We start from the raw sequence: 55,255 nt of genomic DNA on the forward strand, positions 1-55,255 counted from the left end.
GAAGTCATGGCGATAACGGCTCCTGCGGTTTGTGCACCGAGTTTAAGAAATTGACGTCGATTAGCGAACGGCACCATCAAGCTCCTTTTGCTGTGCGGCATAACCGGCACGGTTAAACAATCAAATGAGAGTGATTATCAACAAACTACCCATTCAGCGCCACGCTGTCAAAACGCGGCGAGCGGGTTAAGTACGCGGGTAATGGATCAGATCGTGAATATGCACCGCCTGCGCACTGCTATTGCGGTAGGCATGGGGACGGTCGGCCTGAAAGCGCATCGCCTCACCGGCCGCCAGACGGTGCCAGCAATCGTCGATCGCCAGCTCCAACTCGCCGCTCAGCACCACCACATGTTCGATCACCCCCGGCTCGTGGGGCGTCGATTCGCTGAAGGCGCCGGGCGCCAGCTCGATGGCGAACATATCAAAGCCCAGTTGCGCGTCAAACGGGAACAGCGGCGTCACACGCATGGCGGCGTTCTCCTGCATAAAGGCCGGCAGCGCTCCCTGACGGTGCAGCGTCGGCGTAGGCGGCGATGACGGCGCCAGAAAAGCGGAAAACGCCACGTTAAAACCGGTGGCGATTTTCCACAGCGTCGCCACCGTCGGGCTGGACTCCTCACGCTCAATTTGTCCCAGCATTGCCTTGCTGACGCCGGTTTGATCGGCAGTCTGGCTCAGGCTCCAACCGCGCTGATGACGCAGTGCTTTCAGGGTTTGCGCCAGATGGCCGCTCATTGGTTGCATAGTTTCTCCTCGCATTGCTGGGCCGATTATAGCGCCTTGTGCGCTATAACGCACAGTGCTATGCTCGGCGCAATCGTGCGCTATAACGCACAAACACCAGGGGATAGGATGAAACGGGCAAACGGCATATTCCTGCCGGCATTGATCGCCGGCTTTGTCGCCGTACTGGTAGGCTATACCAGTTCGGCGGCGATTATCTTTCAGGCGGCTGCGGCCGCCGGCGCCAGCGCGCAGCAAATCGGCGGCTGGCTGAGTATGCTCGGGCTGGCGATGGGCGTCAGTTCACTGGGGCTGTCATGGTATTACCGCACGCCGATTCTCACCGCCTGGTCAACCCCCGGCGCGGCACTGCTGGTGACCAGCCTGCCCGGCACCTCGCTGCCGGAAGCCATCGGCGTGTTTATCTTCGCCTCCGGGCTGATTCTGTTGTGTGGCGTCACCGGACTGTTCGCCCGGCTGATGCATATTATTCCGCCGTCGATCTGCGCCGCGATGCTGGCGGGCATTCTGCTGCGCTTCGGGCTAGACGCCTTCGGCGCGCTGCAGAGCAACCTGCCGCTGGCCGGCTCCATGTGTCTGGCTTATCTGCTGGCGCGCCGTCTGCTGCCGCGTTACGCCATTGTGCTGACGCTGCTGGCCGGGCTGGCGGTCGCCGCGCTGCAGGGCACGATCGCGCCGATACCGTTACACGGCGCCATCGCACCGCCCGAGTTTATCGCGCCGCAGTTCAGTCTCTCTACACTACTAGGGATCGGCGTTCCGTTCTTTATCGTCACCATGGCGTCGCAGAATGCGCCGGGGATTGCCACGCTCAGCGCCGCCGGCTATCAGGTTCCCACCTCGCCGCTGATTAGCTGGACCGCGCTTACCGCGTTGTTGCTGGCGCCGTTCGGCGGTTTTTCCGTCTGCATCGCCGCAATTACCGCCGCCATCTGTATGGGGCCGGACGCGCACCCGGATCCGAAACGACGCTATCTGGCCGCGATGGCGGCCGGCGGCTTTTACCTGCTGGCCGGGCTATTCGGCGGCGCTATCGGTCTGCTGCTCAGCGCGCTGCCTGTGGCGCTGATCCACACTATCGCCGGGCTGGCGCTGCTGGGCGCCATTGGCGGCAGTCTGCAACGTGCTCTACACGATGAACGGCAGCGCGACGCTGCGCTGATTACTTTTCTTATCACCGCTTCCGGTATTACGTTGTTTGGCGTCGGTGCGGCGTTCTGGGGGCTGGTTGGCGGCGTATTCGCCCATCTGCTGCTGGCGTGGCCGGCACGGGCAATGCGCTGAAGACGGGTCGCATCCGGGCGGATATTCTGGTTAACTGAGATCCAGCGCGTTGGCCGGCTCTGCTTGTACAACGCTCACTCCACGAATAAGTGACGGGGTAACGAATCTATGTCTGAACATGCCGCACAGCTACGCCAGAAACTGATCCGCAATTACCATCAGATCGCCAAACGCCACGACAGCCGGCCGCCGCTGTACGACAGCCTGTCAGCGCGGCTGGGTACCGGCACCGCCGCCAGCAAGCTCGGTGCCTCCATCGATACCGTCGCCCCCGGCAAACGCTCCTGCCCTTATCATTTCCACTACGGGCAGGAAGAGATGTTTATCATTCTGGAAGGCTGTGGCACCCTGCGCGTGGCCGGCGAAATGCTGCCGGTCAGCGCCGGCGATACCATTTTTATCCCGCCGGGGCCGGACTATCCTCACCAGCTCATCAATAGCTCCGATGCGCCGCTGACCTATCTTTCCATCAGTACCCGCGAACAGCCGGAGCTGGTGGAGTACCCGGATTCCGGCAAGTATCAGGCCATGGCGTTTACCGGCGATTATCAGGCGCGCTATCTGCAGCGTCCTTCAGCGTCGCTCGATTACTGGCAGGATGAACCCTGAGTCGTCCGGCGGCGACAGCCCCAGCGCGGTCGCCGCCAGTTCAGCCACGCGAAAATCGATATCCGCCGTATCGCCGTCCTCCATAAACCAGGCTGCGGACAGCCCGGCCCAGGCCAGGATCCACTGCAGCAGACGCCGCTTCTCAAAGCCGGCCAACGTGCATACCTGCTCAACGCGCCGCTGAAAGCGCTGCGGATCGGTGGCGATACCGTAATTGGGATTGCAGAAGATATTGGCGTAATCAAAACCGCGCTCGCCATACAGGCGCTTGGGATCGATGGCCAGCCAGCCGCGCTCGCCGAAATCCAGCACGTTGTCATGGTGGATATCGCCATGCAACACGCACTGCTCGCGCGGGCTGCCCAGCAGTTCCGCCGCCACGCTGGCGCTCAGCCGCAGCATGCCGCCGTGCGCCTGCGCCGCCGGCCACAGCGAACCAAACCACTGGTCCAGCGCTATCAGCGTCGGCAGCGGCTGCGCGCGCGGTTTGTGCAGCCGGGCGACCACCTGGCACAGGATTGCCGTTGCCCGCTCGTCATCACCGGCACGCACCAGCTGCGTCAGCGACTGCGCCCCCTGCGCGCGCTCCAGCAGCAGGGCATCACCGTGACAGGCCAGCACCTGCGCCGCGCCGTCGCCCTGCCACCAGCACATCAGCCGTGCGCCGAATTTTTCCTCCGGCTCACGGGCAATTTTCAACATCGCCGGCGCCCCCTGGTGGCGCACCGGCATCAATAGGCTACTATGGGTTTCAAATGCCTTACCGTCCGGCGTCAGCGCCCAGCGCTGCAGGTAAGGAGTAAAAGCCTGATTCATCGCCCTCTCGCATCTTGATAGCTGAAAGTGCGGGCGCACATTATGTCGCCCCGTCAGCCCAGTGTATCGATTTTATTGCCTTCGCCTTAAGGGGAAATTACGTATGTCTGAACTAAAACGCATTAATTACCCATTTTTAACCGCGCCCGGCGGCCCGTATGTGCATGCGGTACGCCATGGCGATCTGTTGTACGTTTCCGGGCTGACGGCATTCGGCGGCGAGGCGCAGGGAGAGACGGCCGCACGGCAAACGCAGGCCGTTTTGCAACAGCTGGACGCCATTGCCCGTTATGAGGGCGGCAGCCTGGCAACGCTGATTAAACTGACGGTGTTTCTGACCGATATCGCCGACCTGCCGTCGGTGCGTCCGGTGCTGGCGGATAAACTGACCGGCGCGCTGCCGGCCTGCTCCCTGCTGGCCGTCAGCGCGCTGTTTTCTGCAGATGTGAACGTTGAGATCGAAGCCGTTATCGCGCTGTAAGCGGCGTCACAGCGCCCCTTCGTCTACCACGCAGGGGCCAACGGTGATCCAGGCGCGGGCGATTTTCCCCTGGGTAATCTCATAAATCACCAGCACGTCCATACTGCCGCGTCCGTTGGGAAAATTACGCGTCACCCGCAGTTGATCGACCACTTTATTGGCAACCACAATACGCTTTACGCGCTCGGCAAACAGGCTCGGCTCGCGAAAGCGCGCGATATGGTACTCGCGAAGTTCCGCCTTGCCGCTGGCCAGCAGCTTGTCAGGATGTTGATAGTACTGCGCATCTTCAGCCCAACAGGCGAGAAAAGCGTCGATATCCCGCGCGTTGTGAGCCTCAAGCTGCTGTTGCACCAACTCTTCCGGTCGTAACGTTCGATGGTTCATCACATTCTCCTCGCGGTGGTTACAGTGCGGCTATCTCCGTCACCCGATGCTGAAAAACATAGGGGTCTGAAATCAAACCATATGCCTCATCATCCGGATAAGTGACCGCCTGTTGATAATGCTCGCCGGCAAATTGCCTGATGGCCTCCAGCGACTCCCAATACGTAGCCAGAAAAAAGTGCACGTAGTCGCCCTGCAGTTCCTGCCGGACAAAAGCGCCACAGTTTCCAGCCGTTGCCTTAGCATGCTGCACGCCTGTGACAGCCAGATGATCGGCAAAACCCTGCCGATGTTGTTGCGGCACGCAGCCGTGCCAGGTACGAACGATCATACCGCCCTCCGGGGGTGAATAAAAAATCACATTATCAGAATAAACAAGCGACCGGGTAGTAAAAGCATCTTCCCGGCATGCCGATCTGCCCCTCTCCGCCGTCATCACTCAGAAAAAACTCAGATTAACCGGTTCGGTAATCATCAAATCTCTGCTAATTTATTTCTAATAAAAATCCCAGACAGGAAAATCATGCAGAAAAAACCAGTGCTCGATGAAGCCAGACAGTTGAAACGCCTGAACGCGGCAACGCGGCGGCAGTCCCACGTCTATAAATGGTTTGCGCTGATCGCCGCATTGGATACCCTGCTGGTGTACTGTTATGACCAGGATATGCGTAATATGGTGTTTTCCGGCGCGGTGGCGCTGGTGTGCGGTTATCTGTGGATCCGCGATCGCAACAAGGCGCGCGCCTACCGGCGCGAGTTTGACCGTAAATTCGGCGTCCGGGACGATGTCTGATCTCAGACGGCGATCGCCCTCTCTGCTGTGCAGCCCAGCAAAATAGCGTTATCATTCCTGCCGTTGCAATCCGCCGCTGGACGCGGCCTTGATAGATGGAATCAATCATGAGCAAGATGGTATTTTGCCGCGGCTGCGGTAAGGAAATTCACGAAACGGCAAGAAGTTGCCCGCACTGCGGCGCGCCACAGCCTATTCCCGGCGAGAAAAACCGCATTGCCGCCGCGCTTCTGGCGTTCTTTCTCGGCACGTTCGGCGTACATAAATTCTATTTGGGTAAAATCGGCCAGGGGTTCCTGTATCTGATTTTCTGCTGGACGCTGATTCCGTCCGTCATCTCCTTTATTGAGTTTATTCTCTATCTGTGCCAGTCCGACGAAGAGTTCGCCAGAAAGTATGGCTGAGCCTCTGACCCCGCCATGCGGGGTTTTTTATTGCCCGCACCGCGCTATTAGCGAAACTCATCAGCCTTCGGCCATCATGAATAACAATGTTATCAACCTGTTATAAATTGACAGCCCGATCGGGAGTATTCATCATCATCCCCTATTATCCCGTTATGAGAACGCCATCATGCCGCTGCACCATCCCCCGACATACCGCCCGAGTGCGTCGATGTTTGCCGGCGGTCTGATCGATACATTGCAGAAGCAGCCGCTCATCTGACCGGGGCGCTGTCCTGTCAGATGAGCTGGCAGCACGACGCGCAACGCCCATTCGCTGCTTTTTCATCTGGCCTCTCTCACGGTCACTCAGAAGGAATTTTTATGGCCTCTTTTTCCGGTATTTGGGTAGCGTTAGTCACCCCGTTTAATCAACACAACGTCGATTTCCCCGCGCTAAAACGCCTGGCGCAGCATCTGCTGGCCACCGGCGTCGACGGGTTGGTGGTGTGCGGCACCACCGGCGAAGCCGCCGCGCTCGATAAAGAGGAGCAACTGGCGGTGCTGGACGCGGTGCTGGAGGTGGCGCCGGCGCACCAGGTCGTCATGGGGCTGGCCGGCAACAATCTGACCGCCACCCTGCAGATGCAGCAGGCGATTGCACAGCGCGACATTGCCGGCGTGCTGGTTCCCGCACCTTATTACATCCGTCCGTCGCAGTCCGGGCTGGTTGAGTACTTCACCACGCTGGCCGACGCGTCGCACGTGCCGGTGATCCTGTACAACGTGCCTTATCGCACCGGCGTCACCCTTGAGCTGGACACGCTGCGTCAGATTGCCCGCCACCCGCAGGTGAAAGCCATCAAAGAGTGCGGCGGCAATCCGGACGTCACCATGGCGCTGATCGACGACGGCGAGATTGACGTGCTGACCGGCGAGGACAACCTGATTCTCTCCACGCTGTGCCTCGGCGGCACCGGGGCGATCTCCGCGTCGGCACATCTGTACCCGGAGCGCTTTGTGCAGCTGGTGCAACAGGTCGCCGACGGCGATCTGCCCGCCGCGCGCGCCAACTTCTACGCACTGCTGCCGATGATCCGTCAGATGTTCAGTTTCGCCAACCCGGCGCCGGTGAAAGCGGCGCTGGCGCAGCAGGGGCTGCTGCGCAACGAGCTGCGCGCGCCGATGCAAACCGCGCCGCTGGCGCTGCAGCAGCAAATTGCCGCCACGCTGGCGCAACTGCAGCCGCAGGATGAAGCCGTCAGTGAAATTTGTTAGCTGAAGCGCGGCAATTTCATCGCGGCGGCGCTAGGATAAAGGGTTAGGCACGCACGCCTTTTATCCTTATCAAGGAGTCAAATGATGAAACTGTTCTATAAAGCCGGCGCCTGTTCCCTGTCTCCGCATATCGTGCTGCGCGAAGCGGGGCTGGACTTCACCGCGGAAAAAGTCGATCTGGCCAACAAAACCACCGAGAGCGGCGCCGACTATCTGGCGATTAACCCTAAAGGACAGGTTCCGGCACTGCTGCTGGATGACGGCAGTCTGCTGACCGAAGGCGTGGCAATAGTGCAGTATCTGGCGGATCGGGTGCCCGATCGCCAACTGATTCCGCCGGCGGGCACGCTGTCGCGCTACCATACGATCGAGTGGCTGAACTTTGTTGCTACGGAGCTGCACAAGGGCTTTAGCCCGCTGTTCAACCCTAAAACGCCGGAAGCGTATCTGGCGATGGCGCGCGCCAAGCTGGAGCAGCATTTCCACTATCTCGACGACGTGCTGGCGCAGCAACACTACCTGCTGGGCAGCCGCTTCTGCGTGGCGGACGCCTACCTGTTTACCGTACTGCGCTGGGCGGTAGCGCTGCAGTTCGATCTGCAGCATTACCCGCACCTGGCCGCTTATATGAAACGTGTGGCGGCGCGCCCGGCGGTCGCCGCAGCGTTGAATGCCGAAGGCTTGCAGTAAATATTTGTCGTCCCCGCCGCAACGGCGGGGAAAATATTATGCCCCGAGCTTCACCGCCGCAAAATGGCAGCGCGGGTTGACGATATAATCCTGCGCGGCAACAACCTGCAGTTCATACTCGCCCATTTCCTTAGTGGTCAGCATCACTTCATACACCGCCGCCGTCACGTGCTCCAGCGCCTGGTCCAGCGCCTTGCCCTGCAGCAGATCCACCAGCAGCAGGCCGCTGGTCAAATCACCCACGCCCACCGGCTGACGGCTGCCGAAATCCACCAGCGGACGGCTGATATGCCAGGCTTCCTTCGCCGTCACCAGCAGCATCTCAAAATCATCGCTGCGATAGCCGGCGCGGCTCAGGTGTTTCACTAGCACCACTTTCGGCCCGCGCGCAATCAACGCGCGCGCGGCGTCAACCGCCTGATCGACGGAGGCGATCTCACGCTGGCTGAGCTGTTCCAGTTCCAGCACGTTCGGCGCAACCATATCGCTGCACGGCAACGCCTGCTGGCACAGAAACTCCGCCACGCCCGGCGCTACGATGCAGCCCTTTTCCGGGTGACCCATCACCGGATCGCAAAAATACCAGGCGTCGGGATTCGCCTGTTTCACCTGGCGCACGATATCCAGAATATGGCTGCCCTGTTCGGGAGAACCGATATAGCCGCTCAGCACCGCGTCGCAGCGCTGCAGCTGGTCGATATCCGCGATGCCCTGGGCGATCTCGCTCAGGTGGCTGGCGGGCATCACGCAGCCGGTCCAGCGCCCGTACTGCGTATGGTTGGAAAACTGCACGGTATTCAGCGGCCAGACGTTGACGCCCATGCGGCGCATGGGGAACTCCGCGGCGCTGTTGCCGGCATGACCGAACACCACGTGTGATTGAATGGAAAGAATGTTTTTCATTGGCGTGCGTAAATCTCAAAGGCCGGAAGCGTGCCGTTCCTGGCCGGGTAATGACAAAGGGGCCGCTGCGGGCCCCTTTCTGTTAGTTACGATTACTGCCACTCAACCAGGCAATAGTGTTTTTTACCGCGACGCAGCAGCGTGTAGCGGCCGAACAGACGGTCGTCGTCGCTGAAAACGTATTCCGCGTTGGACTGTTTATCGCCGTTCACGCTCACCGCGTTAGAACCGATCATGGTGCGCGCCTGGCCGCGTGACGGCACCAGTTCGGCATTGACCAGCGCCTGCTGCAGATCGGCGTCTTTATCCAGCTTGACCGACGGCATACCGTCCTGCGCCAGCTGCGCGAAATCGGCTTCGGTCATCTCATGCAGCGCGCCGGAGAACAGGCTCTGGGTAATGCGCTGCGCTGCCGCCAGCCCCTCTTCGCCGTGCACCATGCGGGTCACTTCTTCCGCCAGCACGTACTGGGCGCGCGGCGCCTTGCCGCTGTTGCGGTCCTCTTCTTCCAGCGCGTTGATATCTTCCAGGCTGATAAAGGTGAAGAACTTCAGGAAGCGGTACACGTCCGCATCCGCGGTGTTGATCCAGAACTGGTAGAACTTGTACGGGCTGGTTTTTTCCGGTGCCAGCCATACCGCGCCGCCTTCGGTTTTGCCGAACTTGGTGCCGTCCGCCTTGGTGATCAGCGGTACGGTCAGACCGAACGCCTGCTGTTGATGCATACGGCGAGTCAGGTCGATGCCGGAGGTAATGTTGCCCCACTGGTCGGAACCGCCGATCTGCAGCACCACCTGATGACGACGGTGCAGCTCGGCAAAGTCGTAACCCTGCAGCAGGTTGTAGGAGAACTCGGTAAAGGAGATGCCGACGTCGTCACGGTTCAGACGCTGCTTCACCGCTTCTTTGTTGATCATCTGGTTAACGGAAAAGTGCTTGCCGATGTCGCGCAGGAAGGTCAGCACGTTCATATCGCCGAACCAGTCGTAGTTATTGGCAGCGATGGCGCTGTTGTCGCCGCAGTCGAAATCGAGGAACGGCGACACCTGTTTGCGGATCTTCTCCACCCACTCGTTAACGGTATCCGTGGTGTTCAGCTTGCGTTCCGCCGCCTTGAAACTCGGATCGCCGATCAGGCCGGTCGCCCCGCCCACCAGCGCCACCGGTTTGTGACCGGCGAGCTGAAAACGCTTCAGGCACAGCAACGGCACCAGATGGCCCAAATGCAAGCTGTCAGCGGTCGGATCGAAGCCGCAATACAGCGCAATTGGCCCTTGCGCCAGTCGCTCTGCTAACGCTTCCTCGTCCGTCACCTGGGCCACCAGGCCCCGCTCTTGCAATTGTTGAATCAGGTTGATGCTAGCCATCAAGTTCTCCATGTATAAACGAATGCACCTTTGCCGGTACACGGCCTTCCGCCCAGTGGCGGAATAATAAAATCGGAATGAAGCGCATAGAATAAAGCGCCGGCCTCAACTCTGCCAGCGCTTAACGGTATTTTCTGCGCGTCAGGGCGCCAGTCGGTCAATTTTCCAGTCATTGCCGTCGCGCTGGTACAGGAAACGGTCATGTAAACGGTGTTCGCCGCCCTGCCAGAACTCGACGGAATCGAACCTGACGCGGAAACCGCCCCAGAAACTGGGCAGCGGCACCTCGCCGGACTGGAATTTCTGCTTCAGCTCAAGGAACTTGCTCTCCAGCACGCCGCGCGCCGAAATACGCGTCGACTGCTGCGACACCCAGGCGCCGATCTGGCTGTCTTTTGGCCGGCTGCTGAAGTATTTCATCACCTCCAGCGTCGACAGGCGCTCCGCCGTGCCGAGGAAACTGACCTGCCGGTCCAGCGTATGCCAGGGAAAATGCAGGCTGATTTTCGGGTTATGCGCCAGTTGCTGCGCCTTGCGGCTGCCAAGGTTGGTATAAAACACCAGCCCTTTGTCGTCATAGTGCTTCAGCAGGACAATACGCTGATACGGCTGCCCTTGCTCATCCACCGTCGCCACGCACATGGCGGTCGGGTCGGCCAGGCGCGCTTCGCAGGCCTGCTGCAGCCAGCGCTCAAACAGATCCAGGGGGTTTGCCGTAAGATCCTGACGGCGCAGGCCGCCGCGGGTGTATTCGCGGCGCAGGTCCGCGACATCAAACTGAGAGTTATCAGACATCTGGTGTATCAACCAACCGAAAAATAGGTGGGGTTATTCTGCGCCCGGCGCGCCATAATCTCAATCTTTACCGCACGCCGGGCACCATCTCAGTTCACCAGCGTGCAGTCGCTCATAATCACTTTATCGTCGCGTTCGACGAATGCGCTCTGCCCCTTGGACCAAAACGTATATTTGCCGTCGCCGTATTTGGCGCCGGAGGCGGCCAACTGCTGCTTCAGCGTCAGCTGCTGGCCATCCAGCAACAGGTTGGCCGTGCTGTCTTCACCGTTAAGCGCGACGGTCAGCGGCGTGGTGCCGCACTGATAGTGCAGCACCTGACTCTGCTGCGGCAGGAAATAACTGCACCCGCCGAGCGCCAGCGCCAGGCCGGCAAGAAGAAGTTTTTTCATCGGGTTATTCCTTAATAGTCAGGCGATCGTTTTTATCCTAACAGAGCGTACGCCGGTGCGACGGGAAAACCGGATAAATCCCACCGAGCAGCGTTTCGCGGCTGGCGCCGGTCACCGACGGCAGGTTGCCCGGCTGGCCGGACAGGGTACGGAACGCCAGCCAGGCAAACGCCAGCGCTTCCATATCGTCGCCGCTGATGCCGAAGCTGTCGGTGGTGCTGACCTCGGTGCCGGGCAGCAATGCCGCCATGCGCGCCATCAGTAGCGGATTGCGCGCCCCGCCGCCGCACACCAGCAGCCGCTCGCTGCCGCCGGCCAGCATCACCTGCTCGCAGATGGTGACGGCGGTCAGCTCCACCAGCGTGGCCATCACGTCCGCCGCTCCGACGCCCGGCAACTGCGCCAGCTGCTGTTCCAGCCAGCCGATATTGAAGTACTCCCGGCCGGTGCTCTTCGGCGCCGGCAACGCAAAGTACGGGTCCGCCAGCATCTGCTGCAGCAGCGGCAGGCAGACCTGCCCGCTCATCGCCCAGACCGCGTCCTGGTCATACGGCTGCTGACGATGGCGCCATATCCAGGCGTCCATCAGCATATTGCCCGGCCCGGTATCAAAGCCGCGCACCGGCATTCCCGGCAGCAGCATGGATAAATTGGCGATGCCGCCGATGTTCAGCACCATGCGCCGCTCCGCCGGATGCGACAGCAGCGCCTGATGAAACGCCGGCACCAGCGGTGCGCCCTGCCCGCCGTAGGCCATGTCACGGCGGCGGAAATCGCCGACGGTGGTAATATTGGTCAACGCGGCGATACGATTATTGTCGCCCAGCTGCATCGAAAAGCGCGTGTCCCCTTCCGGCTCATGCCAGATGGTCTGTCCGTGGCAGCCGATGGCGGTAATCTCATGCGCCGGCACGCCGGTCTGCTCCAGCAGCCCCAGCACCGCTTCACCGAACAGCGTGCCCAGCCGGGCATCCAGTTGCCCGACGGCGGACACCGTGGTCGGCTGCCCCTGGCACATGCCGAGGATCTCATGCTTGAGCGCAATCGGCAGCGGATGGCTGTAACTGGCCTGCTGCGCCACCATACGTTCATCAATGGCGGCCAGCACCACGTCCACGCCATCCAGACTGGTGCCAGACATAACGCCGATATAGCGGCCTGACTTCATAAACCTATCCTTTACCCATCGCGGGCATGCTTAATCGTTGTCACTCAGACAAATAAACCAGAATTAATCTATTAACGCCATGAATTAGGATGTCTTTTTTGCGATTGTGAGAGAAAACGTTTATTTTTAGCGCACGCCAGGCGCCTGTTTCCCCCTGAACGACACGGGAGAGGGTGTGATAAATTTAAACCACCGTTTATTATTGGTTGAACGGTGTACGCTTATGCTGGAAAGAGCGGTAAGGTGCGGCGCTGCGCGGACTTATAGGCATTTGCGCAGCTTTGAGCCATACTTTGTCTATCTTTCACCGAATTTCGCCTGGGATGGCCAGGTTATGGAATACTAAAAATCAGGAGTTTTATATGATCAAACGTCTTATCGTTGTTGCTCTTGCCGGGCTGACGCTGGCCGGTTGTGCCAATGATTCCATGTCCGGCGACGTTTATACGTCAGCACAGGCGAAGCAGGTGCAGCAGGCCAGTTACGGCACGCTGGTATCCGTACGTCCGGTGAAAATCCAGGGCGAAGGCGGTTCTAACATGCTCGGCACCATCGGCGGCGCGGTGATCGGCGGCTTCCTCGGCAACACGATCGGCGGCGGCACCGGCCGTAGCCTGGCCACCGCAGCGGGCGCCGTCGCCGGCGGCGTGGCGGGCGACCAGATTGGCGACGTTGCCGGCCGTACCTCCGGCGTCGAACTGGAAATCCGTCCGGACACCAAAGGCGACAACATTGTCGTGGTGCAGAAAGCAGGCGCCACCAAGTTCAGCCCGGGTCAGCGCGTGCGTATGGCGCGTTCCGGCAATACGGTTACCGTATCCCCGCTGTAACAACGCCTTTTTTCCAACGTAAAACCGGAGGCCCTGGCCTCCGGTTTTATTTTTTGCTGCTGTAAATGTAATCGGGCAATATCTTAAAGATTATTGTTTATTTTGTAGATCGGTAATGTTCTGCTCAAGCTTGCTAATCAGCGTCACCAACAGCTGCACCTCTTCCGGCTTGATGCCGCTCAGGATTTCTCCCCGCGTCGAACTGATAACGCTGTCTACCTCACGGATAATCGGCGCTGCGGCCTCGGTCAGTTTAATCCGCTTCGCGCGCCGGTCGTTGGCGCAGATATGTCGCGTGATCAGCCCCTTCTCTTCCAGTTGGTCCAGCGTACGCACCAGCGAGGGTTGTTCAATGCCAATCGCCTTCGCCAGCTGAATCTGCGACTGCTCCGGCGGCAGCCGGCTGATATTGTGCAGCGTCACCCAATGCGTCTGGGTGAGCTCCAACGGTTTTAGCCGATGATCGATGAGCGCGCGCCAAACACGAACCAATCGTGCTAAATCCGAACCTAAAGTTGATTCCACTTACCCCTCCTTATAATTAGCATGCTAATATTACTCTCCCAGATCATACTCTATTTTGGGTAAATCACATTAAAAATACAAATGTATATAATGGATATTCTCAAATCCGCCCGTAAACTTAGCAGTATTTGGTTACCAAATATTCAAATATATTACACATTTGCACGTAGGAATAGTTAAATTGATTACCCCATGGTTACATTCGAGCGCACCGCTGCCCGATTTGGTATTGGGCGCATCGCTTTATTTCCCTCCCATGTTTAAAGCATTCTTACTGGGTCTGGTTTTTTGGCTGCTGGTGCATCGCCTGCTGCGCAACTGGCTCTATTCCGGCGAAATTTGGCATCCGATGTTAATGGATTTATCCATTTTCGTCATTGCCGTCAGTGGCTCCTTGTGGATCTTAGCGAGTTGGTAACCGATGAAGTATAAAACATTAAAATATTTTTCCACGGTGATTGTCTGCGCCGTCGCCATTTGCGCCGGCTGGTGGCTGTGGAATTATTATATGCAGTCTCCCTGGACCCGCGACGGCAAAGTCCGTGCGGAACTGGTCAATATCACTCCGGAAGTCTCAGGCCGGCTGACCAAAATAACCGTACACGATAACCAATATGTTTCCGCCGGCAGCCTGATTTTCAGCCTGGATGCCGAGCCTTACCGCATCGCCCTGGCGCATGCCGAAGCGGCACTCGCCAAGGCGCAGTCCGATCTGGCGAAAGCCGATCATGAAGCCGCGCGCCGCCGCGGACTGCCGCGCGATGTTATTTCCAGCGAAGCGCTGGACGCCGCAAATTTAACCGCCCAGGCAATGAAAGCGGCGTATAAAGCCGCCCAGGCAAATCTTGAACAGGCAAAGTGGAATTTAAGTAAAACGCAAATTTATGCGCCGACGGATGGTTATATCACTAATTTGCAGGCGCGGGTGGGGAACTATGCCCACTCCGGTACCCCGCTGGTGGCGCTGGTCGATGTGCACTCTTTTTATGTGCTCGGTTATTTTGAAGAGACCAAACTCAAGCATATTAAAGAGGGCAACAAAGCGGATATCGTTTTATATAACGGCAATGTGCCTTTACAGGGACAGGTCGAGAGCATCGGGCGCGCTATTTATGACCAAAGCGTCGAAAACGGCGGCGATTTATTAATGGATGTCAAACCAAACGTCCCCTGGGTACGATTGGCACAGCGCGTGCCGGTGCGGATAAAATTGCTTAACGTGCCCGGCGACCTGCCGCTGGTCGCCGGCACCACCTGCACCATTTCGATACATCAGAAAGGTTAATCAATGAATCTGCCGTTTCTGGAATGGAAACGCACGCCATGGGGGCGTGCCACCGGCGGCCAGTGGCGCTATGCGCTGCGTAATTCGTTGGCAATGTGCCTGGCGCTCTGGGTGGCGTTCGCCCTTAATCTGGACGAGCCTTACTGGGCGCTCACCTCGGCGGCGGTGGTCAGTTTCCCCACGGTGGGCGGCGTTATCAGCAAAAGCATCGGCCGGATTATCGGCAGCCTGATCGGCGCGGCGGCGTCGGTCGCCATCGCCGGCCACTGCCTGAACGATCCCTGGCTGTTCACGTTGTTTATCGCCGCCTGGATCGGGCTGTGCACCTATATTTCCAACCACTACCAGAACAATGTCTCCTATGCCTTCGCCCTGTCGGGCTACACCGCCGCCATTATCGCCTTCAGCACGGTCAACGTGACGGACACGCTGGATATTTTCAACCTCGCCCAGGCGCGCGTCTGCGAAGTGATTACCGGTATCCTGTGCGGCGCGCTGATGATGATGATCCTGCCCAGCACCTCTGACGGCGAAACGCTGCTGACCTCGCTGCGCCGCATGCATCTGCGCCTGCTGGAGCACGCCGACATGCTGTGGCGGCCGGAGGTCACACCACAAATCCGCACCTCGCACGAAGGGGTCATCAGCCAGATCCTCACCATGAACCTGCTGCGTATTCAGGCATTCTGGAGCCACTACCGGCTACGCCGACAAAACCATGTGCTCAACTATATGCTGCACCTGCAGCTGCGCCTGACCAGCGTGATTTCCAGCCTGCGGCGCATGCTGCTCAACTGGCCGGATCCGCCGGCCAACCTGGCGCCGGTACTGACACAGCTGCTTGACGAACTGCGCAACGCGCATACCGACAAATACCGGCTGGCGAAAATCCTGCAGCAGATTGCGCCGCGGGATAAGGCGGACTACCGCCACCAGGCTTTCTTCCTGCGGCTGCGCAATTTCTGCTGGCTGTATCTGCAGGCCAACCGCTGGCTGCTGCAGCTGGAAAACGCCACGCCGGTCAGCAGCATTCAGCCCCCGGCGGTCAGCGCGCTGGCGCGCCATACCGACAGTTATGAAGCGGCGTACAACGGGCTGCGCACTTTTTTAAGCATCGTGATCGGCTGCGCCTACTGGATCAACACGCAGTGGGAGGCCGGCAGCGCCGCGCTGACGCTGACCGCCATCAGCTGCGTGCTCTACTCCGCCACGCCGTCGCCGATCAAAAGCATCACCACGCTGTTAAAGGCGCTGGTGCTGCTGTCCGTCGGCTGTTTTGTGGTGAAATTCGGCCTGATGGTGCAAATCGACGATTTCTGGGTATTCTGCGCCTTTCTGTTCCCGGTGCTGGTCACCATGCAGATGTTCAAACTGCAGCACCCGCCCTATGCCGCGCTGTGGGGACAGCTGATCGTCTTTATGGGCTCTTTTCTCACCATCACCAACCCGCCGAGTTACGACTATCAGTCATTCCTCAATGACAATATCGGCAAGATCGTCGGCGTTCTGCTGGCCGGGCTGGCCTTCCAGATCCTGCGCCCCAGCTCGGACAAGCGCAAAAGCCGGCGCATTATCCGCGCCCTGCGGCGCGATTTTATCGACCAGCTGAGTCAAAAGCCGCAGCTGCGCCAAAGCAGGTTCGAATCGCTGATTTACCACCGTATCAGCCAACTGAATCAGAGCCAGGATCAGGAGGCGCGCACTTGGCTGCTGCGCTGGGGGGTGGTACTGCTGAACTGCAGCCATATCGTCTGGCAGCTGCGCGACTGGCAGACGCGCTCCGATCCGCTCTCGGCGGTGCGCGATCGCTGTATTCACTGCCTGCGCGGCATTATGACGGAGAAAGGCGTCCAGCACCGTTCGCTGGATGCGACACTGCAGGAGTTACTACGGATAAGCGATGCGCTGGCGCAGCATCATGAGGCGGCTGCGCGGGAACTGGCCGGGCTGGTGTGGCGGCTGTATTGCTCACTGCAGCAGCTGCGGCAGGCTATCGCTCCGCCGCAGGACAATCGGGCCGCCGTCACGACGGCCCCATCCTGACGTACGGTTATTTGATCACTCCGCAGGCGAAGCGGTCACCGCCGCCGCCCAGCGGTTTCGGCCGATCGGCATGGTTATCGCCGCCGACGTGCACCATCAGCGCCTTGCCTTCAATGTCGCTGATTTTTTTCAGCCGCGGTGCCAGCACCGGATAGCTGGCGGTGCCATCTTCAGCTACGTAGATGGCCGGTAAGTCTCCCAGGTGGCCATCGGCATACGGCCCCAGGTGTTTGCCGGTTTTCTCCGGGTCAAAGTGGCCGCCGGCCGCCAGCGCCGCCACCGCCTTGCCCTCTTTCATCGCCGGCTCGCAGCTGCCGTTCTCATGTACGTGAAAACCGTGGATGCCGGCGGGCAACGCTTTGAGCTGCGGTGTAAACTGCAGCCCGTACGGCGTTTCACTGATGGCGATTTTACCAATATCCTGACCGATGCCCTGCGCGGTCACCAAATGTATATCTACGTCTTCCGTTGCCGCCTGGGCGACGCCGCAGGCCAGCAGACCGATTGCCGCACACCAAAAATGTTTCATAAATCAACCTCTCCATTCACGTCCGTTATCGAACTTTGAGTATAGAAGACGAGCCTCGCCGCACCCGGCGGGGGCGCAATATTGCCTGTCCGGCTCGCATAATTATCCATCTGTGCTAATACTTCTTTACCGCTTGTGGTCAGTCATCTGACCAGTTGTCGTTCGGTTTATCCTGTTTAACTTAATCCCGGCTGCCGAAGATCATCAAGCGAATCAACAATATGACGGCAACCGGCATCAAAAGGAACCGGCTATGGGCATTTTTGATTATCGTGAGACGGACGCCGCGGCGTCCAAAGCGCTGTTTGCCGACGCGATGGCGATCTCCCACTATGCATACCATAACATCGATAACGGCTTTGCCGTCGGCTATCAGAATACCGGCTATGGCCTGGGACTGCCGCTGACTCTGGTTGGCGGTATCCTCGGCAGTACCGACTCGCAGGGCGCGCTGCCCGGCATTCCCTGGAACCCGGATGCGGAAAAGGCCGCGCTGGAGGCGGTCACCGAGGCCGGCTGGACGCGGGTCAATGCGCAGCAGTTGGGCTACCAGGGTAAAACCGACGCCCGCGGCACCTATTTCGGCGAAACCAGGGGTTATGAAACGGCGCAGGCTGAAGTGCTGACGAAATATGACGATGCCGGCAAGCTGACCGAGATCGGCATCGCCTTCCGCGGCACCAGCGGACCGCGCGAATCAATAGTCAGCGACAGTATCGGCGACGTGATTAATGATCTGCTGGCCGGTTTTGGCCCCGTGGGTTATGCCGACCATTACACGCTTAACGCCTTTAATACGCTGCTGGGCGACGTTGCGCGCTTTGCGCAACAAAACGGCCTGACGGGTGAAGACGTGGTGGTCAGCGGCCACAGCCTGGGCGGCATGGCCGTCAACAGTATGGCCAGCATGAGCGATGCGCACTGGGACGGTTTCTACGCGAACGCCAACTATGTGGCGTTCGCCTCACCTACCCAGCATCAGAGCGACGATCGGGTGCTGAATATCGGTTACGAAAACGACCCGGTGTTCCGCGCCCTCGACGGTAGTGCGCTGACCGCCGGTTCGCTGGGGGTGCATGACGGCGTGAAAGAGAATGCCACCAATAATATCGTCAATTTTAACGATCACTACGCCTCCGCCGCCTGGAACGCGCTGCCGTTTTCCATCCTGAATATTCCCACCTGGCTGTCGCACCTGCCCAGCGCCTATCAGGACGGTCTGACGCGCGTGCTGGACTCGGCGTTTTACGATCTTACCGGGCAAAACTCGACGGTGATCGTCACCAATCTGTCCAACGTCACCCGCAGCTCGACCTGGGTGGAAGATCTCAACCGCAATGCCGAGACGCACAGCGGACCGACCTTTATCATCGGCAGCGACGGCAATGATCTCATCAAAGGCGATCAGGGCAACGATTACCTCGAAGGACGCGCCGGCGATGATACCTTCCGCGACGGCGGCGGCTATAACTGGATCCTCGGCGGTGACGGCCGCAATACGCTGGATATCCAGCAACCGCTGCAGGATCGCGAAGTGGCGTACGACGGGGTAAACCTGTATCTGCGCGACGCCGACGGCGGGATTACCCTTGCCGAGAATATCTCTACGCTGCGCAGCAAAGAGTCGCAGCTCGTCGTGCTGAATAAAAACGTCGATCATCAGGTCACCGCCGATGGCCTGCTCTCTGCATCGGGGCTGACTGCTTACGCCGACTCGCTCAACGGCGGCGACGGCGGCGACAGCCTGACGGCAACGCAGGCCGGCGGCTGGCTGTTCGGGCTGGAAAGCGACGATACGCTGAACGGCCAGCTCGGCAACCATACGTTTGTCGGCGGAGCCGGCAACGACCAACTGCAGGCCGGCGGCGGCGGCAATACGTTTCTGTTCAGCGGCAGCTTCGGCCACGATCGGCTGGAGGGGTTGCAGACAAGCGATAAGCTGGTGTTTATCGGCGCCGGCAGCCAGGTCGAATACCATGAAGCGGATAACAATCTGACTATCGGGCTGGGCGACAGCAGCGTGACGCTGGTCGGCGTCAGCCCGCAGTCGCTGCAGGATGGCCAGCTGATTGTGGCCTGATTAATGCGCCGGCCGACAGTGGCCGGCGCACGCCGTCAGGGAACGTCATACCCCAGCGCCGCCTTGCGGATGCGGAACCACTGCTCGCGGCTCATCGTCAGCTCCAGCGCCCGCAACGCCGATGTGACGCGTTCAATTTTGCCTGAGCCAATAATCGGCAGCGGCGCGGACGGCAGACGCATCACCCAGGCGTAAACCACCTGTTCAATCGTGTCGGCGCCGATCTCCTGCGCCACACTGTGCAGTTCGTTGCGCAACGGCTGGCTCTCCGCGCCGCTGAACAGCCGCCCGCCCCCCAGACAGGACCAAGCCATCGGCTTGATGCGCAACTGCTGACACTGGTCGAGCGTGCCGTCCAGCAGCGCCGGCTGATGCAGCGGCGAGATCTCGACCTGATTGGTGACCAGCGAAAACGGCAGACGGGACTGCAGCAGCGTAAACTGCGCCGGGGTAAAGTTAGACACGCCAAAGTGGCGCACCTTACCGCTTTTGTGCAGATCGACAAAGGCTTCGGCCACCTCGTCGGCGTCCATCAGCGGATCGGGACGGTGGATCAGCAGCAGATCGAGATAGTCGGTATGCAGCTTTTGCAGCGAATGCTCGGCGCTGCTGACGATATGACTGCGGTCGGTGATGTAATGTCCGATCGGGTTGCCCGGCTTGGCGGTGGTGGCAATGCCGCATTTGCTCACCAGCTCCAGCCGCTGACGCAGCGCCGGCTGCAGCCGCAGCGCGTCACCAAATGCCTGCTCGCACGCATAGCCGCCATAGATATCCGCGTGGTCGGCGGTGGTGATCCCCAGCTCAAGGTGTTGCTCGATAAACCCCAGCAGCTGTTGCGGCGACATGCCCCACTCCATCAGCCGCCAGTAACCGCAGACCATACGGGAAAATTCCGGTCCCTGCGGCGCCAGTTGAATACGATGACCCATGTTCAAACCTCATAACGGTGTTTTCCCCAGCATACACAAGCCGGCGACGCAGGGAAACGCAGCGCGCGGCGGCCCGTGCGCAGGATCGGAAAATTCATGGGAAAAGTGCTCAGAATAGCGAAGGCTGATCGGGGTTTTGTTCTTCCGCCGCCTTATTGGCGCGCTGCAGACGCAGCAGCCGCTGGCGGCACAGGCGCAGCACGTCGCGCTTTTGCGCATCGCTCATGTTCATCCAGCCGAAGCGCTCCTCGCGGCTGCGCAGGCAGCCACGGCAGTATCCGCGTTCGTCGGCCTGGCAAATGCCGCGACACGGGCTGGGAATGTCGAAGAATTCAAGTTGCTGCGGCACACCACCTCCTGACTCTACCGTTAATTGAAGACGTCATCGGCGTTGATGGCAAGCGACTTTTCCGCCAGACGGCGAAAATAATCGCGTAGATAGCGCAGCGCCTGGCGGGTTTTCTCCGGCATTGCGCGTTCCAGCGTCAGCGCATGCAGCCGCAGCGGCGTCGGCCGCCAGGCGGGCAACAGCGCAATCAGCTCGCCGCGCCGCAGTTCATCGCCAATCTCATACAGCGGCTGACCGGAGATGCCGAGCCCCATACGGGTAAAGGCGCGCATCACGTGCATACTGTCGCTGACGATCTGGCCCTGCGCCTGCCGCAGCCTGAAGGTCTCCCCCGAGGCATGGTGCAAATCCAGCGGAAAAGCGGCGTTGTTGCCGCTGATCCAGCGGTGCTGCTGCAGCGCCTGCGGCGTTTCCGGCACGCCGTGCTGGCTCAGATAGCGCGGCGCAGCGCACAATACCATCGGCCACTCGCTCAGAGCGTGCGCGATCATCGAGGTGTCCGCCAACTGCCGGCTGACCCGCAGCGAGATATCCACCCGCTGTTCTATCATATCCACCACCCGGTCATCCGCCAGCACGCGCAGCATCAGCTGCGGATGCGCCTGCAACAGCGGCGCCAGCGCCTCGGCCAGCGGCCCGCCGCCGATACCGACGGTGGTGGCGATGCGCAACTCCCCCACCAGCGTATCCCGCAGTTCCGCCAGCCGCTGCTGCGCCTGTTGCGCCTGCTGCAGCATGGCCTCGCAGCCGGGATAAAACGCCGCGCCGGCCTCGGTCAGCGCCAGTTTGCGCGTGGAGCGGTGCAGCAGCGGCACGCCAAGCGAACTTTCCAGCGCGCGCAGGTGCTGGCTGACCGCCGATGACGACATACCCAGCCGCCGTGCCGCCGCCGCCAGCGATCCTTCGGCCACCACCACGGCAAACACCGCCATTCGATTGAGTTTATCCATCACTATAAAGTTTTACTTAATAAAGAAAGCATCAATATGGCACTAATCAAATCTATTGTTAAGATCTAGAGTATCTGCATCACGCCGGGGCACGCCCTCGGCCCCACGGTTGCCTTATCACTTATCAGGAGCAAGCAGATGAAAATTGCCATTATTGGAGCCACCGGTTTTGTAGGCCGTCGCGTAGTGGATGAAGCCCTGTCGCGCGGACTGGACGTCACCGCCATCGCCCGGCAGAAAAAAGATTTACCGGACAACGCCCGTCTGCATATCGCACTCGGCGACGTGGCCGATACCGACTGGCTGACTACGCAGCTGCGCGGGCAGGATGCGGTGATCAGCGCCTTTAACCCCGGCTGGGGGGAAGAGAATCTGTATGACAAAACCGTGGCCGGTATGCAGAAGATCCTCAACGCGGTGGACACCGCCGGCGTCACGCGCTTTCTGGTGGTCGGCGGCGCCGGCAGCCTGCAGGTTGCGCCCGGCGTAGAACTGGTCGATACACCGGAGTTCCCGGAAAATATTCGCCCCGGCGCCCGCGCGGTGCGTGATTTGCGCAACCAGCTGTTGCAGAACCACAGCCTGGAGTGGACCTATCTGTCTCCGGCCGCCATGCTGGAGCCGGGCAAACGCACCGGTCAATTCCGCCTCGGCACCACCAGCCTGCTGATGGACGGCGATGCGCCGGCGCATATTTCGGTGGAAGACCTGGCGGTGGCCATCGTCGACGAAATCGAAAAACCGCAGTTTATCCGGGCGCAGTTCACCGCCGCCTACTGATATCGCCAGCCCCGGCCGCCCTGCGCGGCCGGTTCGCCGCTAAGGTTATCTTAAGTTTCACCCGCTAAATTTCCCCGCATTACCTTCTACAGGATGACAATGCGGCAATGCGGTTACCTTCAACATTCTCCTGCAGCAGTCTGGGCTTTATTCTCGCCTGTGCGCTGTTTTTTACCCTGTTCCAAAACGCGCTGTTTTTGCATACGGCGTGGTCATTTATCCGTTTCGACCATGTCAGCAACCTGCTGTTTGCCGCCAGCATGCCGGTGGTGATCTTCTGCGCGCTGAATATCATTTTCAGCCTACTCACCGTGCCCTACCTGCGTAAGCCATTAATGATTTTTTTCCTGCTGGGCAGCGCTGCGGCCAACTATTTTATGTACAGCTATGGCGTGGTGATCGACGGCGATATGATGCAAAGTGCCGTTGAAACCAACGCGCAGGAGATCGGCGCGCTGCTGACGCCGCAGATGGGGCTGTGGCTGCTGCTGCTTGGCGTGCTGCCGGCAGCGGCGGTATCTATCGTCAGGATTCGCCAGACCCGCCCATGGTGGTACCCCCTCGGCCTGCGCGCCGCCAATATGATGCTGTCACTGGTGGTGATTCTGCTGATCGCCGCGTTATTCTATAAAGACTACGCGTCGCTGATTCGTAACAACAAAAGCGTGGTGAACATGCTGACGCCGTCGAATTTTATCGCCGGCGCCGTCAAGCTCGCCGAACAGCGTGAACTTACCCGCCACCTGCCGCTGGTGAAAATCGGTGAGGATGCTCATAAGGGGCCGCTAATCCGCGCCGAGCAGAAAAAGACGCTGGTGATCCTGGTGGTCGGCGAAACCGCGCGCGCGGAAAACTTCTCGCTGGGCGGCTACGGGCGCGTCACCAACCCGCACCTGCAACAGGACAGCGTGATCTATTTTAAAAACGCCGCCTCCTGCGGTACCGAAACCGCGGTATCGGTACCCTGTATGTTTTCGAATATGACGCGCAGCAGGTATAACGCCACTCTGGCCGAGCATCAGGAGGGACTGATGGACGTTTTGGCCCATGCCGGAGTCAACGTGCTGTGGCGCGATAACGATAACGGCTGTAAAGGCGCCTGTGACCGGATCCCTCACGTCGATATAACCAAACTGCAACTGCCGCAGGATTGTGAAGGTGACGTCTGTATGGACAGTGTGCTGCTGTATCGCCTGCGGGACTATATTGATAGCCTGAAAGACGACGGCGTGATTGTGCTGCACCAGATGGGCAGCCACGGTCCGGCCTATTATCGCCGCAGCACGCCTGAGTTCCGCCGTTTTACCCCGACCTGCGACAGCAATCAGATCCAGGACTGCAGCCACCAGCAACTGGTCAACACCTATGACAATTCGCTGCTGTACAGCGACGCCATGCTCGACAGCACCATCAAACTGCTGCAGCAGTACAGCGACCGTTTCAATACCGCGCTGGTATACCTGTCGGATCACGGCGAGTCGCTGGGGGAAAACGGTATGTACCTGCACGGCACGCCGTATCTGTTCGCACCGAGCCAACAGACGCACGTACCGTTCCTGATGTGGATATCGGCAAACTATCAGCGCAGCTTCGGCATTAACCGCCAGTGCCTGCAAAATATCGCGCAGCGGGATGCCGTCTCGCAGGATAATCTGTTCCATACCCTGCTTGGCATGCTGAACGTGCAGACCCGACAGTATCAGCCTCAATTGGATATTCTGCAGCGCTGCCGCAGCGACAGCGCTTAACTTCCCTGCGCCGCTGAGGCACAATACTCACCATCATGGCCGGCGCCTCAGCGTCGGTTTTTTTCTTTCCCTCTTGATCTAGACCAACTGGTCTATTATGCTCACCCTCATGACGACGAAACATACGCATTGCAACACAGATACACGCGAACACCTGCTCGCCACCGGCGAGTCACTCAGCCTGCGCCTGGGGTTTACCGGCATGGGGCTGAGCGAACTGCTGGCTACCGCCGGGGTGCCCAAGGGCTCGTTTTATCACTACTTCCGCTCGAAGGAAGCCTTCGGCGAAGCCATGCTGCAACGCTATTTCGCGCATTATGACGTCGCCATGCTGGCGTTGTTCAACGACAGCGGCAGCGATGCCCGCCACCAGTTGCTGAGCTATTATGCGCAGGCCATCAGTTTTCACTGCCGCAGCGAATGTCACAATTCGTGCCTGGCGGTAAAACTGTCCGCCGAAGTCAGCGATCTGTCGGAACCGATGCGTCATGCGCTGGAAACCGGCAGCGCGCAGGTGATCGGCCGGTTGCAGGACGCGATTGAACGCGGTATCCGCGAAGGGTCGCTGGCGATAACCATGAGTCCGGCGGCCACCGCCGAAACGCTGTACGCGCTGTGGCTCGGCGCTTCACTGCGCGCCAAAATTCGTCGTTCGGTTGCGCCGCTCACCAGCGCGCTGGAAAGTATTGAACTGCTGCTGCGCCCTGCGCAGCCTTAAGCCCCTCCCCTGGGATGCCAAGATCCGACATCACAGGGGTTTTATTTAACGTATTACTAGTCGACCGGTCTATTCAGGATAGGATGCTTTATGAAAATTGAAAAACTGTTTACCCCGCTGAAGGTTGGCGCCGCCACATTGCCCAACCGCGTATTTATGGCGCCGCTGACGCGCCTGCGCAGCATTGAACCGGGCGATATCCCGACGCCGCTGATGACAGAGTACTACGCCCAGCGCGCCAGCGCCGGTTTGCTGATCACCGAAGCGACGCAAATTTCCTTCCAGGCTAAGGGTTACGCCGGCGCGCCGGGGCTGCATACGCCGGAACAAATTGCCGCGTGGAAAGAAATCACCCGGGCGGTGCATGAGAAAAACGGCCATATCGCCGTACAGCTGTGGCACGTAGGCCGCATCTCTCATACTAGCCTGCAGCCGGGCCAGCAGGCGCCGGTCGCCCCGTCCGCCATCAACGCCGACACCCGCACCACCGTGCGCGATGAAACCGGCGCCTGGGTACGTGTGCCGACCTCTACGCCGCGCGCGTTGGAAACGGCGGAAATTCCCGGCATCATCAATGATTTCCGCCAGGCAACCGCCAATGCGCGCGAAGCCGGCTTTGATTACATTGAGCTGCACGCCGCGCACGGCTACCTGCTGCACCAATTTATGTCGCCGGCTTCCAACCAGCGCAGCGACCAGTATGGCGGCAGCATCGAAAACCGCACGCGTCTGACGCTGGAAGTAGTCGACGCCAGCATTCAGGAATGGGGCGCCGAGCACGTCGGTATCCGTATTTCACCGCTCGGCCCGTTCAACGGCCTGGATAACGGTGAAGATCAGGAAGAAGCGGCGCTGTACCTGGTGGAAGAGCTGAATAAGCGCAACATCGCGTTCCTGCATATTTCCGAACCGGACTGGGCCGGCGGCAAGCCTTACTCTGACGCCTTCCGCGATGCGGTGCGCGCGCGCTTTAGCGGCGTTATCGTCGGCGCCGGCGCCTATACGGCGGAAAAGGCCGAAACGCTGATCGAAAAAGGCTATATCGACGCCGTGGCCTTTGGCCGCAGCTATATTGCCAACCCGGATCTGGTCGAACGTCTGCAGCAAGGCGCAGAGCTCAACGAACCGCAGCCGGAAAGCTTCTACGGCGGCGGCGCGCAGGGCTATACCGACTACCCGTTCCTGGTGAAGTAACCCCCGCGTTTACGCTACGGGCCGGCCCTGCGCCGGCCTTTGGTGTTTTATTGGCCGGTGCGGATTTTGTTACGCCGTCACCTAAAGGCATCCGCCGCTGCGCCATTTGAATTCCCTTCTGCGACAACGCTATACTGAACGACGTTTCAATAACTCAGCCGTTAACGACGGCAAACACCTGCAATTAGAGGAAATTATGCGCCTACTCCATACCATGCTCCGCGTCGGTGACCTGCAACGCTCTATCGACTTCTACACCAAGGTATTAGGCATGCGCTTGCTGCGTACCAGTGAAAACCCGGAATATAAATACTCGCTGGCATTCGTTGGCTATACCGAAGAGAGCGAAGGTGCAGTCATTGAACTGACCTATAACTGGGGCGTTGACAGCTACGAGATGGGCAGCGCCTTCGGCCATCTGGCGCTGGGCGTCGACGACGTCGCCGCCACCTGCGACGCCATCCGTCAGGCCGGCGGCAACGTCACCCGCGAAGCCGGCCCGGTCAAAGGCGGCACCACGGTGATCGCGTTTGTGGAAGATCCGGACGGCTATAAAATCGAGCTGATCGAGAATAAACACGCCGGCCACGGCCTCGGCAACTAAGTTTCCGTCGGGCGCGTTCTGCGCCCGTTTTATTATCCGCATGATAACCGCCTGCACGCCGCGGCAAAATTTGCCATAATGCGCGCTGCATTCGATGAAGATAAGAAACTGATGGCCGATAAAAGTGATCTTAACGCCCTGAGTGGTCGTTTTCGTGGGTTTTATCCCGTAGTAATAGATGTAGAAACCGCCGGCTTTAACGCCCAGAGCGACGCGCTGCTGGAAATTGCCGCCGTTACGCTGAAAATGGATGAGGACGGCTGGCTGCAGCAGGATGAAACGCTGCATTTCCACGTTGAGCCTTTTGAGGGCGCGAATCTGCAACCGGAAGCCCTGGCATTTAACGGCATCGATCCGCACAATCCGCTGCGCGGCGCGGTGAGTGAATATGACGCGCTGCACGCCATTTTCAAGGCGGTGCGCAAAGGCCTGAAAGAGCAAGGCTGCAACCGGGCGATTATCGTGGCGCACAACGCCAACTTCGACCACAGTTTCCTGATGGCGGCCGCAGAACGCGCCGGCCTGAAGCGCAATCCTTTCCACCCGTTCGCCACCTTTGACACCGCCGCGCTCAGCGGTCTGGTGCTGGGGCAAACCGTGCTGGCCAAAGCCTGCATCGCCGCCGGCATGACCTTCGACAGCAGCCAGGCGCACTCCGCGCTGTACGATACCGAGCAGACCGCCCTGCTGTTCTGTGAACTGGTTAACCGCTGGAAACGACTCGGCGGCTGGCCGCTGGCGATCGACGCCGCCGGCGACGACGAGTAATACAAAAAATGGGCGCAGCGGTATACACCGACTGCGCCCATTATCCTTTCGCTGAAAACCGTCGTTACGACTGCTGGTCTTCCTGCTTGTACTTTTCCGCCGTCTCTTTGATCAGCGACTGCAGTTCGCCGCGCTGATACATTTCGATGATGATATCGCAACCGCCGACCAGTTCACCGTCAACCCACAGCTGTGGGAACGTCGGCCAGTTGGCGTATTTCGGCAGCTCGGCACGAATGTCCGGGTTCTGCAGAATATCCACGTAGGCAAAACGCTCGCCACAGGCGGACAGCGCCTGTACGGCCTGCGCGGAGAAGCCGCAGTTCGGCAGCTTCGGTGAGCCTTTCATGTACAGCAGAATCGGGTTTTCTGCGATTTGTTGCTGAATTCTTTCAATCGTCGTCATCATTGCTTCCTCAAGCCATCGGATGGCTACAACATGCGTTACACCGGGCTATTGTAGCGGCTGCGGCCGTTGCAAAAAAACGCCATCTTTTGCAAGGGCATTCCGCCCGCCGAACCAGCGGCGCCGGCAACGCCCCTACGCGCTAAACATGCTCTCAGAATAACATTTTTAATCTGACCATTTCACTAATATATTTTGCAGCAGCGCCTGCTGCAAAATATTAACCTGCGCGGTCAATACGGCGTTTTTTTCTCCGCCCGGCGATTAAATTTCAGCCAGGTGAAATCTTATTAACGTTTTCTCACAATATGGATTACGCTTTATTAAGTTCCGCGCTGTTTTATATCGCGGATTTGGGGAATACTGTGTTTAATTCAATCTCTGACTCGGGACCAAGGTTGGTAACGTCGACATGCGTCTAATAGTTACGCTTTTTGTGCTGCTGTTTACCCAGCTGTTCTTCAATCTGGCGCACGCTGCGCCACAGTCGCGCGTTGCCGCTGAGCCGCGTAAAAGCCACGTCAGCGATGCGCGCCCGGACGAGCGTCGAAAAAAGAAAACGCTGAAGAGCAGTAAAAAAGCCCGCACCGCCACGGCGCCAAAAACCACCAAGGTAAAAGCGCATAAAAGCACGACGATTAAAACCGCCAAAAAAACGACCCGCATTAAATCTACGCGTAAAGTGACGCACCTGGCGAAGAATAAAGTCACCCCGCCGAAGAAAGGTTATAAAAAAGGCTATGGCCGTCACCGCACCCACGGCCTGGCGACCAGCAAACTGCTGAGCGACGATAAACCGCTCAAGCTCAGCGCGGCGCATAAAAAGCGCTATCAGCGGGCGAAGCAAACCGCAATGACCAAGCTGATGAATCAAATGGGCAAGCCCTATCGCTGGGGTGGCGCCTCGCCGCGTACCGGCTTTGACTGCAGCGGTTTAATTTATTACGCCTATAAAGACGTGATGAAAATTAAAATGCCGCGCACGGCGAATGAGATGTATCACCTGCGTGACGCCGCGCCGATTAAGAAAAGCGAATTGCAAAAAGGCGACCTGGTATTCTTCCGCATTAATAACCGCGGCGTGGCCGACCACGTTGGCGTTTACCTCGGCGACGGCAAGTTTATTCAGTCGCCGCGTACCGGCAAAGATATCCGCATCAGTCAGCTGGACAATAACTACTGGCAAAACCATTACATCGGCGCCCGCCGCGTGATGACGCCGAAAACCGTTCGCTAATCCCCGCATGGCTGAGCCCGCCTCAGCCATGCCCCCCCGTTCCCGCCATTGCCGACGCTTTAAGCAGTTGAACGCTTCGCACGTTTTAAACCTTCCCTTCCCTTTGAAAGTGGTTAGAATTAATAACCTTAAAAAAAACATAACAACTCGATGCCCGAATATGCCCTAAATATGCTGTATGACGGGTATAAATAGCGCGGCTTCGTCTGGGGAACCACCCGAACGATCGCATCCCACAGGCGGCCATGGGCATTTTAGCGCTGTATCAATAAGGAGAAAGCAATGTCGTTTGAATTACCTGCATTACCGTACGCAAAAGACGCTCTCGAACCGCACATTTCCGCTGAAACGCTGGAATACCACTACGGCAAGCACCACAATACCTACGTGGTGAACCTGAACAACCTGGTGAAAGGCAGCGAGTTCGAAGGTAAAACCCTGGAAGAGATCGTGAAAACCTCGACCGGCGGCGTATTCAACAACGCGGCGCAGGTGTGGAACCACACCTTCTACTGGCACTGCCTGTCGCCTCAGGGCGGCGGCGAGCCAACCGGCGCGGTGGCGGATGCCATCAATCAGGCTTTCGGCTCTTTCGCCGCGTTTAAAGAAGCGTTCACCAAATCCGCTGTCGGCAACTTCGGCGCAGGCTGGACCTGGCTGGTGAAAAAAGCAGACGGTTCACTGGCGATCGTCAACACCTCCAACGCGGCTACCCCGCTGACCGGTGAAGACAAACCGCTGCTGACCGTGGACGTGTGGGAACACGCTTACTACATTGATTACCGCAATGCGCGTCCTAACTACCTGGAAAACTTCTGGGCGTTGGTAAACTGGGCGTTCGTGGCGGAAAATCTGGCATAAGCGCCGGTTAACCCGCAAACAGAAAAGGCGCAGTAATTACTGCGCCTTTTTATATTTCGCAGAACAATCAGTTCAGCGCAGCGGTAAAGCTAAAGGCGATAATCATCACCAACGCACATACGGTGGTGAACAATGACAATTTCAACTCGGTTTCCATCAGAAACTCCCTTATCTGTTTCGCGACGCCAGCATAAAGCCCCCAGCGTTAATGGGTCAAATGATTTTCCCACAGTTCACGGCCATTCCCCATTGATTTTGCGCAACGCCCGATCGTGTTGCGGCAAAAAAGAGGCCAATATAAAAATATTGCCCGCATTCCTGGCGGATAATACCGATTTCCTCTTCCACTTTTGCGCAATATACGCCAAAATTCGCAGTTCACTGCTGCGTACCGGCCAATAAGCCCCTCCAAACCAAGCAAGCGGCTTACGACTTCCAAACTAAAAACTACGTTTTCGAGATTTTGGAGAAGGATCTGCGCAGGCAAACGATTAACAACATGCTTACATACTGCAAACATGTGAGTTCAGGAGTCATCTTTACATGGCAACGATTAAAGATGTGGCCAAACGCGCGGGCGTTTCCACCACCACCGTTTCGCACGTCATCAATAAGACCCGTTTCGTCGCCGAAGAGACTAAAGCGGCGGTCTGGGCCGCCATTAAAGAGCTGCACTATTCACCCAGCGCGGTTGCGCGCAGCCTGAAGGTCAACCACACCAAATCCATCGGCCTGCTGGCGACCTCCAGCGAAGCCCCCTATTTTGCCGAAGTGATTGAGGCCGTGGAAAACAGCTGCTACAGCAAAGGCTACACCCTGATTCTGTGCAACTCGCACAACAATCTGGACAAGCAGCGCGCCTATCTGGCAATGCTGGCGCAAAAGCGCGTCGATGGCCTGCTGGTAATGTGTTCCGAATACCCCGATCAGCTGCTCGGCATGCTGGAAGACCACCGTAATATTCCGATGGTGGTGATGGACTGGGGCGTGGCGCGCAGCGACTTTACCGACACCATTATCGATAACGCCTTCGAAGGCGGCTATCTGGCGGGCCGCTATCTGATCGAGCGCGGCCACCGTGAGATCGGCGCCATTCCAGGCCAGCTGTCGCGCAACACCGGCGGCGGCCGCCATCAGGGTTTCCTGAAGGCCCTGCAGGAGGCCAATGTCGAGTTGCGCAACGAGTGGATCGTCCAGGGCGACTTCGAGCCGGAGTCCGGCTATAAGGCAATGCACCAGATCCTGTCGCAAAAGCACCGCCCGACGGCGGTGTTCTGCGGCGGCGATATTATGGCGATGGGCGCCATTTGCGCCGCGGACGAGCTGGGCCTGCGCGTACCGCAGGATATTTCGGTGATCGGCTATGATAACGTGCGCAACGCGCGCTACTTCACCCCGGCCCTGACCACGGTGCACCAGCCGAAAGAGCGCCTGGGCGAAATGGCCTTCACCATGCTGCTGGACCGCATTATCAGCAAGCGCGAGGAGTCGCAGGTGATCGAAGTCCATCCTAAACTGATCGAACGGCGCTCCGTGGCCGACGGTCCCTTTATCGATTACCGCCGCTAATTGCGACCGGCCGGTGCGCCTACTCCTCTGCCGGCCCCGCTTCCTCTTCTTCGCTCAGCCACTCATGATTCAGCGTCTCGCTGTCCCCCAGATAATCCAGCAGCCAGGCGATGGCCGGCGACTGATTAGGTTGCTGCCAGGTCAAACAGCAGGCGCTGGGCGGAAACGGTTCGTGCAGCTGCAGCACCGCCAGCTCGCCGCGCGCCACCAGCGGCAACACCCTGTGCGCCGGCGCCATGCCGACGCATAAACCGCCACGCAGGCAATCCACCGCCGACACCCAGTCCGGCACCACCAGGCGGCGCTGGTTGTCCAGCGACCAGGTCACTCGCTTGGGCAGATTGCGCGACGTATCCTCCAGCAACAGCGCCGGATAGGGACGCAGCTGTTCATCACTGAGCGCGCCGTTCAGCCCGGCCAGCGGATGATCGGCGCTGACCACGCACAGCCAGTTCATAAAGCCCATATCGCGAAAGGCGAACCCGCCGCCGGCGGGCACTGCGCGCGTGGCGCCGATGGCCATTTCGGCGCGGCCATCCACCAGCGCATCCCATACGCCGTTGAACACTTCCGGCTGCAGCAGCAGTTCAACGTCCGGGAAATGACGATAGAAATCCAGTACCAGCTGTCGGCAGCGCTGCGGCTTAACAATCAGATCGACGGCGATCTTCACCTGCCCGCGCCAGCCGTTGGCGACCTGCTGGCACTGACGGCGCGTGTCGAGCATTTTTTTGATGACAGCGCGTGACTCCTGGACAAACAGCGCCCCCGCCGGCGTCAGCATGACGTCGCGATGGCGCCGCTCAAACAGCGGCACCGCCAGCCACTGCTCCAACTGGCGCACGGTATAGCTGACCGCGGAAGGAACGCGGTGCAGCTCCTGCGCCGCCGCGCTGAAACTGCCGGTACGCGCCACGGCGTCGACCACATCCAGTGAATATTCAGACCACATACGTTTGCCTGCAAAAATTTTCAAACCAGTATGCAAATATTACCGTTTCACAACCAGAGATCCAGCCGGATACACTGCGCGGCGTGAAAACCTGCATCACAAATAACGACTGAGAACCACTATGCGAAACTTTGGATTTATGTTTTATCTGGCCGGCCTGAGTATGCTCGGCTTTCTGGCCACGGATATGTACCTGCCGGCCTTCGGCATGATGCAGAAAGATCTGCAGATTTCTCCCGGCGCCATTAGCGCCAGCCTGAGCATCTTCCTGGCTGGCTTTGCCTTTGCGCAACTGCTGTGGGGGCCCTTGTCCGACAAACTGGGACGCAAACCGGTGCTGCTGATTGGCCTGGCGCTGTTTGGGCTGGGTTGCCTCGGCATGATGTGGGCGGACAACGCGCTGCAACTGTGGACGCTGCGCTTTATACAGGCGGTCGGCGTCTGCGCCGCCGCCGTGACCTGGCAGGCCATCGTGATCGACCGCTACCCGGGCAGCCGCGCCAACCAGGTGTTTGCCACCATTATGCCGTTGGTCGCTCTCTCACCGGCGCTGGCGCCGCTGGTCGGCGCCTGGCTGCTGAACCACCTGAACTGGCGCGCGATCTTCGCCGTGCTGCTGGCCATTACGCTGCTGCTGCTGTTGCCGACGCTGCTGCTGCGCGACAAGCCGCGTCCGCGAACCGATGAAGGCGCGGTGCCAGGCATCGGTTTCCTGCAGTTGCTGAAGTCGCCGCTGTACAGCGGCAACGTGCTGGTGTACGCCGCCTGCTCAGCCGGTTTCTTCGCCTGGCTGACCGGCTCGCCGTTTATTCTGGGCAATATGGGCTACAGCCCGAACGATATCGGCCTGAGCTATGTGCCGCAGACGCTGGCGTTTCTGCTCGGGGGGTTCGGCTGCCGCGCCGCATTAAGCCGCACGAACGGCAATACGCTGCTGCCGTGGCTACTCCTCATATACGCCGTCAGCATGGTGGCGCTGTATCTGGTCGCCACGCTGACCACGCCGACGCTGACCACACTGCTGATCCCATTCTGCCTGATGGCGCTGGTTAACGGCGCCACCTACCCGATCGTGGTGGCGAATGCGCTGACGCCGTTCCCGGAAAGCACCGGTAAAGCGGCGGCGCTGCAGAACACCCTGCAGCTGGGCCTGTGTTTTGTCGCCAGTATGCTGGTCTCCACCTATATCACCCAGCCGCTGCTGGCGACGGTGACGGTGATGGTCGCCACGGTGGCGCTGGCCGCCGCCGGCTATCTGCTGCAGCGCGGCAACGGTGTACGACGGCAAGACGCCGAACGACGCCAGCATGCTAACTCTGCGTCATAATTACCAGTAATAATATTCACTTAAATGACATGTCTGCCGAGCACGATTTACGGTTGAGTAAGCGTCTCGGCAGGCCTATACTCAAAAAAGCGCTAAAAATAACATAGCAACATCTCGTATTAACCCGTGGCGTTTCGTGGTCGCCAATGGCGTCACTTTTTTATTTTATTGATGAGTTTACCCTGCCAGTCGGTACGGGCTTCTCTTTGAATTTTCCTCTGTTCATGTCGGATATCGGACGCCGCGGGTGCAATCTTCCGCAGGTATACGTATGTGCCTACCAAAATTGGCTAAGCTTTTTCTGGTAGCCATAAGTCAGAAGAAAGGTGATGGAGAAACTAAATGAGTTCATCGTGTTTAGAAGATCTGAGCATCCAGGACAACCAATGGTATCGTATCGCCCATGAAATGCTCAGCATGGCCGATATAGAAATAAACGGCACCCGACCTTTCGATATTCAGGTAAAGAACCCCGAATTTTTTAAACGCGTGCTGCAGGAAGGCTCTCTTGGGCTAGGTGAAAGTTATATGGACGGCTGGTGGGAGTGCGAGCGGCTGGACTGTTTTTTTCATCGCGTGCTGGCCTCCGGCCTGGAAAGGAAACTCCCCCACCATTTTAAAGATACGCTGCGCATTGCCGCCGCGCGTTTAACCAATCTGCAGTCGAAGAAGCGCGCATGGATCGTGGGGAAGGAGCATTACGATCTCGGTAATGACTTATTTACCCTGATGCTGGATCCTTATATGCAATATTCCTGCGGCTACTGGAAAAGCGCCGAGACGCTGGAACAGGCGCAGGAAAATAAATTGCGCATGATCTGCGACAAGCTACAATTACAGCCGGGTATGCGCCTGCTGGATATTGGCTGCGGCTGGGGCGGGCTGTCAGCATTTGCGGCAAAAAATTACGGTGTCTCGGTGGTGGGCGTGACCATCTCCGCCGAACAGCAGAAGCTGGCGCAGGCGCGCTGCGCCGGGCTGGACGTCGATATTCAACTGCAGGATTACCGCGATCTGCATCAGCAATTTGACCGCATCGTCTCGGTCGGCATGTTTGAACACGTCGGGCCGAAAAACTACCGCACCTATTTCGACGTGGTGGAGCGCAATTTAAAACCCGACGGTTTATTCCTGCTGCACACCATCGGTTCAAACAGAACCGATATGAATGTCGATCCGTGGATCAATAAATATATCTTCCCGAACGGCTGCCTGCCCTCGGTAGCGCATATTGCCCAGACCAGCGAAGGCCATTTCGTGATGGAAGACTGGCATAATTTCGGCGCCGACTACGATCGCACCCTGATGGCCTGGTATGAACGTTTTCAACAGGCGTGGCCGCAGCTGGCCGAACGCTATTCCGAGCGTTTCGAACGGATGTTCAGTTACTACCTCAACGCCTGTGCCGGCGCCTTCCGCTCGCGCGATATTCAGCTGTGGCAGGTGCTGTTCAGCCCGAAAGGGGTTGAAGGCGGCATACGCGTGCCGCGTTGAGTTTCATGCGTTCGCAATAAAAAAACCCCGGCATCCAGTCCCGGGGTTTTTATTATCTGACCACGATCAGCCGCAGTAAACGCGCGTGATTTTATCGTCCCGATCGCCGAGGAAGTTCAGGCGGGTCAGGTTGAAATCCATGGTGACCGCTGCATTATAAGGAATGGTGCGCACCTGACGGGCGTCAATCTGCACGCCGTCCAGCGAAGAGAGCGGCTTGCCCACGTAGTTTTGATACTGCGACGCGCCGCAGGTGTCATCCGCATCGACCGACGACGCAGTCGCGCCGTTTTCTGACGTACTGCTACAGGCAGCCAGCGTCATCAGCGCCGCCAACATCAACGTTTTCCGATAAAACTTCACGTTTAGCTCCTCTTTTTTGCGTTCAAACAGATCGTGCCCGTTCAGGGTTTCGGCGTCGGATCCGCAATCTGCGCCGTCGCCGCTTCACGGCTGGCCAATACGCGCTCGACGGTATCCACTACCGCCTGCGTTTGCGGATCGATTTCAATATTGACCTTGTCGCCCAGACGTTTTTTACCCAGCGTCGTGCGCTCCAGCGTTTCCGGGATCAGATGCACGCAGAAACGGTTGTTCACCACTTCGCCGATGGTCAGGCTGATGCCGTCAATGCCGACAAACCCCTTGTGCAGCACATACTTCATCAGGTCGGCATTCGGCATACGCAGCCAGACCTGACGGTTGTTTTCCGAGGTGAAGATCTTGGCAATTTCCGCGGTGCAGATAATATGGCCGGACATCAGATGGCCGCCAATTTCATCGTTAAATTTCGCCGCTCTTTCCACATTGACTTTATCGCCGACCGTCAGACTGCCCAGATTGGTCAACCGCAGAGTCTCTTTAATCAGGTCGAAACTGACGCGGTTGCCCTCTACCGCCGTGACGGTCAGGCAGCAGCCGTTATGCGCCACCGACGCGCCCAGCTCCAGACCGGGCAGTAGCTCATCGGGCATGTCAATCACGTGGGTACGGAAATTAGGTTTTTCTTCTATTGCAACCAGCGGCGCAATGCCTTGTACGATACCGGTAAACATGAATGCCTCTTTCAGAAAATAGATATACAGCGCTGGTAGGCAGTGTGCCCCAGATGGCGGAGAAAACCAAACCCGCAGCGGTAAAAAATCGCTGGCTGCGCACGAAATAGACCTGCCGCACCGCCGTTAACGGCGACTGTGCACTAAACTGCGCCAGTGGCTTAAATAAGTCCGAGCGGTTACACTACGCCGGTAATCATTCCGCGATTAAATTGCTGTCCATTCGTGACAGTCGTTCTTTCATTGCTTAATACTCAAGAAGGTGTATGCGTGCAGAAGTACTTTATTGAAGCGCGTAGTTTATTAGCCCTCGCTATTCCGGTCATTATCGCGCAAATCGCCCAGACGGCGATGGGCGTGGTGGATACCATTATGGCGGGTGCGTACAGCGCCACGGATATGGCTGCGGTTGCAGTCGGCACATCTATCTGGCTACCGGCTATTCTGTTCGGCCACGGCCTGCTATTGGCGTTAACGCCGGTTATCGCCCAGCTTAACGGCTCCGGCCGTCGCGACCGCATCGCGCATCAAATCAGTCAGGGCTTCTGGCTGGCGAGCGGCGTCTCCGTGCTGATTATCGCCGTGCTGTATAACAGCAAATATATGATCGACATGATGCACAATGTCGATCCGCAACTGGCGGAAAAGGCCGTCGGCTACCTGCATGCCATTATGTGGGGCGCGCCGGGCTATTTATTCTTCCAGGTTATGCGAAACCAGTGTGAAGGGTTATCTAAAACCAAGCCGGGGATGGTGATTGGCTTTATCGGCCTGCTGGTAAATATTCCCATTAACTATATTTTCATTTACGGCAAATTCGGTATGCCGGAACTGGGCGGCGTCGGCTGCGGCGTTGCTACCGGCAGCGTCTATTGGGTGATGTTCCTGCTGATGCGCTGGTACGTGCGCCGCGCGCCGTCGCAGCGCGATATCAAACCGGAGCGCGCCTGGTCGCCGGTCGACTGGGCCACGCTGCGACGCCTGGCCGGCCTCGGCCTGCCGGTCGCCCTGGCGCTGTTCTTCGAAGTGACGCTGTTCGCCGTGGTGGCGCTGCTGGTGTCGCCGCTCGGTATCGTCGCCGTCGCCGGGCACCAGATCGCCCTGAACTTCAGCTCGCTGATGTTCGTGCTGCCGCTGTCGCTCGGCGTCGGCTCCACCATCCGCGTCGGCCACCGGCTGGGGGAAAGTAACGTCGACGGCGCGCGCGTCGCGGCCTACAGCGCCATCGGCGTCGGCATCGCCATGGCCTGCGGCACCGCGCTGTTTACCGCCCTGCTGCGCGAGCCGATCGCGCTGCTGTATAACGACACGCCGGCGGTGGTCGCCATGGCCTCCCACCTGATGCTGCTGGCCGCTGTCTACCAGATTTCAGACTCTATTCAGGTAATCGGCAGCGGCGTGCTGCGCGGCTACAAAGATACGCGTTCGATCTTCTTCATCACCTTTATCGCCTATTGGGTGCTGGGGCTGCCGAGCGGTTATCTGCTGGCGCTGACCGACTACATCGTGCCGGCGATGGGGCCGAGCGGTTTCTGGATCGGCTTTATTATCGGCCTGACCTTCGCCGCCATCATGATGGTGCTGCGCATGCGCTGGCTGCAGCGTCAGCCCGCCGCGCTGATTTTGCAGCGTTCCACCCGCTGATTTTTCCGCCGGCTCCCCGCGGGCCGGCGACTTCCCACGCTGAATTTGCGGAAAAAACCGCCTCACTGCGCATAAGCGCAGCAGTCGCGCGAAATAGCGGATAAAATTACGTTTTTCCCCTTGCCAGCAGGCAGGTTGCTCGTTAATATTCGTCCCCGCTGTCAGCCATGACAGACAGGAAAATGATGCGTCCGTAGCTCAGTTGGTTAGAGCACCACCTTGACATGGTGGGGGTCGGTGGTTCGAGTCCACTCGGACGCACCAAATTCCTACAGCAGTTCAGTGCGTCCGTAGCTCAGTTGGTTAGAGCACCACCTTGACATGGTGGGGGTCGGTGGTTCGAGTCCACTCGGACGCACCAAATTACTGCAGCAGCCCAGTGCGTCCGTAGCTCAGTTGGTTAGAGCACCACCTTGACATGGTGGGGGTCGGTGGTTCGAGTCCACTCGGACGCACCATCTCATAGCAGCCCGCAATAGCCTTCCCTGCAAAAATACCTTTTAAATAGCCACTCTCTTTTGGCCGTACGGCACCGGTTCGGATCTGGCGCACGCCGCCCTCTCGTTTTTATCCGTTCTAAAACACTGTTGCCGGATGGCAACCACCCGGGAACATCGTCACACATCCATTAATGTTCCACCGCCGCCATATCTATCCTGACGCTGTTGATCATGGCAAACCAGGCAAACAGCGCCGACCCCAGCAGCAGCAACAGACCAAATGCAAAGGGGCTCCACCAGCCGACCACGTCGAACAACACGCCGCCCACGCCTGCGCCCAAAGTAATCGCCCCCTGGATCACCGCCACCATCAGGCCGCCGCCCGTCTCGGCATCATCGGGCAGCGCTTTACTCAACCACAGCCCCCAGGCCACCGGCGCCGGCGTCGCCACCAGTCCCCAGAGCGCCAACAGCGGCCCGACAAACATAAAAGATGCACCGGTTTCAATCAGCAGGCCGACAATCAGCGCCATGGCTAACGGAATCGCCACCAGCCAGGCGAACAGGCGGCGCTGCAGCAGATGACCAATCATCCAGGTGCCCAGCAGGCCGAAGGCCCCCAATGCCAGCAGCGTCAGCGAAAGCTGGGTAACGGAAATCTGCGTCACCTCTTCCAAAAATGGCCGCAAATAGGTAAAGACCGCAAACTGCCCCATAAAGAACAACATAATGCCGGTCATTCCCAGCGCCACCTGAGGGTTACGCAGCAGGCGAAACGGATTGGCCGACCCCTGCTGTCGCGACGCGGCGGGCAAAGTCGGGATCGCGCGCCACTGCCAGACAAAGGCAACGATCGCCAGCGGCACAACGATAAAAAACGCCCCGCGCCAGCCGATATACTGCCCCAAAAAACTGCCCAGCGGCGCAGCGATGGTCGCCGCCAACGCATTGCCGCCGTTAATCAGCGCCAACCCCCGGGCCACCGCATGCACAGGTACCAGACGCATCACGGTCGCCGTGGACATTGACCAGAAACCGCCGATGGCAATCCCCAACAGAGCGCGACCGGTCATAAACATCACGCCATTGGCGGCGAAGGTCACCAACAGACCGGAAAAGGTCAGCAGCAAGGTAAAGCCGATCAGCACTTTTTTCCGATCAAAGCGACCGGTCAGCGGGGTATTAAGCAGGCTGGTCAGTACCGCAAACAGGCCGGATACGGAGATGGCCTGCCCCGCCTGGCCCTGACTGATGGCGAGATCCTGTGCAATCGGCGTCAGCAGACTGACCGGCATAAATTCGGAGGCAATAAGCACCACCACGCCCAGCGCCATAGAAAATACGGCACCCCAGGCGGGATGCGGGCTGGCGATACGCGATGTTGAAACGGTATGAACTGACGGCATGCATTATTCCTGTTTTCTAACGATAGGCAGATCCTAATACGCCGGCAGTGTTATGATTAGACGGTGTAATCTGTATGTACTTGTGAAAAAATCTCATCAATTTGCAGCGGCAACGGGTTTCCGCCGGCAACCGTCGGACACCATTGATATACCAGTTCAATAACCAGGATCGGCAGCCATGAATGACATCCTCGCTTTTCTTGCGGTGGCTAAAGCGCAAAGTTTTACCCGGGCGGCGAAACAGCTGGGCGTCAGCCCTTCGGCATTAAGCCATACCGTCCGTAACCTTGAAGAACGGTTAGGCGTACGTTTATTAACGCGCACCACCCGTAACGTGGCCCCCACCGAGGCCGGCGAGCGGCTGATGACCTCCACCGGCCCGCTGTTCGAGCAGATAACGGCGGAAATAGATAAAATCGGCGAACTGCGGGATAAGCCCGCCGGCACCATCCGCATCACCTGCTCTGACGATGCGGCGGAACAGATCTTACGCCCCGCGCTGCCGGCATTTCTTGCCAAATACCCGGATATCAACGTTGAAATCTGCATTGATTACGGTTTTACCAATATCGTCGAGCAGCGCTTTGACGCCGGGATCCGGCTGGGCGAGGCGATCAGCCAGGATATGATCGCCGTGCGGCTCGGGCCGGACTGGCGGCTATCGGTGGTCGGCGCGCCGTCCTACTTTGCCGCTAGCCCGACGCCGTTGCACCCGCGCGATCTGACGGCCCACAACTGCATCAATATCCGTTACTCACTGGGCGGCAGCGTTTATGTCTGGGAGTTCGAAAAGGATGCCCGGCCGCTGAGCGTACGGGTTACTGGCCAGATGACCGCCAACAGTAATATCCATATCCTCAACGCCGCGTTGGACGGCATCGGGCTGGCCTATCTCCCCGATTTTATGGTGCAGCCTTACCTGGACGACGGACGGTTGGTCGAAGTGCTGGCCGACTGGAGCCCCTACTTCGCCGGTTTCCACCTGTATTACCCCAACCGACGCAATGCCTCTCCGGCGTTTTCCGCACTGGTTGAGGCGATCCGCTACCGCCAGCCCTGACAGATGAAAATTGCGTCAAGAGTCAACGCGCCTTGGCTGACGGCGCAAAAACTTTGGCTCCGCCGTACCGATCGGCTATCATCGGCGGCCTGATTGACCAAGAGGGTGCTATGTTGAAATTCATTGCCGCATCGGCGTTTACCACGCCCGATAACGGCCAGTCCCGCCGTGAGGGACAACTGAGCGACGGCCGCGTCGCCGCGGAAGTCCGCTTTGAGGCCGGCGCCTTCGGCCAGCTGAAAAAGCGTGCTGACGCCGTGCACATCCGGGTGATAGACGGCGACTTTGAATTTACCGTCGGCAGCGATATTCTCCTGCTGCAGGCCGGCGAAAGCGTGGCTGTCCCGGCGCAGGTGCCCAGCGGCTGCTTCTGCCTGAGCGCCGGTACGCTGCTGGAAATCAGCGCCTGACGTTAACGCCTGCGACGTTTTATTTACACTGCAGTAATTTGCGCAACAAACTCGCCGCACGGACGCATATTTGCGCCACATTTGCTCTCTTTTTGACTAAACCTGCGCCAGCCATCGGTTTTTTGTTTTGCTTCCCACCCTGATGGCCTTATAATGCGCGCGTCTTTCAGTTGAATGGTTTCAGCCCTTGATCTGTGAAAACGCAATAACAACAATCCTATTTTCCAATCGTTTTCGCCGTATCCCCGCACGCCGGCGCGGGCTGAATTTTTCCGCCCCATTTCAACCACGGTCACCTATTCTTAACTATGATTTGCCCTATCAGGTTCGACTCAAATTCCATACCGGCGGTCTGACCGTCGGTTTTATTCGTTTTATAATCCATCACAACTTGTAGAAAAAATCGTCATGAAAAAGACCAAAATTGTTTGCACCATCGGTCCAAAAACCGAATCGGAAGAGATGCTGACCCAACTGCTGAACGCCGGCATGAACGTAATGCGCCTGAATTTCTCGCACGGCGACTATGAAGAGCACGGCAACCGCATCAAAAACATGCGTGCGGTCATGGCCAAGACCGGCACCACCGCCGGCATCCTGCTGGACACCAAAGGCCCGGAAATCCGCACCATGAAGCTGGAAGGCGGTAAAGACGCGGCGCTGGTCGCCGGCCAGACCTTCACCTTCACCACCGATCAAAGCGTTATCGGCAACAACGAGCGCGTCGCCGTAACCTACCCTGGCTTCGCCGACGACCTGAAAATCGGCAACACCGTGCTGGTTGACGACGGCCTGATCGGCATGGAAGTGACCGATATCAGCGAAAGCGAAGTCGTGTGCAAGGTGCTGAACAACGGCGACCTGGGTGAAAACAAAGGCGTTAACCTGCCGGGCGTCTCCATCCAACTGCCGGCGCTGGCGGAAAAAGACAAACGCGACCTGATCTTCGGCTGCGAACAAGGCGTGGACTTCGTGGCCGCCTCCTTTATCCGTAAACGTTCCGACGTGCTGGAAATCCGTGAACATCTGAAAGCTCACGGCGGCGAGCAGATCCAGATCATCTCCAAGATTGAAAATCAGGAAGGCCTGAACAACTTCGACGAAATCCTCGAAGCCTCTGACGGCATCATGGTCGCCCGCGGCGATCTGGGCGTGGAAATCCCGGTGGAAGAAGTGATCTTCGCGCAGAAGATGATGATTGAAAAATGTAATCGCGCACGCAAAGTGGTGATCACCGCCACCCAGATGCTCGACTCGATGATCAAGAATCCGCGCCCTACCCGTGCGGAAGCCGGCGACGTCGCCAACGCCATTCTGGACGGCACCGACGCCGTTATGCTGTCCGGCGAGAGCGCCAAGGGCAAATACCCGCTGGAAGCGGTCAGCATCATGGCGACCATCTGCGAGCGCACCGATAGAGTGATGCCTAGCCGCATCGACAGCCTGAACGACACCCGCAAACTGCGCATCACCGAAGCGGTATGCCGCGGCGCGGTGGAAACCGCCGAGAAACTGGCCGCGCCGCTGATCGTGGTCGCCACCAGCGGCGGCAAGTCAGCCAAATCCGTGCGTAAATACTTCCCGGACGCCAACATCCTGGCGCTGACCACCCATGAAGTCACCTGCCACCAGCTGGCGCTGAGCAAAGGCGTCATCCCGCAGATGGTCAAAGAAATCGCCTCTACCGACGACTTCTACCGCCTGGGTAAGGAAGCGGCGCTGGCCAGCGGCCTGGCGCAGAAAGGCGATATCGTGGTGATGGTTTCCGGCGCGCTGGTGCCAAGCGGCACCACCAATACCGCCTCCGTTCACGTGCTGTAATTTAAAAAGTGACAAAAATCCGATCGACAAAACGCCGCTCTGCGGCGTTTTTTTTGCTCGGGTAAACGATATTTCCGAAAACGCAATAGCGGGCTCGCTATTATTAAGTGAATAATGAATAGGAGCAGTCTGATGGAATCAGGCTGTTTTGCTTCACTTTTTTAACTATTACGTAAAACAAGATGCAAGTTTGAGCGAACGATCAAAATAAAGCCCTCTAACGCAAAAAATTTATTCTCTTTCGAAAAAAGTTTGTGTAATACTTGTAACGCTACATGGAGATTAACTCAATCTAGAGGGTGTTATAATGAATCGTACTAAACTGGTACTGGGCGCTGTAATCCTGGGTTCTACTCTGCTGGCTGGTTGCTCTAGCAACGCTAAAATCGATCAACTGTCTTCTGACGTTCAGACTCTGAACGCTAAAGTTGATCAACTGAGCAACGACGTGAACTCTATCCGTTCCGACGTTCAAGCAGCTAAAGACGACGCAGCACGTGCTAACCAGCGTCTGGACAACCAAGCTCATTCTTACAAAAAGTAAGAGAGTTTCGGTGACTGAAAACGGCGCACTTTGTGCGCCGTTTTTTTATGCCCGCCATTCCCGCTCTGCTCGCCCTTTTCTGAACGCCCCGGCCAATGACATAAAAAAAGCCCAGCGCCTGGCTGAGCTTTGCCGTTCACGCGCGCTGTACGCTACTGTGCCTGGCTGATCGGCGCTGCCTGTGCCTCGGCCTGCTTACTACCGCCAAACAGCTGTACCGACGGCAGAGGGACGTCTGCAGGGTTCTGCCCGACGCTGACCAGCACCGGCATGCCGGAACGGCGCGTTACGGCGCTGTCAAACACCGACTTATCCGTATCTGCGCTATCGGCAAACTTCTGCTGCGACTTGGAGAGCGAAATCGGCATGGTCTGCGGATCGTCGCTTTCAACTTTCGACAGCGGCTGATGCACTTCCGCATAGCGTTTGCCGTCCGGCTCAACCGATACCTTCACCGGCTCGTTGATAATCTGCACGCGGGTGCCCTTCGGCACGCTGTTGAACAGCGCTTCGATATCGTCAGGGCGCAGGCGGATACAGCCGGAGCTGACGCGCATGCCGATGCCGAAGTTGGCGTTGGTGCCGTGGATCAGATACTCGCCATGCCCCATCGACAGGCGCATGGCAAACAGCCCCATCGGGTTATTCGGGCCGGCCGGCACCACCGCCGGCAGCGTCTCGCCCTTCGCCGCGTAGCGCTTGCGAATATTGGCGGTCGGCGTCCAGGTCGGGTTAGGGATCTTCTGGCTGACCGAGGTGACTTTCAGCGGCGTGTGCATCCCGGTCTGGCCGATGCCGATCGGGTAGACGATCACCTTGTCTTCGCCTTTCGGGTAATAATACAGACGCAGCTCCGCCAGATTGACCACAATGCCCTCGCGCTTGGTATCCGGCAGCAGCATCTGCGTCGGAATGGTCAGCACTTTGCCCGGCTTGGGCAGGTAAGGGTCGGTGCCGGGGTTGGCCTCCAGCATGCCCAGCAGGCCGATCTGGTATTTGGCGGCAATCGCCTCCAGTGAAAGGCCGGCATCCGGTACGGTGTAGGTGGTATTCTCGCCGATCAGACGGCTGTTCGCCGGCGGCAACGGATATTCGGTCGCATTAGCGGCCTGACTGCCGGCCAACACGGAGGCGAATAGTACGCCCATTAAAGTCAACGCACGTTTCATGCTCTTCCCTATTTTCAGTACGGTTCGGCCACAAGGCTAACTGGCGCCTGTTTACGGGTAAATCAGATAATCACCTGTTTAATACTAGCAACGTTGGGTGTAAAGGCAATAACTCGCCTAAAAATCAAAGTGTTATAACCTAACCGCATGCAGGATTTGTCAAGGTAACGTCAACAACTAAGCGGTTGAAAAAACGTTGATTTGGCAGGGCCGCGGTTGTTTGGCGGCGTTTTGTAAAGGCTCATTGACATAATCAATGAGCCGGTATGACGGGCGGGAAAATGATTACAGCTGCGCGGCTTTTTGCCGGATGGCGCGGATCATCGCCTCCAGCCCCTGTGAACGCGACGGCGTCAGATGCTGGCTGAGCGCCAGATCGGCAAAGAAAGGACGCACGTCCAGCAGGGCGATCTGCTGCGGCGTCAGGTCGCGATAGACAATAAACACCACGGTCAGCAGCCCTTTGACAATCGCGGCGTCGCTGTCGCCGCTGAACTCGACCTGGCCCTGCGCGTTTTTCCGCATCAGGATCCACACCTGGCTCTGGCAGCCCGAAATCAGGTTCTCCGGGCTGTGCGCCTCCTCCGCCAGCGGCGGCAAACGGCCGCCCAGCTCGATCACATACAGGTATTTCTCTTCCCAATTCAGGCAGCGTGAAAAATTACGCGCCAGTTTATCTTTATCCGGCAAGTTGGCCATCAGGCTTCCTATCGTTGTTCCACCGCCGGGCGCTTAGCCCAGCAGTCGCTGAATTCGCTGCAGACCGGCCACCAGCCGATCCACTTCCTCGCGGGTATTGTACATCGCCAGCGAAGCGCGGCACATGCTCGGCACCTGATAAAACGCCATCAGCGGCATCGCGCAGTGGTGACCGGTGCGGATGGCGATGCCGTACTGGTCCAGGAAACTGCCGACGTCATAGGCATGGTGATCGCCCAGGTTAAAGGCGATCACCCCGGCGCGCTGCGCCGGCCCGTAGATGCGCAGCTGCGGCACCTGCTGCAGCGCCTCCTGCGCATACTGCATCAGCGCCTGCTCATACTGCTGTATCTGCGCCAGCCCCAGCTGCGACACATAGTTCAGCGCCGCGCCCAGCCCCATGATGCCGGCGGTATTGGGCGAGCCGGCCTCAAAGCGCCACGGCGCTTCGGCATAGGTGGTGCCCTGCGTCAGGCTGACCTGCTGAATCATCGAGCCGCCCCCTTCCCACGGCGGCATCTGCTGCAGCAACGCGGCTTTGCCATACAGAATACCGATGCCGGACGGTCCATACAGCTTATGGCCGGAGAACACATAAAAATCGCAGTCCAGCGCCTGTACGTCCACCTGCTGATGCATCACCGCCTGCGCGCCGTCCACCAGCACCTTCACCCCGGCAGCGTGCGCCTGGGTGATAATTTCCTGTAGCGGGTTGACGGTGCCCAGCACGTTGGAGACCTGGGTAATCGCCAGCAGCCGGGTGCGGTCATCGATAAGGCCGGGCAAATCGGCCACATCCAGCGTGCCGTCCGGCTGCAGCGGCCAGACGCGCAGCGTCACGCCGCGCGCCTGCGCCAGCATCTGCCACGGCACAATATTGGCGTGGTGCTCCATTTCGGTGATGATGACGCTGTCGCCCGGCTGCAGCAGGCTGCCGTAGCTGTTGGCCACCAGGTTGATGCCTTCGGTGGTGCCTTTGACGAACACGATCTCTTCCGCCGATGCGGCGTTGATAAAGCGCGCCGCCTGTTCACGCACCGCCTCCATTTGCTGCGTCGCCTCCGCGCTCAGGCTGTGAATGCCGCGGTGCACCGCGGCGTAGCCATGGCGGTAAAATTCCACCTCGCGCTCAATCACCGCCTGCGGTTTTTGCGCGCTGGCGGCGCTGTCGAGGTAGGCCAGCGGCTGGCCGTTGACCTCACGCGTCAGCAGCGGAAAGTCCCGGCGCACCTGTTCGATCGGATAACTCATACGGCCTCCCGCGGCAGACGCTGTGCGATATGCGCCAGCACCCGCTCGCGAATTACGTCATTGCCGATGCCTTCGGTCAGTTCCGCGGCAAAGGCGAAGATGATCATCTGCTGCGCATCATGCTTGTCGATACCGCGCGACTGCAGGTAGAACAGCTGCTCTTCGTCAATGCGGCCGACGGTAGCGCCGTGGCTGCACTTGACGTCATCGGCGTAAATTTCCAGCTGCGGCTTGGTGTCCACTTCCGCCACCTTGCCCAGCAGCAGGTTGTGGTTGGTCATCTGACCGTCGGTCTTGATGGCGTGCTGCGCCACTTTGATCATGCCGTTAAACACCGCTCTGGCGCGGTCGCTGACCACGGTTTTATGCAGTTGGCGGCTTTCACAATACCCCTTGTTGTGCTCCAGATAGCTGCGGGTATCGCAAATTTCTTTCCCTACCGGCAGCACCAGGCTGTTGAGCTGCAGATTGGCGCCTTCGCCATTCAGCTGTGCGCTGGTGTTATGGCGAGTCAGACCGGCCCCCAGCAGGAAGCTGTCGCTTTTCACCCGCGCGTCGCGGCCAATCTTCAGATCGTTATGAGCAAAGTGATAACTCGGCTGATTCTCAAACGCCAGCTTGCAGTGATGCAGCTGGGCGTTGTCGCCCACCGTCGCGGTCAGGCGAGCGCCGGTAAAGTGCGCGTGCTCGTTCAGGCTGACGTAATGCTCAATCACCTCCGCCTGCGCGCCGGCCGCCACCTCCAGATGATGGCGGTGGTGCACGCTGTTAATTTCGCCGGCGCCGCTGCGCCCGCTGCTGATATGCAGCAGGTAAAGTGGACGAGCGGCGACTTTGCCGGCAGGCAGGCGAATCAGGCTGCTTTCCAACGCCAGGCTCTCGGTCAGGTGCAGGAAGATCTCCGGCTGAATCGGCTCCGGCAGCTGATACCCTGCCATTTCCAGCTGGTAATCGCCGAGATCGGCGTCGCTCAGATCGGCGCGGTAACGGCCATCGACAAATACCAGCCGGTAGGCATCGAGGGGCAACGCCAGCTCGGCGCAGCGCTCGGCACTGACTGCCGCCGGCTGCGGCGCATGGAACTGATGCTCCAGCAGGCCGTCCAGCGGCGTGTATTTCCAGTTCTCATGTTTGCGCGTCGGCCAGCCCAGCCGCAGCGCCTGCTGCCAGTTCGCCAGCGCATGCGGGGAGTGTTCGCCGCCCTGCGCCTCGAACAGGCTGTAGAGCTGTTGCAGCGCGCGTGAATTACTGTTGGTCGGCAAGCCAGCCATAGCCCTGCTCCTCCAACTGTTTCACCAGAGAGAAATCACCGGATTTAACGATGCGCCCCTGGGAAAGTACGTGGACGTAATCCGGTTTGATGTAATCCAGAATACGCTGATAGTGGGTGACGATAATAAAGGCGCGCTTGCCGTCACGCAGCGAGTTCACGCCGTTGGCGACGATCTTCAGCGCATCGATGTCCAGCCCGGAATCGGTTTCATCCAAGATGCACAAGTCCGGCTCCAGCGCCGCCATCTGCAGAATATCGTTACGCTTTTTCTCACCGCCGGAGAAGCCGACGTTGACCGAACGGGTCAGCAGGTCGGCCGGCATATCCAGCAGCGCGATCTTCTCTTCGATAAAATCGGCGAAGTCGAAACGGTCCAGCGCCTCCTGGCCGCGGTATTTACGCACCGCGTTGACCGAGGTCTGCAGGAAGAAATGGTTGCTGACGCCGGGGATCTCCACCGGATACTGGAAGGCCAGAAAGACCCCTTCGCCGGCGCGATCTTCCGGATCCAGCTCCAGCAGATCCTTGCCCTTAAACGTTACGCTGCCGCCGCTCACTTCATATTCTTCACGCCCGGCCAGCGTCGCGGACAGCGTGCTCTTGCCGGAGCCGTTCGGCCCCATGATGGCATGCACTTCGCCCGGTTTAATCTCCAGACTCAGTCCTTTCAGGATCTCATTGTCTTCCGCGCTGACGCGTAAATCTTTAATACTTAACATGCTGTATCCTCAGGTGGCGTTGTCACGCCAAAAATCTTGTCGCTGCCGCCAAACCGGCAGGGTTAACCGACGCTGTGCTCCAGGCTGATGGCCAGCAGCTTTTGCGCTTCCACCGCGAATTCCAGCGGCAGTTCGGAGAAAACGTCCTTACAAAAACCGTTGACGATCATCGAGATGGCGTCATCTTCGCTGATGCCGCGCTGCAGGCAGTAGAACAGCTGGTCGTCGCCGATTTTTGAGGTGGTGGCCTCGTGTTCCAGCTGCGCGCTGTTATTGCGCGCCTCGACGTACGGGAAGGTGTGCGCCCCGCTGTCCGGGCCGATCAGCATCGAATCGCACTGGGTAAAGTTACGCGCGTTTTCCGCCCCCGGCAGGATTTTCACCAGTCCGCGGTAGGTATTCTCGCTGTGACCGGCGGAGATGCCCTTGGCGATAATGGTCGACTTGGTGTTTTTGCCGATATGGATCATCTTGGTGCCGGTATCCGCCTGCTGATGGCCGCTGGTCAGCGCCACCGAGAAGAATTCGCCGATCGAATTGTCCCCCTGCAGGATCACGCTGGGGTATTTCCAGGTGATCGCCGAACCGGTTTCCGACTGGGTCCAGGACATTTTCGAGTTCGCCCCTTCGCACAGCGCACGTTTGGTGACGAAGTTCAGGATGCCGCCTTTACTTTCCCCGCCGGCGAACCAGTTCTGCACCGTCGAGTATTTCACCTCGGCGTCTTTATGCAGGATCACTTCCACCACCGCCGCGTGCAGCTGGTAACTGTCGCGCACCGGCGCGGAGCAGCCTTCAATATAACTGACGTAGCTGCCCTCATCGGCAATCAGGATGGTGCGTTCGAACTGGCCGGTTTTCGCCGCGTTGATGCGGAAATAGGTGGACAGCTCCATCGGACAGCGAACGCCCTTCGGCACATAGACGAAGGTGCCGTCGGAAGCCACCGCGGCGTTCAGCGCCGCAAAGAAGTTATCGTTGGACGGCACCACCCGGCCGAGATACTGGCGCACCAGCTCCGGGTGCTCCTGAATCGCTTCGCCGAACGAGCAGAAAATCACCCCGCTTTCCGCCAGTTTCTCACGGTAAGTAGTGGCAACGGACACCGAGTCGAAAATGGCGTCCACCGCCACTTCGCTGCCCTCGCGTACCGGCACGCCCAGCTGTTCGAACGCCTGCTCCACTTCGCTGGTCAGGTATCCGTTCTCATTCAGCGCGGCGCCCGTCTGCTGCTCGGCCCCCGGCTGAGAGCCGCAGGCGTCGTCGCAGCTGCCGCAGGACGGCGCCGAGTAATAGCTGTAATCCTGATAGTTCAGCTTGTCATAATTGGCCTTCAGCCAGTGCGGCTCTTCCATCTGCAGCCACGCGCGGTATGCCTCGAGGCGGAATTCCAGCATCCACTCAGGTTCGTTGCGCTTGGCCGAGATCGCCCGCACCACCTCTTCGTTAATGCCTTTGGCGAGCTCATCGGTCTGCAGCTGGGTAAAGAAGCCTTCTTTATAGCGTCCCTCGCTGACCCAGGCCTGCACATTATCAGGAACTTCTACATTTACATTGCTTCGTGTCATGGCGATCACATCACTCAAACGCCAAAGCTCTCGCCGCACCCGCAGGCGTGCTGAGCTTTAGGGTTATTGAACTTAAATATCTGATTCAGCCCTTCGCGGACGAAATCCACCGTGGTGCCGTCGATAAACGGCATCGCTTTTAACGGCACATACAGCCTGGCGCCGTCGCGCTCAAACAGCAGATCGTCATCGGCCGGCTCGCGGGTCAGATCCAGCACGTAGCCGAAGCCGGCGCAGCCGGACTGTTTCACACTCAGCTGCAGCCCTTTTACCTGCGGGTCCTGCTGCATCAGTTTAATGATTTGCTGCACGGCGCTGTCGCTGAGCAAGATGCCCTGCCAGGTCTGCTCGTCCAGCGAAAAAGTGCCGACATTTTCTGTTTGCATATGACCTACCTCATACTGGTCTCTGACGAGACGCATCATCCTCTTCCCGTCGTGTTACACGCGACGCGCGCACGCGGCGCGGGATATCTGCCAGCCATGTTAGTGATAATGATTATCACTTCAACCGTTGATTTTGCAGGGGTATCGCCCCCGCGGCCCGATTTTCCATCTTCCGACCGGCAAGCTGCGCGGACACCCGGCGCGGCGATGGCCGCATACCGACGGCCAGCATTTCCTACCAAACTGAATTTTAATGCTTTTACTTGCATTTTATCCGCGAACCGCCCTGTCCCGTATTGCTGCCGGCCGTGCCAATTCGTCGTTGCTTAAACATTCATAGAAAATACCTATTTCTGCCATGCTGTCTGGTTTAAAAATGCCCTTGCGCGCTAAAACCTCGCCGCCGTCACACCGGCGGTGAATCTTCCCTATAGGTTAAAGTTTAGTCGTTGGCGGGCAAATGGATCGCTACGCTCTGAATACCGAAGCAGGAAAAAAAATTTCGCCGTGATGATTGATCGCCGCAGCGGCTGCAAATATGATAATGATTATCATTTACTTTATCAGGCGTGGGCAAATGAACATTTCGATGAATGCATGGCTGCTGGGCAAGATTGATGAGTACAAATTCAGTATCCGCGACGCCACGGTGGATTTCTATATGGCGGAGGCGGCGCTCAAGCGGCCGACGTGCAACGTCGACCACCTGAAGCGTTACAACGGCGTCTGCCTGAATATGGCCAATCTGTGCCTGGAGAACGGCGATGACGACAGCTATCTGCACGCCCTCAGCAAGCTGCATAACCGGCTGATCGTCGAGATCAACAATCCGCAGCGCTGTCAGCTGTTTCGGGTACAGAGCTACCATTTTGCGCGCCACACCCTGACGCTGATCTGTCAGAAGTACGCCATGGAGGGAACCTGGGAAAAGGCTAACGCCTATCAAAAGGACTTCGTCAAACGCGTGCCCTTTCAGCTGTAAGGGCAAAGAATAAGGCCCGGCGCGGACGCCGGGCCTCAGTGTGTTACTCAATCACCGCCGTGGTCAGGCGGGAGATGCAGCACAGCTTATCCCGCTTGTCGAAAATCTCGATCTGCCAGACCTGATTGCGCCGTCCGGCGTGCAGCGCCCGGCAGACGCCGCGCACCCGGCCGTCAAACGCCGGCCGCAGATGGTTGGCGTTGATCTCCACCCCCACCACCTGCTGGTCGCCGGTGGTGCACAGGTAGCCGGCCATCGACCCCATCGACTCCGCCAGCACCACCGACGCGCCGCCGTGCAGCAAGCCAAAAGGCTGCGTGGTGCGCGAGTCTACCGGCATGGTGGCTTCCAGAAAATCGTCGCCGATTTGGGTAAATTCAATCCCCACATGCCCCACCATGCAGCCCTCTCCGGAACGGTTTAACTGTTCCAGCGTTGTCTCTCGTTTCCACAGCTTCACGCAATCATCTCCAGCAGCGCCTGTAATGGATGCCGCACGCCGTTGCCCTCAATCCGTTTGACCTGGCTGCGGCAGGAATAGCCGGTGGCCAGGCAACGTTGACGCGGCAACCGCCGCAGCGCCTGATGCCATGATAACTCATAAATCCCGAGCGAATTTTGCAGGTTCTTGCTTTCATGACCATAGGTGCCGGCCATGCCGCAGCAGCCTACGCTGACGCTTTCCAGTTTGGCGCCGAAGCGGGAGAAGATCGACGCCCACTGCTGGCTGCTGGCCGGCAGCGCGGTGTTTTCGGTACAGTGGCCGAACAGATACCAGGCTTCGCCGGTGGCCGGTTGTTCTGCCCGCTCCGCCAGCAACGCCTGCAGCCATTCATGCACCAGCTGTACGCGGAAATCGCCGCGCGTCTCGCCGAGGATCTCCTGGTATTCATCGCGGTAGCACAGCACCAAGGCCGGATCGACCCCGACCATCGGCATCCCCAGCCGGGCGACGCGGTTAAGGAAATCGGCGGTCTTGCGCGCCGTTTTGGCAAAGCGCGTCAGGAAGCCCTTCACATGCTGCGCCTTGCCGTTTGGTGAGAACGGCAGCAGCACCGGCCGGTAGCCGAGTTTTTCCACCAGCCGGACAAAGTCCGCCACCACCACGGCGTCGTAGTAGCTGGTGAACGGATCCTGCACGATCAGCACATACTGCTCGCGCGCGGCATGCGGCAGCGCCTCCAACTGTTCAAGCGTCATATTGATCGCCTGATGCCCGGACAGCTGCTGACGCAGCGTCGGGCTGGAGAGCAGCGGCACATCGACCATGCCGATGGCGTTGCGGTTCAGATCGCGCAGCCACGGCTGCTTCAGGAAGAAGTTGAACACCTTCGGCGCCTTGGCCATCAGCGGCGCATAGCTCTCCACGCCGGCCACCACGTAGTCACTGGCGGGACGCAGATAGCGCGTGTGGTACAGCTGCAGGAAACGCGAGCGGAATCCCGGCACGTCAATCTTGATCGGGCACTGGGTAGAACAGGCCTTACAGGCCAGGCAGCCGGACATCGCTTCTTTCACCTCGTGCGAGAAGTCGTACTCGCCTTTATCGGCGTACCAGCTGTTGCGCGTTTTTTCGATCAGATTACGGAAGCTCATACGCTGCTGCGGCAGCTGTTGCTCCAGCTGCAGCGGGTCGACGCCCTGCTCGCTGAGCAGGCGCAGCCATTCGCGCACCAGCGCGGCGCGCCCTTTCGGCGAATGAATGCGGCTGCCGGTGATTTTCATCGACGGACACATCGGGCTGCGCGCGTCAAAATTGAAGCACAGGCCGTTGCCGTTGCACTCCATGGCGCCGCGGAAGGAACTACGCACGGCGATCGGAATGCGGCGATCCAGCGTGCCGCGTTTTACCGCGTCCACCTTCATCATCGGCGCATCGACGCCGAGCGGCGGACAGATTTTGCCGGGGTTAAGACGATTGTCCGGGTCGAACGCCGCCTTGATGCGGCGCAGCTCGTCATACAGCGCCTCACCGAAGAACGCCGGGCTGTATTCGGCGCGGAAGCCCTTGCCGTGTTCGCCCCATAGCAGGCCGCCGTATTTGGCGGTGAGCGCCACCACGTCGTCGGAGATCTGCTTCATCAGCATCTCCTGCTGCGGATCGCACATATCCAGCGCCGGACGCACATGCAGCACCCCGGCGTCAACGTGGCCGAACATGCCGTAGCTCAGGTTGTGTCCGTCGAGCAACTGGCGGAACTCGGCGATATAGTCCGCCAGGTGCTGCGGCGGCACGCAGGTATCTTCCGCAAACGGGATCGGCTTAGCCTGCCCTTTGGCGTTGCCCAGCAGCCCGACCGCCTTTTTACGCATGCCGTAGATCCGCTCGATGCCGGCCAGATCGCCGCACACCTGGTAGCCAATCACGCCGGCCTGCCGCTCCGCCATCAGCGAGTCCAGACGCTGGCACAAGTCGTCCAGCTGCTGTTCAATCAACGCTTCATCATCGCCGGCAAACTCGACGATATTCAGCCCCAGCATCTCTTTATCCGGCACGTCGGCGATCAGCTCGCTGACCGAATGCCAGACAATATCTTCCCGCGCCAAATTTAGCACCTTGGAGTCGATGGTCTCCACCGACAGCGCCTTGGCTTCCACCATAAACGGCGCGTTGCGCAACGCCGAATCAAACGAATCGTACTTGACGTTCACCAGCCGGCGCGCCTTGGGCAGCGGCGTAATGTCCAGCCGCGCTTCGGTGATAAACGCCAGCGTGCCTTCGGCGCCGGTCAGAATGCGCGTCAGATCGAAGGTCTGCAGATCGTCGCTCAGCACGTGGCGCAAATCATAGCCGGTCAGGAAGCGGTTGAGCTGAGGGAATTTTTCCAGAATCAGCGCGCGCTGGTCGCGGCAGCGGTTCAGCACTGTGTGGTAAATGCGCCCTTCGGCGGTTTCTTCCTGGGCAATCGTTTCCGCCAGCGCCGTCGGCATGGCGCGGGTGTCGATCATGTCGCCGCCCAGCAGCACCGCACGCAGACCCAGTACGTGATCGGAGGTTTTGCCGTACACCAGCGAGCCCTGCCCGGAGGCGTCGGTATTGATCATGCCGCCCAGCGTGGCGCGGTTACTGGTGGAGAGTTCCGGTGAAAAGAAGTAGCCGAACGGCTTCAGGTACTGATTGAGCTGGTCTTTGATGACCCCGGCCTCGACCCGCACCCAGCCCTGCTCCAGATTGATGTCCAGAATGCGGTTCATATGGCGCGACATATCCACCACGATACCGCTGTTGAGCGACTGGCCGTTGGTGCCGGTGCCGCCGCCGCGCGGGCTGAAGGTCAGCGTATTGAAACGTTCCTCGCCGGCCAGCCGCGCAATCAGCGCCACATCGGCGGTGGAGCGCGGAAACAGCACCGCCTCCGGCAGCAGTTGGTAAACGCTGTTATCGGTCGCCATCGTCAGGCGATCGGCATAGCTGGTGGCGATATCGCCGTTGAATCCGTTGTGCTTTAACGCTTCCAAAAAATCCAGCACCCGCTGAACCAACCCGGGCGCCTGAGCTATTTGTGGGATCATTGCTTTTGTAGACCCTGTCTGTCTCATTTTGATGCGCTGAT

Annotated in this window: 60 protein-coding genes and 3 tRNA genes (1 of these 63 only partly in view); 32 read left to right on the forward strand and 31 right to left on the reverse strand. The window is 58.8% G+C overall.

What is annotated here, in order from left to right:
- Positions 1–8: the start of a prolyl oligopeptidase family serine peptidase gene (locus FO014_RS22870; protein WP_160031200.1), read on the reverse strand. The gene continues 2,074 nt to the left of window position 1, outside the view; 8 of the gene's 2,082 nt are visible here — the first part of the coding sequence; its start codon is at positions 6–8; the stop codon falls past the left edge of the window.
- Positions 9–186: 178 nt separating this feature from the next.
- The gene (locus FO014_RS22875) at positions 187–747 is read right to left on the reverse strand and encodes a helix-turn-helix domain-containing protein (RefSeq protein ID WP_160031201.1); all 561 of its coding nucleotides are present in this window, start codon (positions 745–747) and stop codon (positions 187–189) included.
- A 108-nt stretch (positions 748–855) separates the two neighbouring features.
- Here FO014_RS22875 and FO014_RS22880 point away from each other — a divergent pair, with 108 nt between their 5' ends.
- Both FO014_RS22880 and FO014_RS22885 read left to right on the forward strand, forming a co-directional pair.
- A complete protein-coding gene (locus FO014_RS22880; protein WP_160031202.1) occupies positions 856–2,031 on the forward strand; it encodes a benzoate/H(+) symporter BenE family transporter in 1,176 nt (391 codons plus the stop codon).
- Positions 2,032–2,139: 108 nt separating this feature from the next.
- On the forward strand, positions 2,140–2,640 hold the full coding sequence (locus FO014_RS22885; RefSeq protein WP_160031203.1) for a cupin domain-containing protein: 501 nt from the start codon (positions 2,140–2,142) through the stop codon (positions 2,638–2,640).
- On the opposite strand, the gene FO014_RS22890 is transcribed toward FO014_RS22885, so the two are convergent.
- A complete protein-coding gene (locus FO014_RS22890; RefSeq protein ID WP_160031204.1) occupies positions 2,605–3,456 on the reverse strand; it encodes an aminoglycoside phosphotransferase family protein in 852 nt (283 codons plus the stop codon). The genes FO014_RS22885 and FO014_RS22890 overlap by 36 nt on opposite strands.
- Before the next feature lie 103 nt (positions 3,457–3,559).
- On the opposite strand from FO014_RS22890, the gene FO014_RS22895 reads away from it, so the two are divergent.
- On the forward strand, positions 3,560–3,937 hold the full coding sequence (locus FO014_RS22895; protein ID WP_160031205.1) for a RidA family protein: 378 nt from the start codon (positions 3,560–3,562) through the stop codon (positions 3,935–3,937).
- 6 nt (positions 3,938–3,943) lie between these two features.
- Here FO014_RS22895 and FO014_RS22900 read toward each other — a convergent pair whose 3' ends face one another.
- Both FO014_RS22900 and FO014_RS22905 read right to left on the reverse strand, forming a co-directional pair.
- A complete protein-coding gene (locus tag FO014_RS22900) occupies positions 3,944–4,324 on the reverse strand; it encodes a nuclear transport factor 2 family protein (RefSeq protein WP_105231017.1) in 381 nt (126 codons plus the stop codon).
- Between the two features lie 19 nt (positions 4,325–4,343).
- Entirely contained in the window at positions 4,344–4,655 is a 312-nt protein-coding gene (locus FO014_RS22905; protein ID WP_111737159.1) for a hypothetical protein, read from the reverse strand.
- A 192-nt stretch (positions 4,656–4,847) separates the two neighbouring features.
- Here FO014_RS22905 and FO014_RS22910 point away from each other — a divergent pair, with 192 nt between their 5' ends.
- The 4 genes from FO014_RS22910 (at position 4,848) to gstA (ending at position 7,468) form a co-directional block, all read left to right on the forward strand.
- Positions 4,848–5,117, forward strand: a complete 270-nt coding sequence (locus FO014_RS22910; protein WP_105231015.1) for a hypothetical protein — start codon at positions 4,848–4,850, stop codon at positions 5,115–5,117.
- Positions 5,118–5,224: 107 nt separating this feature from the next.
- Positions 5,225–5,521: a TM2 domain-containing protein gene (locus FO014_RS22915; RefSeq protein ID WP_160031206.1), complete on the forward strand. Its 297-nt coding sequence runs from the start codon at positions 5,225–5,227 to the stop codon at positions 5,519–5,521.
- Positions 5,522–5,884: 363 nt separating this feature from the next.
- Positions 5,885–6,778, forward strand: a complete 894-nt coding sequence (gene dapA / locus FO014_RS22920; protein ID WP_160031207.1) for a 4-hydroxy-tetrahydrodipicolinate synthase — start codon at positions 5,885–5,887, stop codon at positions 6,776–6,778.
- A gap of 84 nt (positions 6,779–6,862) precedes the next feature.
- Complete coding sequence (gene gstA / locus FO014_RS22925; RefSeq protein ID WP_160031469.1) at positions 6,863–7,468, forward strand: glutathione transferase GstA; 606 nt, start codon at positions 6,863–6,865, stop codon at positions 7,466–7,468.
- A 36-nt stretch (positions 7,469–7,504) separates the two neighbouring features.
- On the opposite strand, the gene pdxY is transcribed toward gstA, so the two are convergent.
- The 5 genes from pdxY to anmK form a co-directional block, all read right to left on the reverse strand.
- A complete protein-coding gene (gene pdxY / locus FO014_RS22930) occupies positions 7,505–8,371 on the reverse strand; it encodes a pyridoxal kinase PdxY (RefSeq protein WP_160031208.1) in 867 nt (288 codons plus the stop codon).
- Between the two features lie 92 nt (positions 8,372–8,463).
- Complete coding sequence (tyrS, locus tag FO014_RS22935; RefSeq protein ID WP_160031209.1) at positions 8,464–9,738, reverse strand: tyrosine--tRNA ligase; 1,275 nt, start codon at positions 9,736–9,738, stop codon at positions 8,464–8,466.
- 141 nt (positions 9,739–9,879) lie between these two features.
- The gene (gene pdxH / locus FO014_RS22940) at positions 9,880–10,533 is read right to left on the reverse strand and encodes a pyridoxamine 5'-phosphate oxidase (protein ID WP_105231010.1); all 654 of its coding nucleotides are present in this window, start codon (positions 10,531–10,533) and stop codon (positions 9,880–9,882) included.
- Between the two features lie 89 nt (positions 10,534–10,622).
- Positions 10,623–10,925 (reverse strand): MliC family protein, encoded by a 303-nt coding sequence (locus FO014_RS22945; RefSeq protein WP_160031210.1) that lies wholly within the window; start codon positions 10,923–10,925, stop codon positions 10,623–10,625.
- 37 nt (positions 10,926–10,962) lie between these two features.
- The gene (gene anmK / locus FO014_RS22950; protein ID WP_160031211.1) at positions 10,963–12,093 is read right to left on the reverse strand and encodes an anhydro-N-acetylmuramic acid kinase; all 1,131 of its coding nucleotides are present in this window, start codon (positions 12,091–12,093) and stop codon (positions 10,963–10,965) included.
- 362 nt (positions 12,094–12,455) lie between these two features.
- On the opposite strand from anmK, the gene FO014_RS22955 reads away from it, so the two are divergent.
- Entirely contained in the window at positions 12,456–12,923 is a 468-nt protein-coding gene (locus tag FO014_RS22955; RefSeq protein ID WP_105231007.1) for an outer membrane lipoprotein, read from the forward strand.
- Between the two features lie 90 nt (positions 12,924–13,013).
- Here FO014_RS22955 and slyA read toward each other — a convergent pair whose 3' ends face one another.
- Positions 13,014–13,448 (reverse strand): transcriptional regulator SlyA, encoded by a 435-nt coding sequence (slyA, locus tag FO014_RS22960; protein ID WP_160031212.1) that lies wholly within the window; start codon positions 13,446–13,448, stop codon positions 13,014–13,016.
- A 181-nt stretch (positions 13,449–13,629) separates the two neighbouring features.
- Here slyA and FO014_RS22965 point away from each other — a divergent pair, with 181 nt between their 5' ends.
- The 3 genes from FO014_RS22965 to FO014_RS22975 are packed head-to-tail and all read left to right on the forward strand — an operon-like array spanning position 13,630 to position 16,776.
- Positions 13,630–13,866, forward strand: coding sequence for a DUF1656 domain-containing protein (locus FO014_RS22965; protein WP_160031213.1), 237 nt, complete (start codon positions 13,630–13,632; stop codon positions 13,864–13,866).
- A 3-nt stretch (positions 13,867–13,869) separates the two neighbouring features.
- Positions 13,870–14,733 carry an efflux RND transporter periplasmic adaptor subunit gene (locus tag FO014_RS22970; protein WP_160031214.1) on the forward strand — a complete coding sequence of 288 codons (864 nt, stop codon included), beginning with the start codon at positions 13,870–13,872 and terminating at the stop codon, positions 14,731–14,733.
- A 3-nt stretch (positions 14,734–14,736) separates the two neighbouring features.
- Positions 14,737–16,776 (forward strand): FUSC family protein, encoded by a 2,040-nt coding sequence (locus FO014_RS22975; protein WP_160031215.1) that lies wholly within the window; start codon positions 14,737–14,739, stop codon positions 16,774–16,776.
- Between the two features lie 7 nt (positions 16,777–16,783).
- Here the strand turns inward: FO014_RS22975 and sodC are convergent, their stop codons facing one another.
- Positions 16,784–17,305 carry a superoxide dismutase family protein gene (sodC, locus tag FO014_RS22980; RefSeq protein ID WP_160031216.1) on the reverse strand — a complete coding sequence of 174 codons (522 nt, stop codon included), beginning with the start codon at positions 17,303–17,305 and terminating at the stop codon, positions 16,784–16,786.
- A gap of 253 nt (positions 17,306–17,558) precedes the next feature.
- On the opposite strand from sodC, the gene FO014_RS22985 reads away from it, so the two are divergent.
- The gene (locus tag FO014_RS22985; RefSeq protein WP_160031217.1) at positions 17,559–19,385 is read left to right on the forward strand and encodes a polyurethane esterase; all 1,827 of its coding nucleotides are present in this window, start codon (positions 17,559–17,561) and stop codon (positions 19,383–19,385) included.
- Positions 19,386–19,420: 35 nt separating this feature from the next.
- On the opposite strand, the gene FO014_RS22990 is transcribed toward FO014_RS22985, so the two are convergent.
- The 3 genes from FO014_RS22990 to FO014_RS23000 all read right to left on the reverse strand — a co-directional run bounded on the left by FO014_RS22990 (position 19,421) and on the right by FO014_RS23000 (position 21,616).
- Positions 19,421–20,317, reverse strand: coding sequence for an aldo/keto reductase (locus FO014_RS22990; protein WP_111737168.1), 897 nt, complete (start codon positions 20,315–20,317; stop codon positions 19,421–19,423).
- 109 nt (positions 20,318–20,426) lie between these two features.
- Positions 20,427–20,666 (reverse strand): DUF1289 domain-containing protein, encoded by a 240-nt coding sequence (locus tag FO014_RS22995; RefSeq protein WP_105230999.1) that lies wholly within the window; start codon positions 20,664–20,666, stop codon positions 20,427–20,429.
- Positions 20,667–20,686: 20 nt separating this feature from the next.
- Positions 20,687–21,616, reverse strand: coding sequence for a LysR substrate-binding domain-containing protein (locus FO014_RS23000; RefSeq protein WP_201282892.1), 930 nt, complete (start codon positions 21,614–21,616; stop codon positions 20,687–20,689).
- Positions 21,617–21,754: 138 nt separating this feature from the next.
- Here FO014_RS23000 and FO014_RS23005 point away from each other — a divergent pair, with 138 nt between their 5' ends.
- From FO014_RS23005 to rnt, 6 genes are all read left to right on the forward strand, one after another.
- A complete protein-coding gene (locus FO014_RS23005; RefSeq protein ID WP_160031218.1) occupies positions 21,755–22,396 on the forward strand; it encodes an NAD(P)-dependent oxidoreductase in 642 nt (213 codons plus the stop codon).
- A 107-nt stretch (positions 22,397–22,503) separates the two neighbouring features.
- Positions 22,504–24,144 carry a phosphoethanolamine transferase EptA gene (gene eptA / locus FO014_RS23010; RefSeq protein WP_160031219.1) on the forward strand — a complete coding sequence of 547 codons (1,641 nt, stop codon included), beginning with the start codon at positions 22,504–22,506 and terminating at the stop codon, positions 24,142–24,144.
- Between the two features lie 97 nt (positions 24,145–24,241).
- Entirely contained in the window at positions 24,242–24,862 is a 621-nt protein-coding gene (locus FO014_RS23015) for a TetR/AcrR family transcriptional regulator (protein WP_160031220.1), read from the forward strand.
- Positions 24,863–24,952: 90 nt separating this feature from the next.
- Positions 24,953–26,056, forward strand: coding sequence for an alkene reductase (gene nemA, locus FO014_RS23020; protein ID WP_160031221.1), 1,104 nt, complete (start codon positions 24,953–24,955; stop codon positions 26,054–26,056).
- A gap of 196 nt (positions 26,057–26,252) precedes the next feature.
- Positions 26,253–26,660 carry a lactoylglutathione lyase gene (gene gloA, locus FO014_RS23025; RefSeq protein WP_105230993.1) on the forward strand — a complete coding sequence of 136 codons (408 nt, stop codon included), beginning with the start codon at positions 26,253–26,255 and terminating at the stop codon, positions 26,658–26,660.
- Between the two features lie 78 nt (positions 26,661–26,738).
- Positions 26,739–27,428, forward strand: coding sequence for a ribonuclease T (gene rnt / locus FO014_RS23030; RefSeq protein WP_111737171.1), 690 nt, complete (start codon positions 26,739–26,741; stop codon positions 27,426–27,428).
- A 64-nt stretch (positions 27,429–27,492) separates the two neighbouring features.
- Here the strand turns inward: rnt and FO014_RS23035 are convergent, their stop codons facing one another.
- Positions 27,493–27,837: a Grx4 family monothiol glutaredoxin gene (locus FO014_RS23035; protein ID WP_105230991.1), complete on the reverse strand. Its 345-nt coding sequence runs from the start codon at positions 27,835–27,837 to the stop codon at positions 27,493–27,495.
- 409 nt (positions 27,838–28,246) lie between these two features.
- Between FO014_RS23035 and FO014_RS23040 the strand changes: the two genes are divergently transcribed.
- Both FO014_RS23040 and sodB read left to right on the forward strand, forming a co-directional pair.
- Positions 28,247–29,071, forward strand: coding sequence for a C40 family peptidase (locus tag FO014_RS23040; RefSeq protein WP_105230990.1), 825 nt, complete (start codon positions 28,247–28,249; stop codon positions 29,069–29,071).
- 282 nt (positions 29,072–29,353) lie between these two features.
- Positions 29,354–29,932 carry a superoxide dismutase [Fe] gene (gene sodB / locus FO014_RS23045; RefSeq protein ID WP_105230989.1) on the forward strand — a complete coding sequence of 193 codons (579 nt, stop codon included), beginning with the start codon at positions 29,354–29,356 and terminating at the stop codon, positions 29,930–29,932.
- Positions 29,933–29,999: 67 nt separating this feature from the next.
- Here sodB and cydH read toward each other — a convergent pair whose 3' ends face one another.
- Positions 30,000–30,089 carry a cytochrome bd-I oxidase subunit CydH gene (gene cydH / locus FO014_RS23050; protein ID WP_105230988.1) on the reverse strand — a complete coding sequence of 30 codons (90 nt, stop codon included), beginning with the start codon at positions 30,087–30,089 and terminating at the stop codon, positions 30,000–30,002.
- A gap of 386 nt (positions 30,090–30,475) precedes the next feature.
- Between cydH and purR the strand changes: the two genes are divergently transcribed.
- Entirely contained in the window at positions 30,476–31,501 is a 1,026-nt protein-coding gene (gene purR, locus FO014_RS23055) for an HTH-type transcriptional repressor PurR (RefSeq protein ID WP_105230987.1), read from the forward strand.
- Between the two features lie 19 nt (positions 31,502–31,520).
- Here the strand turns inward: purR and punR are convergent, their stop codons facing one another.
- The gene (punR, locus tag FO014_RS23060) at positions 31,521–32,453 is read right to left on the reverse strand and encodes a DNA-binding transcriptional activator PunR (RefSeq protein WP_160031222.1); all 933 of its coding nucleotides are present in this window, start codon (positions 32,451–32,453) and stop codon (positions 31,521–31,523) included.
- Between the two features lie 121 nt (positions 32,454–32,574).
- On the opposite strand from punR, the gene punC reads away from it, so the two are divergent.
- Positions 32,575–33,780, forward strand: coding sequence for a purine nucleoside transporter PunC (punC, locus tag FO014_RS23065; RefSeq protein WP_160031223.1), 1,206 nt, complete (start codon positions 32,575–32,577; stop codon positions 33,778–33,780).
- A gap of 342 nt (positions 33,781–34,122) precedes the next feature.
- Positions 34,123–35,274 carry a cyclopropane fatty acyl phospholipid synthase gene (cfa, locus tag FO014_RS23070; protein WP_160031224.1) on the forward strand — a complete coding sequence of 384 codons (1,152 nt, stop codon included), beginning with the start codon at positions 34,123–34,125 and terminating at the stop codon, positions 35,272–35,274.
- A 66-nt stretch (positions 35,275–35,340) separates the two neighbouring features.
- Here the strand turns inward: cfa and FO014_RS23075 are convergent, their stop codons facing one another.
- Positions 35,341–35,637 (reverse strand): I78 family peptidase inhibitor, encoded by a 297-nt coding sequence (locus FO014_RS23075; RefSeq protein ID WP_015672170.1) that lies wholly within the window; start codon positions 35,635–35,637, stop codon positions 35,341–35,343.
- Positions 35,638–35,678: 41 nt separating this feature from the next.
- Positions 35,679–36,329: a riboflavin synthase subunit alpha gene (locus tag FO014_RS23080; protein ID WP_160031225.1), complete on the reverse strand. Its 651-nt coding sequence runs from the start codon at positions 36,327–36,329 to the stop codon at positions 35,679–35,681.
- 270 nt (positions 36,330–36,599) lie between these two features.
- Here FO014_RS23080 and FO014_RS23085 point away from each other — a divergent pair, with 270 nt between their 5' ends.
- The 4 genes from FO014_RS23085 (at position 36,600) to FO014_RS23100 (ending at position 38,431) form a co-directional block, all read left to right on the forward strand.
- Positions 36,600–37,973 (forward strand): MATE family efflux transporter, encoded by a 1,374-nt coding sequence (locus FO014_RS23085; RefSeq protein ID WP_160031226.1) that lies wholly within the window; start codon positions 36,600–36,602, stop codon positions 37,971–37,973.
- Positions 37,974–38,160: 187 nt separating this feature from the next.
- A tRNA-Val gene (locus FO014_RS23090) sits at positions 38,161–38,237 on the forward strand.
- A gap of 20 nt (positions 38,238–38,257) precedes the next feature.
- Positions 38,258–38,334 (forward strand) — tRNA-Val (locus FO014_RS23095).
- A gap of 20 nt (positions 38,335–38,354) precedes the next feature.
- Positions 38,355–38,431 (forward strand) — tRNA-Val (locus FO014_RS23100).
- A gap of 170 nt (positions 38,432–38,601) precedes the next feature.
- Here FO014_RS23100 and FO014_RS23105 read toward each other — a convergent pair.
- Positions 38,602–39,819 (reverse strand): MFS transporter, encoded by a 1,218-nt coding sequence (locus tag FO014_RS23105; protein WP_201282893.1) that lies wholly within the window; start codon positions 39,817–39,819, stop codon positions 38,602–38,604.
- 178 nt (positions 39,820–39,997) lie between these two features.
- On the opposite strand from FO014_RS23105, the gene FO014_RS23110 reads away from it, so the two are divergent.
- Positions 39,998–40,879, forward strand: coding sequence for a LysR family transcriptional regulator (locus FO014_RS23110; protein WP_160031227.1), 882 nt, complete (start codon positions 39,998–40,000; stop codon positions 40,877–40,879).
- A gap of 110 nt (positions 40,880–40,989) precedes the next feature.
- Complete coding sequence (locus FO014_RS23115; RefSeq protein WP_105233313.1) at positions 40,990–41,289, forward strand: cupin domain-containing protein; 300 nt, start codon at positions 40,990–40,992, stop codon at positions 41,287–41,289.
- 23 nt (positions 41,290–41,312) lie between these two features.
- Here FO014_RS23115 and FO014_RS23120 read toward each other — a convergent pair whose 3' ends face one another.
- Complete coding sequence (locus FO014_RS23120; protein ID WP_160031228.1) at positions 41,313–41,585, reverse strand: hypothetical protein; 273 nt, start codon at positions 41,583–41,585, stop codon at positions 41,313–41,315.
- A gap of 112 nt (positions 41,586–41,697) precedes the next feature.
- On the opposite strand from FO014_RS23120, the gene pykF reads away from it, so the two are divergent.
- Positions 41,698–43,110 (forward strand): pyruvate kinase PykF, encoded by a 1,413-nt coding sequence (pykF, locus tag FO014_RS23125; RefSeq protein ID WP_160031229.1) that lies wholly within the window; start codon positions 41,698–41,700, stop codon positions 43,108–43,110.
- A 307-nt stretch (positions 43,111–43,417) separates the two neighbouring features.
- Positions 43,418–43,654 carry a major outer membrane lipoprotein gene (locus tag FO014_RS23130; protein WP_015672157.1) on the forward strand — a complete coding sequence of 79 codons (237 nt, stop codon included), beginning with the start codon at positions 43,418–43,420 and terminating at the stop codon, positions 43,652–43,654.
- Between the two features lie 152 nt (positions 43,655–43,806).
- Here FO014_RS23130 and FO014_RS23135 read toward each other — a convergent pair whose 3' ends face one another.
- From FO014_RS23135 to sufA, 7 genes are all read right to left on the reverse strand, one after another.
- Entirely contained in the window at positions 43,807–44,823 is a 1,017-nt protein-coding gene (locus tag FO014_RS23135; RefSeq protein WP_160031230.1) for a L,D-transpeptidase family protein, read from the reverse strand.
- 285 nt (positions 44,824–45,108) lie between these two features.
- The gene (gene sufE, locus FO014_RS23140; RefSeq protein ID WP_105230977.1) at positions 45,109–45,522 is read right to left on the reverse strand and encodes a cysteine desulfuration protein SufE; all 414 of its coding nucleotides are present in this window, start codon (positions 45,520–45,522) and stop codon (positions 45,109–45,111) included.
- Between the two features lie 33 nt (positions 45,523–45,555).
- On the reverse strand, positions 45,556–46,773 hold the full coding sequence (gene sufS / locus FO014_RS23145) for a cysteine desulfurase SufS (RefSeq protein WP_160031231.1): 1,218 nt from the start codon (positions 46,771–46,773) through the stop codon (positions 45,556–45,558).
- Entirely contained in the window at positions 46,770–48,044 is a 1,275-nt protein-coding gene (sufD, locus tag FO014_RS23150; RefSeq protein WP_160031232.1) for a Fe-S cluster assembly protein SufD, read from the reverse strand. Before sufD ends, sufS begins: the two co-directional genes overlap by 4 nt.
- On the reverse strand, positions 48,019–48,765 hold the full coding sequence (sufC, locus tag FO014_RS23155) for a Fe-S cluster assembly ATPase SufC (RefSeq protein ID WP_105230974.1): 747 nt from the start codon (positions 48,763–48,765) through the stop codon (positions 48,019–48,021). Before sufC ends, sufD begins: the two co-directional genes overlap by 26 nt.
- A gap of 62 nt (positions 48,766–48,827) precedes the next feature.
- The gene (sufB, locus tag FO014_RS23160; RefSeq protein WP_105233311.1) at positions 48,828–50,333 is read right to left on the reverse strand and encodes a Fe-S cluster assembly protein SufB; all 1,506 of its coding nucleotides are present in this window, start codon (positions 50,331–50,333) and stop codon (positions 48,828–48,830) included.
- A 14-nt stretch (positions 50,334–50,347) separates the two neighbouring features.
- A complete protein-coding gene (gene sufA, locus FO014_RS23165; protein WP_160031233.1) occupies positions 50,348–50,719 on the reverse strand; it encodes a Fe-S cluster assembly scaffold SufA in 372 nt (123 codons plus the stop codon).
- Positions 50,720–51,296: 577 nt separating this feature from the next.
- Between sufA and FO014_RS23170 the strand changes: the two genes are divergently transcribed.
- On the forward strand, positions 51,297–51,701 hold the full coding sequence (locus FO014_RS23170; protein ID WP_105230973.1) for a hypothetical protein: 405 nt from the start codon (positions 51,297–51,299) through the stop codon (positions 51,699–51,701).
- Between the two features lie 43 nt (positions 51,702–51,744).
- On the opposite strand, the gene menI is transcribed toward FO014_RS23170, so the two are convergent.
- Positions 51,745–52,161 carry a 1,4-dihydroxy-2-naphthoyl-CoA hydrolase gene (gene menI / locus FO014_RS23175; RefSeq protein ID WP_105230972.1) on the reverse strand — a complete coding sequence of 139 codons (417 nt, stop codon included), beginning with the start codon at positions 52,159–52,161 and terminating at the stop codon, positions 51,745–51,747.
- The gene (ydiJ, locus tag FO014_RS23180) at positions 52,158–55,214 is read right to left on the reverse strand and encodes a D-2-hydroxyglutarate dehydrogenase YdiJ (RefSeq protein WP_160031234.1); all 3,057 of its coding nucleotides are present in this window, start codon (positions 55,212–55,214) and stop codon (positions 52,158–52,160) included. The genes menI and ydiJ overlap by 4 nt, the downstream gene beginning before the upstream one ends.
- Between the last annotated feature and the right edge of the window lie 41 nt (positions 55,215–55,255).

This window comes from Serratia rhizosphaerae (genome assembly GCF_009817885.1).
GTDB classification, from domain to species: domain Bacteria; phylum Pseudomonadota; class Gammaproteobacteria; order Enterobacterales; family Enterobacteriaceae; genus Serratia_B; species Serratia_B rhizosphaerae.

Excerpts from the sequence above, each read along its gene's own strand:
- FO014_RS22875 (WP_160031201.1), bottom strand. The coding sequence starts at position 747 with ATGCAACCAATGAGCGGCCATCTGGCGCAAACCCTGAAAGCACTGCGT.
- FO014_RS22880 (WP_160031202.1), top strand. The coding sequence starts at position 856 with ATGAAACGGGCAAACGGCATATTCCTGCCGGCATTGATCGCCGGCTTT.
- FO014_RS22885 (WP_160031203.1), top strand. The coding sequence starts at position 2,140 with ATGTCTGAACATGCCGCACAGCTACGCCAGAAACTGATCCGCAATTAC.
- FO014_RS22890 (WP_160031204.1), bottom strand. The coding sequence starts at position 3,456 with ATGAATCAGGCTTTTACTCCTTACCTGCAGCGCTGGGCGCTGACGCCG.
- FO014_RS22895 (WP_160031205.1), top strand. The coding sequence starts at position 3,560 with ATGTCTGAACTAAAACGCATTAATTACCCATTTTTAACCGCGCCCGGC.
- FO014_RS22900 (WP_105231017.1), bottom strand. The coding sequence starts at position 4,324 with ATGAACCATCGAACGTTACGACCGGAAGAGTTGGTGCAACAGCAGCTT.
- FO014_RS22905 (WP_111737159.1), bottom strand. The coding sequence starts at position 4,655 with ATGATCGTTCGTACCTGGCACGGCTGCGTGCCGCAACAACATCGGCAG.
- FO014_RS22910 (WP_105231015.1), top strand. The coding sequence starts at position 4,848 with ATGCAGAAAAAACCAGTGCTCGATGAAGCCAGACAGTTGAAACGCCTG.
- FO014_RS22915 (WP_160031206.1), top strand. The coding sequence starts at position 5,225 with ATGAGCAAGATGGTATTTTGCCGCGGCTGCGGTAAGGAAATTCACGAA.
- dapA (WP_160031207.1), top strand. The coding sequence starts at position 5,885 with ATGGCCTCTTTTTCCGGTATTTGGGTAGCGTTAGTCACCCCGTTTAAT.
- gstA (WP_160031469.1), top strand. The coding sequence starts at position 6,863 with ATGAAACTGTTCTATAAAGCCGGCGCCTGTTCCCTGTCTCCGCATATC.
- pdxY (WP_160031208.1), bottom strand. The coding sequence starts at position 8,371 with ATGAAAAACATTCTTTCCATTCAATCACACGTGGTGTTCGGTCATGCC.
- tyrS (WP_160031209.1), bottom strand. The coding sequence starts at position 9,738 with ATGGCTAGCATCAACCTGATTCAACAATTGCAAGAGCGGGGCCTGGTG.
- pdxH (WP_105231010.1), bottom strand. The coding sequence starts at position 10,533 with ATGTCTGATAACTCTCAGTTTGATGTCGCGGACCTGCGCCGCGAATAC.
- FO014_RS22945 (WP_160031210.1), bottom strand. The coding sequence starts at position 10,925 with ATGAAAAAACTTCTTCTTGCCGGCCTGGCGCTGGCGCTCGGCGGGTGC.
- anmK (WP_160031211.1), bottom strand. The coding sequence starts at position 12,093 with ATGAAGTCAGGCCGCTATATCGGCGTTATGTCTGGCACCAGTCTGGAT.
- FO014_RS22955 (WP_105231007.1), top strand. The coding sequence starts at position 12,456 with ATGATCAAACGTCTTATCGTTGTTGCTCTTGCCGGGCTGACGCTGGCC.
- FO014_RS22970 (WP_160031214.1), top strand. The coding sequence starts at position 13,870 with ATGAAGTATAAAACATTAAAATATTTTTCCACGGTGATTGTCTGCGCC.
- FO014_RS22975 (WP_160031215.1), top strand. The coding sequence starts at position 14,737 with ATGAATCTGCCGTTTCTGGAATGGAAACGCACGCCATGGGGGCGTGCC.
- sodC (WP_160031216.1), bottom strand. The coding sequence starts at position 17,305 with ATGAAACATTTTTGGTGTGCGGCAATCGGTCTGCTGGCCTGCGGCGTC.
- FO014_RS22985 (WP_160031217.1), top strand. The coding sequence starts at position 17,559 with ATGGGCATTTTTGATTATCGTGAGACGGACGCCGCGGCGTCCAAAGCG.
- FO014_RS22990 (WP_111737168.1), bottom strand. The coding sequence starts at position 20,317 with ATGGGTCATCGTATTCAACTGGCGCCGCAGGGACCGGAATTTTCCCGT.
- FO014_RS23000 (WP_201282892.1), bottom strand. The coding sequence starts at position 21,616 with ATGGATAAACTCAATCGAATGGCGGTGTTTGCCGTGGTGGTGGCCGAA.
- FO014_RS23005 (WP_160031218.1), top strand. The coding sequence starts at position 21,755 with ATGAAAATTGCCATTATTGGAGCCACCGGTTTTGTAGGCCGTCGCGTA.
- eptA (WP_160031219.1), top strand. The coding sequence starts at position 22,504 with ATGCGGTTACCTTCAACATTCTCCTGCAGCAGTCTGGGCTTTATTCTC.
- FO014_RS23015 (WP_160031220.1), top strand. The coding sequence starts at position 24,242 with ATGCTCACCCTCATGACGACGAAACATACGCATTGCAACACAGATACA.
- nemA (WP_160031221.1), top strand. The coding sequence starts at position 24,953 with ATGAAAATTGAAAAACTGTTTACCCCGCTGAAGGTTGGCGCCGCCACA.
- gloA (WP_105230993.1), top strand. The coding sequence starts at position 26,253 with ATGCGCCTACTCCATACCATGCTCCGCGTCGGTGACCTGCAACGCTCT.
- rnt (WP_111737171.1), top strand. The coding sequence starts at position 26,739 with ATGCGCGCTGCATTCGATGAAGATAAGAAACTGATGGCCGATAAAAGT.
- FO014_RS23035 (WP_105230991.1), bottom strand. The coding sequence starts at position 27,837 with ATGATGACGACGATTGAAAGAATTCAGCAACAAATCGCAGAAAACCCG.
- FO014_RS23040 (WP_105230990.1), top strand. The coding sequence starts at position 28,247 with ATGCGTCTAATAGTTACGCTTTTTGTGCTGCTGTTTACCCAGCTGTTC.
- sodB (WP_105230989.1), top strand. The coding sequence starts at position 29,354 with ATGTCGTTTGAATTACCTGCATTACCGTACGCAAAAGACGCTCTCGAA.
- cydH (WP_105230988.1), bottom strand. The coding sequence starts at position 30,089 with ATGGAAACCGAGTTGAAATTGTCATTGTTCACCACCGTATGTGCGTTG.
- purR (WP_105230987.1), top strand. The coding sequence starts at position 30,476 with ATGGCAACGATTAAAGATGTGGCCAAACGCGCGGGCGTTTCCACCACC.
- punR (WP_160031222.1), bottom strand. The coding sequence starts at position 32,453 with ATGTGGTCTGAATATTCACTGGATGTGGTCGACGCCGTGGCGCGTACC.
- punC (WP_160031223.1), top strand. The coding sequence starts at position 32,575 with ATGCGAAACTTTGGATTTATGTTTTATCTGGCCGGCCTGAGTATGCTC.
- cfa (WP_160031224.1), top strand. The coding sequence starts at position 34,123 with ATGAGTTCATCGTGTTTAGAAGATCTGAGCATCCAGGACAACCAATGG.
- FO014_RS23080 (WP_160031225.1), bottom strand. The coding sequence starts at position 36,329 with ATGTTTACCGGTATCGTACAAGGCATTGCGCCGCTGGTTGCAATAGAA.
- FO014_RS23105 (WP_201282893.1), bottom strand. The coding sequence starts at position 39,819 with ATGCCGTCAGTTCATACCGTTTCAACATCGCGTATCGCCAGCCCGCAT.
- FO014_RS23110 (WP_160031227.1), top strand. The coding sequence starts at position 39,998 with ATGAATGACATCCTCGCTTTTCTTGCGGTGGCTAAAGCGCAAAGTTTT.
- FO014_RS23115 (WP_105233313.1), top strand. The coding sequence starts at position 40,990 with ATGTTGAAATTCATTGCCGCATCGGCGTTTACCACGCCCGATAACGGC.
- pykF (WP_160031229.1), top strand. The coding sequence starts at position 41,698 with ATGAAAAAGACCAAAATTGTTTGCACCATCGGTCCAAAAACCGAATCG.
- FO014_RS23130 (WP_015672157.1), top strand. The coding sequence starts at position 43,418 with ATGAATCGTACTAAACTGGTACTGGGCGCTGTAATCCTGGGTTCTACT.
- FO014_RS23135 (WP_160031230.1), bottom strand. The coding sequence starts at position 44,823 with ATGAAACGTGCGTTGACTTTAATGGGCGTACTATTCGCCTCCGTGTTG.
- sufE (WP_105230977.1), bottom strand. The coding sequence starts at position 45,522 with ATGGCCAACTTGCCGGATAAAGATAAACTGGCGCGTAATTTTTCACGC.
- sufS (WP_160031231.1), bottom strand. The coding sequence starts at position 46,773 with ATGAGTTATCCGATCGAACAGGTGCGCCGGGACTTTCCGCTGCTGACG.
- sufD (WP_160031232.1), bottom strand. The coding sequence starts at position 48,044 with ATGGCTGGCTTGCCGACCAACAGTAATTCACGCGCGCTGCAACAGCTC.
- sufC (WP_105230974.1), bottom strand. The coding sequence starts at position 48,765 with ATGTTAAGTATTAAAGATTTACGCGTCAGCGCGGAAGACAATGAGATC.
- sufB (WP_105233311.1), bottom strand. The coding sequence starts at position 50,333 with ATGACACGAAGCAATGTAAATGTAGAAGTTCCTGATAATGTGCAGGCC.
- sufA (WP_160031233.1), bottom strand. The coding sequence starts at position 50,719 with ATGCAAACAGAAAATGTCGGCACTTTTTCGCTGGACGAGCAGACCTGG.
- FO014_RS23170 (WP_105230973.1), top strand. The coding sequence starts at position 51,297 with ATGAACATTTCGATGAATGCATGGCTGCTGGGCAAGATTGATGAGTAC.
- ydiJ (WP_160031234.1), bottom strand. The coding sequence starts at position 55,214 with ATGATCCCACAAATAGCTCAGGCGCCCGGGTTGGTTCAGCGGGTGCTG.